This window comes from Pseudomonas sp. Irchel 3A5, assembly GCF_900187575.1.
Lineage (GTDB): Bacteria > Pseudomonadota > Gammaproteobacteria > Pseudomonadales > Pseudomonadaceae > Aquipseudomonas > Aquipseudomonas folii.
Genome location: NZ_FYDU01000008.1, coordinates 230686 through 287466 on the forward strand (window position 1 = coordinate 230686; position 56781 = coordinate 287466).

General features: G+C 57.4%; 60 protein-coding genes, 5 tRNA genes and 1 riboswitch (2 of these 66 cut by a window edge). Of the genes, 22 read left to right on the forward strand and 43 right to left on the reverse strand.

All coding sequences use genetic code 11. The features are described 5' to 3' along the window. The 23 genes from CKW31_RS15485 to CKW31_RS15595 all read right to left on the reverse strand — a co-directional run. Positions 1-1318: the 5' portion of a phage tail protein gene (locus CKW31_RS15485; RefSeq protein WP_095096571.1), read on the reverse strand. It extends 230 nt beyond the left edge of the window; 1318 of the gene's 1548 nt are visible here — the first part of the coding sequence; the start codon lies at positions 1316-1318; the stop codon falls past the left edge of the window. Then, complete coding sequence (locus tag CKW31_RS15490) at positions 1315-1920, reverse strand: phage tail protein I (protein WP_095096574.1); 606 nt, start codon at positions 1918-1920, stop codon at positions 1315-1317. Before CKW31_RS15490 ends, CKW31_RS15485 begins: the two co-directional genes overlap by 4 nt. Position 1921: 1 nt before the next feature. Further along, positions 1922-2803: a baseplate J/gp47 family protein gene (locus CKW31_RS15495; RefSeq protein ID WP_095096576.1), complete on the reverse strand. Its 882-nt coding sequence runs from the start codon at positions 2801-2803 to the stop codon at positions 1922-1924. Further along, on the reverse strand, positions 2800-3126 hold the full coding sequence (locus tag CKW31_RS15500) for a GPW/gp25 family protein (protein ID WP_095096579.1): 327 nt from the start codon (positions 3124-3126) through the stop codon (positions 2800-2802). Before CKW31_RS15500 ends, CKW31_RS15495 begins: the two co-directional genes overlap by 4 nt. A gap of 5 nt (positions 3127-3131) precedes the next feature. After that, positions 3132-3395, reverse strand: coding sequence for a hypothetical protein (locus CKW31_RS15505; protein WP_095096581.1), 264 nt, complete (start codon positions 3393-3395; stop codon positions 3132-3134). A 57-nt stretch (positions 3396-3452) separates the two neighbouring features. Beyond that, positions 3453-4013 (reverse strand): phage baseplate assembly protein V, encoded by a 561-nt coding sequence (locus tag CKW31_RS15510; RefSeq protein WP_095096586.1) that lies wholly within the window; start codon positions 4011-4013, stop codon positions 3453-3455. Further along, positions 4010-4507 carry a hypothetical protein gene (locus CKW31_RS15515; RefSeq protein ID WP_095096589.1) on the reverse strand — a complete coding sequence of 166 codons (498 nt, stop codon included), beginning with the start codon at positions 4505-4507 and terminating at the stop codon, positions 4010-4012. Before CKW31_RS15515 ends, CKW31_RS15510 begins: the two co-directional genes overlap by 4 nt. Then, the gene (locus CKW31_RS15520; RefSeq protein ID WP_095096592.1) at positions 4500-5165 is read right to left on the reverse strand and encodes a phage tail protein; all 666 of its coding nucleotides are present in this window, start codon (positions 5163-5165) and stop codon (positions 4500-4502) included. Before CKW31_RS15520 ends, CKW31_RS15515 begins: the two co-directional genes overlap by 8 nt. Beyond that, positions 5162-5476 carry a hypothetical protein gene (locus CKW31_RS15525; protein WP_095096595.1) on the reverse strand — a complete coding sequence of 105 codons (315 nt, stop codon included), beginning with the start codon at positions 5474-5476 and terminating at the stop codon, positions 5162-5164. The genes CKW31_RS15520 and CKW31_RS15525 overlap by 4 nt, the downstream gene beginning before the upstream one ends. 2 nt (positions 5477-5478) lie before the next feature. Next, complete coding sequence (locus CKW31_RS15530) at positions 5479-6474, reverse strand: major capsid protein (RefSeq protein ID WP_095096598.1); 996 nt, start codon at positions 6472-6474, stop codon at positions 5479-5481. Positions 6475-6537: 63 nt separating this feature from the next. Further along, complete coding sequence (locus CKW31_RS15535) at positions 6538-6885, reverse strand: head decoration protein (RefSeq protein ID WP_095096602.1); 348 nt, start codon at positions 6883-6885, stop codon at positions 6538-6540. A 2-nt stretch (positions 6886-6887) separates the two neighbouring features. Next, positions 6888-8027, reverse strand: a complete 1140-nt coding sequence (locus tag CKW31_RS15540) for a head maturation protease, ClpP-related (RefSeq protein WP_095096605.1) — start codon at positions 8025-8027, stop codon at positions 6888-6890. Continuing rightward, positions 8024-9505 carry a phage portal protein gene (locus CKW31_RS15545; protein ID WP_095096608.1) on the reverse strand — a complete coding sequence of 494 codons (1482 nt, stop codon included), beginning with the start codon at positions 9503-9505 and terminating at the stop codon, positions 8024-8026. The genes CKW31_RS15540 and CKW31_RS15545 overlap by 4 nt, the downstream gene beginning before the upstream one ends. Next, a complete protein-coding gene (locus tag CKW31_RS15550; protein WP_087265328.1) occupies positions 9505-9711 on the reverse strand; it encodes a phage head-tail joining protein in 207 nt (68 codons plus the stop codon). The genes CKW31_RS15545 and CKW31_RS15550 overlap by 1 nt, the downstream gene beginning before the upstream one ends. Positions 9712-9782: 71 nt before the next feature. After that, positions 9783-10757, reverse strand: coding sequence for a terminase gpA endonuclease subunit (locus CKW31_RS15555; protein ID WP_095096611.1), 975 nt, complete (start codon positions 10755-10757; stop codon positions 9783-9785). Next, positions 10758-12779 (reverse strand): phage terminase large subunit family protein, encoded by a 2022-nt coding sequence (locus CKW31_RS15560; protein WP_095096614.1) that lies wholly within the window; start codon positions 12777-12779, stop codon positions 10758-10760. It lies immediately after the preceding gene. Positions 12780-12783: 4 nt separating this feature from the next. After that, the gene (locus tag CKW31_RS15565; RefSeq protein ID WP_095096617.1) at positions 12784-13347 is read right to left on the reverse strand and encodes a hypothetical protein; all 564 of its coding nucleotides are present in this window, start codon (positions 13345-13347) and stop codon (positions 12784-12786) included. A gap of 189 nt (positions 13348-13536) precedes the next feature. After that, positions 13537-13827, reverse strand: a complete 291-nt coding sequence (locus CKW31_RS15570) for a phage holin family protein (RefSeq protein WP_095096620.1) — start codon at positions 13825-13827, stop codon at positions 13537-13539. Then, positions 13820-14188 (reverse strand): putative holin, encoded by a 369-nt coding sequence (locus CKW31_RS15575; protein ID WP_095096623.1) that lies wholly within the window; start codon positions 14186-14188, stop codon positions 13820-13822. Before CKW31_RS15575 ends, CKW31_RS15570 begins: the two co-directional genes overlap by 8 nt. Positions 14189-14443: 255 nt before the next feature. After that, positions 14444-14923 (reverse strand): hypothetical protein, encoded by a 480-nt coding sequence (locus CKW31_RS15580; RefSeq protein WP_095096626.1) that lies wholly within the window; start codon positions 14921-14923, stop codon positions 14444-14446. Between the two features lie 328 nt (positions 14924-15251). Beyond that, complete coding sequence (locus CKW31_RS15585; RefSeq protein ID WP_095096628.1) at positions 15252-17939, reverse strand: bifunctional DNA primase/polymerase; 2688 nt, start codon at positions 17937-17939, stop codon at positions 15252-15254. Further along, the gene (locus tag CKW31_RS15590) at positions 17936-18142 is read right to left on the reverse strand and encodes a TraR/DksA C4-type zinc finger protein (RefSeq protein ID WP_095096631.1); all 207 of its coding nucleotides are present in this window, start codon (positions 18140-18142) and stop codon (positions 17936-17938) included. Before CKW31_RS15590 ends, CKW31_RS15585 begins: the two co-directional genes overlap by 4 nt. After that, on the reverse strand, positions 18135-18659 hold the full coding sequence (locus tag CKW31_RS15595; RefSeq protein ID WP_095096634.1) for a phage regulatory CII family protein: 525 nt from the start codon (positions 18657-18659) through the stop codon (positions 18135-18137). The genes CKW31_RS15590 and CKW31_RS15595 overlap by 8 nt, the downstream gene beginning before the upstream one ends. Before the next feature lie 524 nt (positions 18660-19183). On the opposite strand from CKW31_RS15595, the gene CKW31_RS15605 reads away from it, so the two are divergent. The 11 genes from CKW31_RS15605 to CKW31_RS15655 all read left to right on the forward strand — a co-directional run bounded on the left by CKW31_RS15605 (position 19184) and on the right by CKW31_RS15655 (position 24995). Further along, a complete protein-coding gene (locus tag CKW31_RS15605; RefSeq protein ID WP_095096640.1) occupies positions 19184-19864 on the forward strand; it encodes a LexA family transcriptional regulator in 681 nt (226 codons plus the stop codon). Positions 19865-19989: 125 nt separating this feature from the next. Continuing rightward, positions 19990-20187 carry a hypothetical protein gene (locus CKW31_RS15610; protein WP_095096643.1) on the forward strand — a complete coding sequence of 66 codons (198 nt, stop codon included), beginning with the start codon at positions 19990-19992 and terminating at the stop codon, positions 20185-20187. After that, the gene (locus CKW31_RS15615) at positions 20184-20756 is read left to right on the forward strand and encodes a deoxynucleotide monophosphate kinase (RefSeq protein WP_095096646.1); all 573 of its coding nucleotides are present in this window, start codon (positions 20184-20186) and stop codon (positions 20754-20756) included. The genes CKW31_RS15610 and CKW31_RS15615 overlap by 4 nt, the downstream gene beginning before the upstream one ends. An 11-nt stretch (positions 20757-20767) precedes the next feature. Beyond that, positions 20768-21043, forward strand: a complete 276-nt coding sequence (locus tag CKW31_RS15620) for a hypothetical protein (RefSeq protein ID WP_095096649.1) — start codon at positions 20768-20770, stop codon at positions 21041-21043. After that, positions 21040-21414: a hypothetical protein gene (locus tag CKW31_RS15625; RefSeq protein WP_095096652.1), complete on the forward strand. Its 375-nt coding sequence runs from the start codon at positions 21040-21042 to the stop codon at positions 21412-21414. The genes CKW31_RS15620 and CKW31_RS15625 overlap by 4 nt, the downstream gene beginning before the upstream one ends. Next, positions 21411-21650: a pyocin activator PrtN family protein gene (locus CKW31_RS15630; RefSeq protein WP_095096655.1), complete on the forward strand. Its 240-nt coding sequence runs from the start codon at positions 21411-21413 to the stop codon at positions 21648-21650. Before CKW31_RS15625 ends, CKW31_RS15630 begins: the two co-directional genes overlap by 4 nt. 52 nt (positions 21651-21702) lie before the next feature. After that, positions 21703-22053 carry a hypothetical protein gene (locus CKW31_RS15635; RefSeq protein WP_095096658.1) on the forward strand — a complete coding sequence of 117 codons (351 nt, stop codon included), beginning with the start codon at positions 21703-21705 and terminating at the stop codon, positions 22051-22053. A gap of 41 nt (positions 22054-22094) precedes the next feature. Then, entirely contained in the window at positions 22095-22904 is an 810-nt protein-coding gene (locus tag CKW31_RS15640) for a DUF2303 family protein (protein WP_095096661.1), read from the forward strand. A 71-nt stretch (positions 22905-22975) separates the two neighbouring features. Further along, complete coding sequence (locus CKW31_RS15645) at positions 22976-23557, forward strand: hypothetical protein (protein ID WP_095096664.1); 582 nt, start codon at positions 22976-22978, stop codon at positions 23555-23557. Beyond that, positions 23554-24762 carry a phosphohydrolase gene (locus tag CKW31_RS15650; RefSeq protein ID WP_218192157.1) on the forward strand — a complete coding sequence of 403 codons (1209 nt, stop codon included), beginning with the start codon at positions 23554-23556 and terminating at the stop codon, positions 24760-24762. Before CKW31_RS15645 ends, CKW31_RS15650 begins: the two co-directional genes overlap by 4 nt. Further along, complete coding sequence (locus CKW31_RS15655) at positions 24759-24995, forward strand: AlpA family transcriptional regulator (RefSeq protein WP_095096666.1); 237 nt, start codon at positions 24759-24761, stop codon at positions 24993-24995. The genes CKW31_RS15650 and CKW31_RS15655 overlap by 4 nt, the downstream gene beginning before the upstream one ends. Here the strand turns inward: CKW31_RS15655 and CKW31_RS15660 are convergent. The 3 genes from CKW31_RS15660 to CKW31_RS15670 all read right to left on the reverse strand — a co-directional run bounded on the left by CKW31_RS15660 (position 24965) and on the right by CKW31_RS15670 (position 26918). Then, a complete protein-coding gene (locus CKW31_RS15660) occupies positions 24965-26194 on the reverse strand; it encodes an integrase arm-type DNA-binding domain-containing protein (RefSeq protein WP_095096669.1) in 1230 nt (409 codons plus the stop codon). The genes CKW31_RS15655 and CKW31_RS15660 overlap by 31 nt on opposite strands. Positions 26195-26360: 166 nt before the next feature. Continuing rightward, positions 26361-26434: transfer RNA gene (locus CKW31_RS15665), tRNA-Thr, on the reverse strand. A 67-nt stretch (positions 26435-26501) separates the two neighbouring features. Then, entirely contained in the window at positions 26502-26918 is a 417-nt protein-coding gene (locus CKW31_RS15670) for a prepilin-type N-terminal cleavage/methylation domain-containing protein (RefSeq protein ID WP_095096672.1), read from the reverse strand. Positions 26919-27142: 224 nt separating this feature from the next. Here CKW31_RS15670 and pilB point away from each other — a divergent pair, with 224 nt between their 5' ends. The 5 genes from pilB to yacG are packed head-to-tail and all read left to right on the forward strand — an operon-like array spanning position 27143 to position 31752. Continuing rightward, positions 27143-28837 carry a type IV-A pilus assembly ATPase PilB gene (gene pilB / locus CKW31_RS15675; protein ID WP_095096675.1) on the forward strand — a complete coding sequence of 565 codons (1695 nt, stop codon included), beginning with the start codon at positions 27143-27145 and terminating at the stop codon, positions 28835-28837. Between the two features lie 2 nt (positions 28838-28839). After that, positions 28840-30060 carry a type II secretion system F family protein gene (locus tag CKW31_RS15680; protein WP_095096678.1) on the forward strand — a complete coding sequence of 407 codons (1221 nt, stop codon included), beginning with the start codon at positions 28840-28842 and terminating at the stop codon, positions 30058-30060. Between the two features lie 2 nt (positions 30061-30062). Then, positions 30063-30935, forward strand: coding sequence for an A24 family peptidase (locus tag CKW31_RS15685; protein WP_095096681.1), 873 nt, complete (start codon positions 30063-30065; stop codon positions 30933-30935). Beyond that, the gene (gene coaE / locus CKW31_RS15690; protein ID WP_095096684.1) at positions 30932-31555 is read left to right on the forward strand and encodes a dephospho-CoA kinase; all 624 of its coding nucleotides are present in this window, start codon (positions 30932-30934) and stop codon (positions 31553-31555) included. The genes CKW31_RS15685 and coaE overlap by 4 nt, the downstream gene beginning before the upstream one ends. Then, positions 31552-31752, forward strand: coding sequence for a DNA gyrase inhibitor YacG (gene yacG, locus CKW31_RS15695; RefSeq protein ID WP_095096687.1), 201 nt, complete (start codon positions 31552-31554; stop codon positions 31750-31752). The genes coaE and yacG overlap by 4 nt, the downstream gene beginning before the upstream one ends. Positions 31753-31790: 38 nt before the next feature. Here the strand turns inward: yacG and CKW31_RS15700 are convergent, their stop codons facing one another. Next, positions 31791-32258, reverse strand: a complete 468-nt coding sequence (locus CKW31_RS15700; RefSeq protein WP_095096690.1) for a hypothetical protein — start codon at positions 32256-32258, stop codon at positions 31791-31793. A 410-nt stretch (positions 32259-32668) separates the two neighbouring features. On the opposite strand from CKW31_RS15700, the gene CKW31_RS15705 reads away from it, so the two are divergent. The 4 genes from CKW31_RS15705 to CKW31_RS15720 all read left to right on the forward strand — a co-directional run bounded on the left by CKW31_RS15705 (position 32669) and on the right by CKW31_RS15720 (position 37188). Continuing rightward, positions 32669-33298: a DUF1780 domain-containing protein gene (locus tag CKW31_RS15705; RefSeq protein WP_095096692.1), complete on the forward strand. Its 630-nt coding sequence runs from the start codon at positions 32669-32671 to the stop codon at positions 33296-33298. Continuing rightward, positions 33295-33804 (forward strand): MOSC domain-containing protein, encoded by a 510-nt coding sequence (locus CKW31_RS15710; RefSeq protein WP_095096694.1) that lies wholly within the window; start codon positions 33295-33297, stop codon positions 33802-33804. Before CKW31_RS15705 ends, CKW31_RS15710 begins: the two co-directional genes overlap by 4 nt. A 270-nt stretch (positions 33805-34074) precedes the next feature. Further along, complete coding sequence (locus tag CKW31_RS15715; protein WP_095096696.1) at positions 34075-35373, forward strand: NAD(P)/FAD-dependent oxidoreductase; 1299 nt, start codon at positions 34075-34077, stop codon at positions 35371-35373. A gap of 309 nt (positions 35374-35682) precedes the next feature. Further along, complete coding sequence (locus CKW31_RS15720) at positions 35683-37188, forward strand: methyl-accepting chemotaxis protein (protein WP_095096699.1); 1506 nt, start codon at positions 35683-35685, stop codon at positions 37186-37188. Between the two features lie 107 nt (positions 37189-37295). Here CKW31_RS15720 and mntP read toward each other — a convergent pair whose 3' ends face one another. The 6 genes from mntP to CKW31_RS15750 form a co-directional block, all read right to left on the reverse strand. Then, a complete protein-coding gene (mntP, locus tag CKW31_RS15725) occupies positions 37296-37862 on the reverse strand; it encodes a manganese efflux pump MntP (RefSeq protein ID WP_095096702.1) in 567 nt (188 codons plus the stop codon). Between the two features lie 6 nt (positions 37863-37868). After that, a riboswitch (yybP-ykoY riboswitch) is annotated at positions 37869-38038 on the reverse strand. Positions 38039-38235: 197 nt separating this feature from the next. Next, positions 38236-40269, reverse strand: coding sequence for an LTA synthase family protein (locus CKW31_RS15730; protein WP_095096913.1), 2034 nt, complete (start codon positions 40267-40269; stop codon positions 38236-38238). 23 nt (positions 40270-40292) lie between these two features. Continuing rightward, positions 40293-40922, reverse strand: coding sequence for a hypothetical protein (locus CKW31_RS15735; protein ID WP_095096704.1), 630 nt, complete (start codon positions 40920-40922; stop codon positions 40293-40295). Continuing rightward, positions 40919-42217 (reverse strand): exo-alpha-sialidase, encoded by a 1299-nt coding sequence (locus tag CKW31_RS15740; protein WP_095096707.1) that lies wholly within the window; start codon positions 42215-42217, stop codon positions 40919-40921. Before CKW31_RS15740 ends, CKW31_RS15735 begins: the two co-directional genes overlap by 4 nt. Positions 42218-42254: 37 nt before the next feature. Then, on the reverse strand, positions 42255-42800 hold the full coding sequence (locus CKW31_RS15745; RefSeq protein WP_095096710.1) for a cytochrome b/b6 domain-containing protein: 546 nt from the start codon (positions 42798-42800) through the stop codon (positions 42255-42257). Further along, positions 42800-43069: a PepSY domain-containing protein gene (locus CKW31_RS15750; protein ID WP_027900126.1), complete on the reverse strand. Its 270-nt coding sequence runs from the start codon at positions 43067-43069 to the stop codon at positions 42800-42802. Before CKW31_RS15750 ends, CKW31_RS15745 begins: the two co-directional genes overlap by 1 nt. A gap of 171 nt (positions 43070-43240) precedes the next feature. Between CKW31_RS15750 and CKW31_RS15755 the strand changes: the two genes are divergently transcribed. Further along, complete coding sequence (locus CKW31_RS15755; protein WP_095096713.1) at positions 43241-43900, forward strand: response regulator; 660 nt, start codon at positions 43241-43243, stop codon at positions 43898-43900. After that, positions 43900-45273 (forward strand): ATP-binding protein, encoded by a 1374-nt coding sequence (locus CKW31_RS15760; RefSeq protein WP_095096716.1) that lies wholly within the window; start codon positions 43900-43902, stop codon positions 45271-45273. The genes CKW31_RS15755 and CKW31_RS15760 overlap by 1 nt, the downstream gene beginning before the upstream one ends. Positions 45274-45514: 241 nt before the next feature. On the opposite strand, the gene CKW31_RS15765 is transcribed toward CKW31_RS15760, so the two are convergent. The 10 genes from CKW31_RS15765 to pgeF all read right to left on the reverse strand — a co-directional run. Beyond that, positions 45515-48556, reverse strand: a complete 3042-nt coding sequence (locus CKW31_RS15765; protein WP_095096719.1) for an efflux RND transporter permease subunit — start codon at positions 48554-48556, stop codon at positions 45515-45517. Beyond that, on the reverse strand, positions 48553-49653 hold the full coding sequence (locus CKW31_RS15770; protein ID WP_256582635.1) for an efflux RND transporter periplasmic adaptor subunit: 1101 nt from the start codon (positions 49651-49653) through the stop codon (positions 48553-48555). Before CKW31_RS15770 ends, CKW31_RS15765 begins: the two co-directional genes overlap by 4 nt. Further along, on the reverse strand, positions 49650-50864 hold the full coding sequence (locus CKW31_RS15775) for an efflux RND transporter periplasmic adaptor subunit (protein WP_095096722.1): 1215 nt from the start codon (positions 50862-50864) through the stop codon (positions 49650-49652). The genes CKW31_RS15770 and CKW31_RS15775 overlap by 4 nt, the downstream gene beginning before the upstream one ends. A 98-nt stretch (positions 50865-50962) precedes the next feature. Beyond that, the gene (locus tag CKW31_RS15780; protein WP_095096725.1) at positions 50963-51829 is read right to left on the reverse strand and encodes an alpha/beta fold hydrolase; all 867 of its coding nucleotides are present in this window, start codon (positions 51827-51829) and stop codon (positions 50963-50965) included. Positions 51830-52768: 939 nt separating this feature from the next. Continuing rightward, a tRNA-Pro gene (locus CKW31_RS15785) sits at positions 52769-52845 on the reverse strand. A 102-nt stretch (positions 52846-52947) separates the two neighbouring features. Further along, positions 52948-53023: transfer RNA gene (locus tag CKW31_RS15790), tRNA-Lys, on the reverse strand. A gap of 5 nt (positions 53024-53028) precedes the next feature. Beyond that, positions 53029-53105 (reverse strand) — tRNA-Pro (locus tag CKW31_RS15795). 21 nt (positions 53106-53126) lie between these two features. Continuing rightward, a tRNA-Asn gene (locus CKW31_RS15800) sits at positions 53127-53202 on the reverse strand. A gap of 285 nt (positions 53203-53487) precedes the next feature. Then, positions 53488-56052 (reverse strand): ATP-dependent chaperone ClpB, encoded by a 2565-nt coding sequence (gene clpB / locus CKW31_RS15805; RefSeq protein ID WP_095096728.1) that lies wholly within the window; start codon positions 56050-56052, stop codon positions 53488-53490. Between the two features lie 451 nt (positions 56053-56503). After that, positions 56504-56781: the 3' portion of a peptidoglycan editing factor PgeF gene (gene pgeF, locus CKW31_RS15810; RefSeq protein WP_095096731.1), read on the reverse strand. It continues 454 nt past the right edge of the window; the window shows 278 of its 732 coding nt (coding positions 455-732); the start codon falls outside the window, past its right edge; the stop codon is at positions 56504-56506.

Below are 56781 nucleotides of genomic sequence, written 5' to 3' on the forward strand. Positions count from 1 at the left end.
GCTCATACATGCCCTGCGCTTCGCGAGACCAACCGTTATCCCCATTTACCGACGCAAACATAGGCGTATAAGGAAATGTCGCCGAGCCAGACGCGAAGTAGGAAGTCCCCTGCAACACAACATCCAAGGACGATCCGGCAGGAACGGCAATGCTTCCGAAAGGAGCGGTAGCAATAGCGCCAATCTTGTCAGCTCCCGCTGGCACAACTGTCACCACGGCCGTACCCACGTTTCTGAATGTGATTACAGCACCGTTAATCCCACTAAGAGAGGGCGGCAAAGTAATAGTGAAAGGTAATGATGAGTTAAATAAAACCAGATTACCGAATTGAGCAGCCGATAAGTTTGCAGCCGCGCTATAGATGGTGACGCTGCTGTAATTGCCCAATGCCCGCTGGACGAATTCCGTCGTAGCCAGTTTCGTAGTGCGATCAAACTGAGGTCGCGTTATTGCCGTTGGAGTCCCCACAAACGCCGGAGAGTCAATCGGCGCGTAGCCCTGCGTAACGTCCTGAAACGTCAGGCCCGTCGCACCCAGGACAATCACGCCGTCTGTGACTAACTGCCAACGAGAGTCGGCCAGCGTAGCGCCCTGCTCAACCGATACGACCATTGCAGATGTCACTTCGGCGTCGATATCGGCATCCGCCGCTCGCACCCATACGCCACCTCCGGCGATGTACAAGCCATTATCCTTGGCGACTGCCTGATTTTTCACCAGAACCCGATCGCCCGCCGCTAAGGCAATTGAGTCGATAGTCTGAAGCCCGGCCAGTGCAATGTTGGCCGTAGTAGCTACCCGCACCGACTGCTTGCTGTCGAGCTTGTAAAGCTCCTCCAGCACCTTTGCATCGACGTAGGCACGAGTCGCCAGCACGACGGCCGGGTCAATCTTCAGCTCTACGTTACCCGCGTTGGTCACGATTATGTTCAGGCGGACGATTTGCGTCCGGCCGGAACCCTGGACCAGCAATGGCTTGAACGAAGGCGCACAGTTAGCCACCGCCACGAAATCACCGTCAGCGTCATACAGACCGATTTCACGAATCCAAAAACCGCCAACGTCGGCCGGAATCACCTGCTCGGCAATGATCACCGACGCGTTAGCCGGGTCGATCTTGAGCGTGTTCAATGGAGCGCGGCGCACCTCGTTGATCAGCTTGGTCTGTATCACGGACGGAACAGGATCTGCGCCATTTGCATCACCAATCGCCATGTGCGTGATCTTCCAGGGCAAGCCCAGCGCATCAGCGTTCGCCTGCTTGGCCGCGCCGACATTGGTCAGCGTGGCAAAAAACTGTGAGTTCAGATTAATCATGAAAAAACATCCAAGGTATCGGTAGAGGTTTCACGTCCTACCAGACCGAAAGAGCCTGTGACTTCGATGTCACGCGGCACAGGTGGATAGACGTCGATTTCGTCACCCTCATAGAGGCAAGCCGACATGTACTGGCGGCCTGTACTTTCCAGACTGATTGCCAGCCCGGTCAGGTGTCGGGATACGGGTTTGGCGTCGTCGATCAGCAGCACCAGCTCCTGATAGGTTTCTTCACTGATCCCCGTTTCGAGAACGCCCACCTCCAGCTCAAAGGTGGCAGGCTCGCCCTCCGGCACCTTCTGCCACCACTCGATGACATTCACCAGATAGCCCAGAGGCTCGACCACGCGCCGAATCGCGCCAATCGTGCCCTTGTGCTTATGGATGTAATACGAGCCGCTGATCGCAGCTCGCTTGACCGCTACAGGCCATGTATCCACCCACCGGTCTACCGAGCACTCCCACGCCAAAAACGGCAGCAAGGGCACCGGGCACGTAATAGGGTCGTAAATAGATCGCAGCGGGGCCGGAGTGACTTCAGCGGTCGCACCCTCTATGGCTCGCTCCAGCGGCGTACTGTTGTTCGGCAGCAGACTGCTCATGTCATACCCCCAACGTCACGCTGACTGAGGAGCAGTAGGCCGCTTGTTCCTTGGTGGGCCGGATGTCGTCCCAGCCCACCAGCTCGACGCGACGAATCCCCGCAACATGCAACTGGGCATCAATTGCTGAACGAGCCACTTCGACGCCCAGCCGCCGCCTTGGATTCATCCACTTAGCCAGGCGCTCCTGAGCATCGGCCAACGCCGCCTCACTTTCGGAGCCGGTGCCAACCGGATGAAGAATGGCGGTGATGGTGTAGGGGATAATTTCTGCCCCCTTCACCGTGAGGCGGTCGCCCAAAGGCCGCACATCCTCATCACTGAGAGCAGCGCGCACGGTATCCAGCAACGCATCATCGGCCGAGCCATCACCCTCAAGACCCAAAACAGTGACCACCACAACAGCAGGAGACGGGCTTTCTGCCGTGGCATCCGCCACCAGTCCGGAGGCGTTACGCGCATGCAGGATGTAGCTGTTGCGCGGCCCGGCCGTGGATAGGCCTTCCCAGCTCATCTGGATACGTTCGCGAAACGGGTCATCCTCTTCCAGTACCTCGGCTGTCGGAGGCGACGTCGTGAGGTCTTCAGCGACCACCACAAGACGCTTTAGGTTGACCCGAGCGCCCAACTGATCGAGATCTGATTTCTTGGAGTAGGCCAGCATCAGCGCCTTGGCCGCGTCATTGACCCGCGCCCGATTGCTCACCTTGTTGTAAGCGGCAAGCTCCAGCAGCTTGACCACCGGATCACTCTCAAGCTCGGCATTCCACCCCTCGCCCATCAACAGACGAAAGTTCGCAAGCTGCTCGGTGTAAATATCCTCAAAGTCCAAGGTTTCCAGAACATCCGGGGCCGGTAGCGATGACAGGTCCACAATGTTCATGCAGACACCTCCAAGAGCTTGCTGTCGCCCAGGTACTCAGCAACGAGCCTGAACGTGATTTTTCCGTTGAGCACCGCGATAACCTGAATGCTGCCGATCTTCACTCGCGGCTCCCAGCGCCCTAATGCCCGCGCTGCCTCGGCCTGCACCGCGCCTTTCCAGCCCTCGTTAACAGGCAAGTCGACATAACGGCGTATACCGCTGCCGTATTCAGGACGCATTCGTCGGCTGCCCAAGGGGGTCGACAGAATGTCTTCAATGGACTGCCGCAGATGCTCAAGGCCACTGATCGGCTTGCCGGTGCGGCGATCCATTCCGATCATTCATGTCACCCCGGCAGCGGCTCAAAATCATCGTGAGCTTTCAGGAAAGTCAGCAGCTCGGATGTGCCTGCGGAGATCTGACCTTTTGTCACCCGCGCCTGACCGCCATCAGGCAAAATCAAGGTGCGGGAGGTGAAAACCTTGTCGCGAAAAATCGGGGCTGGCACTACTTCTGCTGGCATCATTTGGGAAACAACCTGCACTGGTTGCACAGCTGAGCTGTCCGTGCTTTCCGAACTTGGTTTATCGGTCGTTTTGTTGGCAGCCATCGGGTTTCCTCCAGGCATAAAAAAACCCGCTCAAAGCGGGTACTCATTGGGAATGCATCAGTGCTTGTGATTCGCCGTGTTGCCGCCGGTGTCGATGATCTTGCCGCCGCCGCTGATATCGCCCGTTACGCGTAACGGCCCGTTGATTAAGGTAGGACCATCCAGGGTGATTGCGGCAGACTTCACTGACACGGCGTTATCCGTTACGACAGCCGTGGACCCGCCGACCTTGATGGTGACGGTGCCGGTCGGCAGCGTGATTTCATACGTCTTGGCGTTCCAGTCGTAAACCAGTGAGCCGCCGTCATCAAAGCGCCAGACCTCGACGTGATCCCGGTTGTCCGGCTGGGCACCGGCATCGCTATACAGTCCAGGAATAAACCGCCCGAGACCGGGCACGCCGCTCGGATTGATCAACGTACCCTGTTCGTTCAGGCTCGGCGCTCGCCAGTGCCGCGCCTTACCCGCTGCAACGCTGTGCCAACGCACCCATGGACTAACCCAGCCACGCGATTCAACGCGTACCTTGCCCGCGACCAGATCTACCCCCACAACGGTGCCGGGCATGATCATGGCCTGAATCATCCGGTCGTGTTCGCCCAGGGCTTCGCTGCTCATAAGGCTACTTCCTCGCCCTCGACATCCAGCACCAGAGTAACTGGGGCAACATCAGGCCACGGCCATTGCTCGACCCCGAGGTATATCTGCTGAGTCCACTCGACTTTCCAAACGGTGTAGCCATCAAGTTCAGGCTTGGTCCAGTCGGGTCCTGCCTGTATGAACTCCGCGGCCTCAACATCATCAAGCCCCCAGTATTGCGCACGCAGCAGAACAATAAGCTGGGTGACCAACTGCGCAACGTGATGGTGATGGCCGCTGACCTCTGACCCCACAATGAGGTAAGCCTCTAATCGACAGACCATACCCACACGGCCCGTGCCAGGATCGGTACCCGGCTCAAGCTCAGCGAGTTCCAGAAACAGCGCTGGCAGATGAACCCGGTCGCGAATGTCGGGCCAGGTCGCTACCGTTTCCAAACCGAGCAACTGGCTACCGAGTTCACGCTCAATGGTTGAAAACAACAAATCAAGGGTCAGCACGACTTCATCCACCGCCGCTACCTCGCAGATATTTTTGTAGCTCGAAATTCAGTTCCTGCCTGAGGACTTCCAACAATCTGGCGTCAGCCTTGCGTGTCCAGCTGTTGAACAAGGGGCGGACGTCCTCAAGTGACACTTTGGCTTTTGCCAAAGGGAACCGGGTGCCGTGCTCGGCGATCCAGCCGGAGCTCGGCCCGCCGCCGCCTGACACGTCGCTATTCGGGTAATCATTCGCCGCGAAATGCTTGCTGGCCGTGCGTATCCAGATATCTGCGTTGCTGCCGTAGACCCGCTTGTAAAACGCCCCGCTGTAGCGTCGACGCCCCACGGACACGCCCGACTGTGTCTGACGTGCTCGCCCGGTTCGGCTGGCTTCCAGCGGGTTAATGCCAAACCACAGCTTGCCTTGCTGCTTGCCTGCTTTGACCGAATAGGCTTTGAGGCGCTGACGCACAGCACGCATGGCGATCCCCTCTTTGCGACCCACATCACGAGCGATGTGGGTTCGCAGCCAACCGAGGGTTTTGTTGATGGCCCGGCGCTGAGCATTGGCAGCAGCCTTCGGCATCATCTTGGCGAAGTCAGTGAAGGCCTTTAAATCAGCGTCGGATGTCTGAATGGTGATCAGCGCGCTGCTGGAGGTTGACTTGTAGAACGAACCAATGCTCATGGCTTAAGCCTCAAGACCAAGGCGACCAAGCCAGCACCGTCAGGCTCCGGCCGAACCAGCGTGTATTCTCCGCCGCCGTCCATGGCTGGCAGATCGATGGTGACGCTCTGCCCCTTCTCGACCCCTTCGACGTCACCAACGCGAATCATGAACGTCGGCTCACGCAACCCGGTATTCAAACGTCCGATGTTCGGCTGGAGCCAAGGCGCTGAGAACATGCCTAAGACCGGACGCCCTTCGATAGAGCCAGAGTCGCCCAAGGTTTCGAACACGGTATCGTCGACCGCAGCCACTAGATCCCTGAAGCCCATGTTCAGAGCGTCAGGCGAATAACTGCACGAGGCCGGGTGCAGATATGCAGCGGGTTGGACTGGGCCTCACCGGCCACCCCCTTGGCAAATGGTAGCAGTTCGAGCTTGCTGTAATAAGGCAGGCCCTGCGTGTTGACCGTTTCCATGTAGTCGGCCGGTGCATACACCGAGAGGAACATCTCAGGGACACCTTCTGGCACCAGACGCGCTTCGTCATCCGCAACGAAGGCAATGCCACCGACCTTGCCGCGATAACGCTCCCAGGTGATGCCACCGAATTCGAAGGCTTCACGGCCATCACCGCGCAGGGACGCAGCTTGCTGACTACCTTTATACGTCTCGACCACAGATGCATGACCGATCAGTTCTTTCCAGAAGGTCTTGCCACAAAAGGCGCGAGATCCCATGGTGGTGACGTTGCCGAGCGCGTCTTCCTGCATGTCCAGAGCCTCCACGCATTGCGCCTGGACTAGAGACTTAGGGTCGGTCAACTGCATTGACATACTTTGACGTTCAACACCAAAACGATCATAGATGTCGAGCAGCACAGCCGTGCCATCCGCATCCAGGACCTTACCGTTAATAGCACCCATACGATGAAATTCGTGGGTGGCATCCAACTGGCGACGAGCTTTCAGCAGTCGCGCATTGACCATGTCCTGAACCGCTTGCAGCTCTGTTTGTGTCCCGAAGGCACGAACGCCTTGGATCTCATCAGCTTTAATAGTAAAGCGTTGAGGCAAATGCACGGTGTTGAACGGCAGCAACACGCGCTTACTGCCATTGACCACCAAGCCGGAAGTACCACGCTCGCCTGCAGGAACGAGCGCCAGCTTATCGCCGTCCTTCTCGATCTGCACGGTGAGCGTGGCCACGCCCTCTTCTGCAAACAAGCCGAGATCGGCCAGTCGCCCCGGCACGTATTCCTGTTCGTTGATGGCTGCGGTCAATGCGGCAACACCAAAGGCGTCGTCTTCAAAAATGGCGATATCGGCCATGGGGTACTCCAGAAATAATAAACCCCGCACTTGGCGGGGTTAGGGAAAAGGATTTAGGCAAGCTCAGCGGATGATGATCTGTTTGTCGTTCAGCGCCTTTTCTGCATCGAGGTCCAGCCCCGTCAGTAACGCCTCACTCACCTCTGCCATCCGAACCACCGCACGTCCGCGCCGGGTGACGTCGGACACGCCGAGGGAGGCGAACAGAATGCAGACGGCCTTCTCGGTGCCATCCTCAGCGTCCGGAGCATAGGCCGCGAACTCTCCAGTGGCAGCGACCTGCCCGAGTACCTGCCCAGCAACCAGAGCGGCACCGGCGACCACAGCGATTGCTTCGCGAGAGATATTGCCGTTACCTTCGCTCAACAGGAATTCACCGGCGTGTACCGGCTCTTGTTTGATATTGTTCATGCTTATGCTCCTTTACGAGAACCAGCTGCTGCCTGCCGACGAGCAGTCCAGATCGAACTGGGGTTGGGTAACTGCGCCAGAACCTTGCCGGGTTTATCCGTATCGATAGGCAGGCTGTTGTCGATTTCAAATCCCTTGCCGCTGCCGACTATCTTGTCGAACAGTCGCGCCCGAACGGCCGCAGCATCTAAGCCTGCGGCGACATACTCGGCGCTGAACTCAGGCAAACGGGCCGCAATACACAGATCGTTGACGGCCTTCGCCCGTGCTAGGCCCGCCTGGACAATGGCTTCGCTTTCCAGCTTGGTGGAGCGGAGCAATGGTTCAACCAGATTGCTAATACCCGCCTCCGTGCAACACTGGGTGATCATCAGCGCCAACCTGGCAGAGTCAGAAACCGGCAACACCGCAGGCGGTTCAACCGGCTCCGGTTCCGGCTCAGACTCGAGCGGTTCTTCCAACTGCGCCAACAGTTCAGCCGGTGCATTCTGGTAGCGCTGCAATGCCGAGCCTTGACCCAAACAGGCCTTGACCTTGACGCCCTCGCCCACTTCATCGGCCAAGCCTAAGGCGACCGCCTCACTGGCCGTCAGCCAGGTCTCAGCCGCCACGAGCCGCCGTAGTTCGACCTCGTCGACGTCAGGTGCTTTAGCCTTGTATGCAGCGATGATCGCCTCCATGGTCTGGTCGAGCACGTCGGCCACCTTGCGGAAGTCCTCGGCATCCCCAGCCGCATACGTCCATGGGTTATGAATCATCAGCATCGCGTTGGAGGCGATGACCACCCGGTGCGCGCCGCACACTGCAACGCTGGCAGCACTGGCCGCCAGCGCATCAACACGGCCGGTGCAACGTTCACCCAGCCGTGACAGTGCGTTGTGAATGGCCAAGCCGTCGAAGAGGTCACCACCGATGCTGTTGAATGCAACAACCACCGGTGACGTGCCGTCATCCATAGCGCGCAGATCCTGCACAAACTGATTAGCAGTGATGCCCCAGGTACCGATCTCGCCGTAGACGAATACCTCGATCACACGTTCGGTAGCTTCGCCTTCGGCCTGCACGGCGTACCAGCTTTTGTCCTGAACCTGGACTTGTTTGCCTGCCCGGTTATAAACGCGTGGTCGCGCTTTCTTACTCATGGTTGCTCCTTCTCGTCGACAACAACTAAGGCGTCGAGAGTGCTGTAATTGAGGCCGAGGTCTTTGGCCCGTTGAAGGTCAGCGGCGTTTTCCGCATCCACCGTTTCGGCGTCATAGCCCGTGCGCAGGACCATCTCGCTGCGTGAAGCAAAGCCCGCCCGCACTTCCATTTGCCGTGCCTGAACGTCTTGCACCGGCTGAATGTAAGCCCAGCCTTGCGGCACCCAACGCGTGCGCAGGTATTCGCGACGACGCTTGGCGTAATCGGCCAGCACCAGCGCGCCCGAGAGCACGGCCATATCCATCCATGCGGCCCTCACAGGGCGGCAAAGCTGGTGCACGTAGACACTGAACTGAAGCTGTTCCAGTCGACGCCGGAACTCGTTGAGCACAACCCGTAACGCCCGGTCGTTGATCTCGCGCATGTCGCCGGTGAGGATCTCGTAAGGCGTGCCGGTTCCTGCTGCTGCAGCCATCAGTTGCTGCCGCATGAAGTCGGGGTAGTTGTTGCCCGCATCGGGCGGTTTGGAAAACTCCACCTCCTCGCCCGGCCCCAGCTCCTGCATGGTGCCGGGTTCGAGTGCGACCATCGGCGTGAAGCCGTCCCGGTCCAGGCTCAATGGCTGGCCGGTGACCGGATCTCTGGGCACAGGTCCCGAGTCCGGTGCCGGTCGGCTGATGAAACCTGCGAACAAGTTGGCCACTTCCTGACGGAACAACACGGCGTCATCGTAGTTATCCAGACTTCGCAGTCGCTTGAGCACCGGCGACAATCGCGGCACGCCACGCAGTTGACCTGGCTCTACCGGTTCGAAGATATGCAGCACCTGAGCCGCAGGCACACGCACCAGTTGGTTGTAACCAACGTTCAAGGACGTTGAGTCGCGAGGGTGCGACAGGTACATCCAGAACGCGACCCGCTTACCGTCTGGGGTGAACTCGATCCCGGCGCGGATGATGTTGCCGTTTCGGGTGGTCTCGAACTTATCGTGCGGGACGAATTCCGGAGCCAGAACCTGCAGTTGCAGGGGGACCGCCAGCCCCTCTTCAAGACTGCGAGGACGCAAGCGAACAAAGCATTCACCCGACGTTTCCACCGTGCGGGCAATCAGCGCCTGCAGGCCGTAGAAGTCGGTACGCTCATCGGCGTCAGCTTCATCGACCCAGTCGTCCCACAGTTCCTGTTGCAGCTTGCGGAGTACTTCATCGTCTGTTTTCGGTCTCGGCGTAATGCCTGTCCCAATCAGATTGCTGACGCGCTTATCGATTACGTTGAAGGCGTAGGGGTCATTGCGGACAGCTGCCCGGGAGCGTGAACGCAGATTGCGCAACGCCGGTGTGTTGATGCTGTTGATTCCGTTGTCGGGAGCATCCCAGCCAGTGGTTCGACGGCCCTCCCCGGCACCTTCGTAACTGGCCTTGATGTTCGACGGCAGCAAGAATCCGTTACGGGTAAGCGTCGGATACTGTCGAGCCATCAGATTCCCTTGCCCCCGTGACACAGCCGGACCACGCGGGAGCGAGGACCGGCAGCATTAACCAGCGACGAGCGAATCTCTTCACGAGCCTTGAGCAGCTCATCGACCGTGCGGTATTCAACGGTGCGGTCGGTGTAGCGAACAGTTTTTTCACCGCGAGCGATGGCCGCCTCAACTGCGTCGAGGTGCTTCTGGGTAAATGACATATCAGCGTCTCTTCAGATGACGGATCAAGGTGCGTTGTGCAACATCAGCGGGGAGGTCCGGAAGAGCCGATTTACTCGCCGGTATCGTCCCAGACCTTCGCGAGAAAAACGTTGTAGAACATCCGCATGATGGATGGGTCTCCATGAAGCTGTTCTTCCTTGGCATGCTCATATTGCTTGGCCAGCCGTCCCCAGCCCCACCAACCGGTAGGTGCATAAAGCGCATTTAGATGAAACCCGACAGTTTCACCGTCGCCATCTGCATGAGAACGCCATTCGCCCTTAGCGAGCATGTCACCCAAATGCTCTTCTTCAATCGCAGCGCCACAGTCGGGCCTGAAACATGAGTAATGCACTTGGTGAAAGTCAGAGGAATATTGCAGCCGCTCCCAGTCCAACGTCTGCATATGACTGCAATGAGAACACGGCACGTAGTAATGACGCTGATCACTCTTCGAGAACAGGACATCAATACGGGAAGTAGACTTGACCGTTGGCACGCCGGAGAAATAGAACTTCGGCCTCATGATCGACGTGTCGTGACAGCGCTCAGCCGCCTCTACCAGATCGATATCAAACTCTGTATCTAAAGGCCAGTGGTCTATCTGCTCAGCACAAACATAATCCGCAGGGAATGACTCGAAAGCCAAAGAAGAGGCACTGATTAAGCGAAGCGATCCACCTTCATAGCTCTTTTCGCATGGATCACCGCGTCGGGGCCACCGCTCACGAAGTATTGGACTGGCGGTAAAACAGCCATTAATACGGCGAGCCATACGGCGCGCATGATGTCGTGACGGCAGGAATACCAAAATGTTAGACGGTGACTCGTCAACCAGACTGCCTAGCCAGTTGACAGCAACCTGGGTCTTCATCAACTGAGTAGCGGCCATTACCACGACGCGCTTGCAGGGATGATCCATTGAAAGGCAGCGCATCGGTTCGCGGGCGTAAGGTGTTCTCTGAACAAGATACGGTCCCGGGTCGGTGCTGATTGCTGGAGGAAGATACATGTGCTCCGCAGCCCACTCATCTACATAAGTCATTTAGCGTCTCTTCAGATAACCGCTTGTTGAACTGCGGCGTTGAGGTGGCGGTGCTACTGGCCGTGCTTGCACGACGGAGGCAACCGGTTGCGGATCTGGTTGTGAAGCACTAACTGGCGCTGTTTGTGCGACGTTGCTGACACGCTCGCCCTGAACCGGCTTGATCACCGGCACGTCGTCGAACAAACCAGACTGAGCCAAGGCTTGGCGTACCCTTTCCCAGTCATGCTCCTTGTAGCGATTGAGGCCCAGGTAATGCGCCATAGCCAGGCAATACACCATCAGGTCGAGCGCTTCGTTGCGCTCGGCCTTACCCTTGACCCACTCGATACGCTTGTGGCCTCGCACGTAACGGGCAACTTTGCGCTCTGCAACACACTGGTCGAAGAAGTCATCGGGCAAGTCATTGGCAAAGTGCAAAGCACCCGGGCCGGATTCAAACTGATACCGGTTGTAGATCCAGTCCTTGGCCGTGTCGGTACCGACGAACCATAGCTCGGCACCGTTGCGCTCGGTCTGTCCCTTCCAGGTTACGTCGACCATTGAGGGCCGTTGAGCAATGACAGGCTTGCCGGGCTTACTCGCACCCTTAATGGCGAACACATTGCGCCAACGACGAACCCGACAAAACTGGTAAACCTCATCGGTGTGGTGACCGCCAGAGTCCACGGCGACCGCAAGGATGCCAAGCCCAACGCTGCACGGATGGCGATACTTAGCCTTGAGTAATTCATCCAGCGCCGCCCATGTGCGTTCATCGGCGGGGTCGCCTGAGACGATCTGATAATCAACGACCCAGCGCTCCATGCCCACGCCCCAGCCCATGGCCATGAACTCCAGGCGATTGGCTTGAACGTCGACTGCACCGGTGATCATCAGCACCGCTGCTGGAAGCGAACCAAGCGTGAAGCCTTCCAAACGCGCCCGCTCTTTTAGCACCGTAGCCTTGGTTTGCTCCTGTGCGCTGTCCCAAACTTTCGCCAGACGGGTGTTGTAAAACACCTGCATGGGTTCAAGATCACCTTTGGCCTGGGCTTTCTTGGCCTTCTCGAACTGCTTTGCCAGCGACTTCCAATCCATCCAGCCCAGCGGCGAATAAAGCGCGTTGAGGTGGAAGCCCACCGTCTCACCATCGCCCTCGGCATGGCTGCGCCATTCTCCTCTGGCGAGCATCTCGCCCTTGTGGTATTCCTCGATTAGCACATCACATTCGGGGCCTGCGCACTGATAATGCGCAATGCGGAAATCCCTCGAGTAGTGCAGTCGCTCCCACTCCAAAACCTGCATGTGACCGCAGGTCGGACATGGCACGTAGAAGTAGCGTTGATCGCTCCCCTCGAACAGGTCAGAGATCCGCGAAGCGCCCTTGATCGTCGGGGAGCTGGAGAAGTAGAACTTGGCATTGCGGCCAAACGTACTGCCCCGGGTTTCAGCCAGTTCAATCGGGTCACCCTCCTCGCCGATGTCCACTTCCCAGCGGTCGATCTCGTCACCGTAAACGTAGCGCGCAGACAGTTCGGAGAGATTGGCCGCCGAGCCAGCGGTGGTGACGTACAGCGAGCCACCCTCAAACTCTTTGGTGTCCATGGTGTTGCGCGAGTCCCTCGACCGGCTGGACGCAACACGTTCGCGCAAAACCGGCGTGGCCTTGATTGTCTTGCCGATCCGCGACGAAACCCGCTTGGCCAGACCAAGGCTGGGCAGCAGCGTCAGGATGTTGGACGGTGCCATATGGATCAGACCGCCGATCCAGTTCAACGCGATCTGGGTCTTCATCAACTGCGAAGCCACCATGGTGACAACGCGTTTGCAGCGGTGCGATGGGGACAAACATCGCATCGGTTCACGTGCATAGGGAGTCCGAGAGGTACGGTATTGGCCAGGCTCAGCGGCACCAGTATCACGCGGTATCCGCATGAACTCATCGGCCCACTCATCCACCCAAAGCGCTGGCTCTGGACGTAGCCCACGAAAATACGCCTCGCGGTACACCTCTGCACCGTTGGCATATTCAGCAGGCATAGGCTTAGCTCATCATTGTTAATGCGTGATTGAAATCTTCGGTCGCTATACGTTCCGCGTCTTCAAGTGCGCTGCGAAGCTCGTGCATCAGATGCTTTTCGACATCCCAAGGATCTCCCATAGCCGATAGCTCGGGGGCAAGCTTTGCGGGCAACGCTAGGAGAAGATCACGCACCATACGACCCGATGAAAAAGCAGCCTCATCAACAACTAAGCGCTCGACTAATTCACCGTTTGTGTGGCGGACCTCAGTTTCAGCTTTCTCCGCCTGTGCAATCGCCAGGCGGGTTCGTGCTTTTTGATAGTCCGGCGCAGCCGTGGGAAGTCCGGCTGGTGACACATGGGGAAATTCAGGTTCTCGCTCTTGAGGGTTGAGGACCATTGGGACCTTGCCGAGCGTGTTAGTCCGGGAAGGATCGCTGGTCATCGCGAGATACTGATCGGTCGCTTCAACATCTACCTTGCCGTCCAAGGTTAGGACCAAGCGACCCTGCTGGGCGAGTTTGCCAACGTATTGGCGGGACCAGCCCTTAGTGTTCGCATATTCAGTGCGACTCAAAATGGTCATGTAAACCTCCTGTCAACCAAGGGCTGTCAACCACCGTCAACCGCTGTCAACCAACGTGGTAAAACCGGCCACTAACACTTTCCCGCGGGTTTGCGACCCCGTACCCCCGGAATAACCCCAGGGTCCCCGGCAGTTTTGGGGGCTGGCCGAGGGTCGCGGCCCTGCAACGCTGTGCTCCAGCCAAGGCTTTCACCCAACCTTCCAGACCCGAGCCAAATTACCGCTGCTCTGATAGACCGAACCGACGAATACAGCGAGGATTAAGACAAGCGGCCACGCGGTAACCTGCACGACCAACATACCCTTGCCGATGTACACCATTGCCGCACCGGCACTGGCCATCATCAACCAAGCCAGACAACTCATGTCCCGACGGAACCGCGCGCCTCTCCGGCGAAACGTGAACAGCCGTATGAACAAACTCATGCACAACCAAAAGGTGACTTGAGTGAGAAGTGCGGCAATCAGTGCATCATCCATCCTGACCTCCAGGCTGCTGGGCGTCGAATCGTCCCCGCCGCTTGATCGCGGCAAGTGCAACGGTCACAACCAGCACCGCAGCACCGAACGCCGCAGGACCCGAGTACTTGAAGGGACGAATGCCCCAGACCTCGAAATCCACCAACGCGGGTGCGAATAGGTAGCCCATTACGAACGAAACAAGCAGGAATACGAGACGCTTCCAGACCGGTAATTCTTCAGTGGTGGTGAAGAACACTAATGCACCGGCTAGCGCGCCGATGGCGGCCAGAGTGTCAATACCCGTTAGTAACCCGGCGAAACCTGCTCCGGCCGCACCGGCCACCACGACAGACGCGGTCGTGCTCGCTGGCTCGCCCATGCTCGTACTCCATTGCATTCACCCAAGGGGCGGAAATAAGAAACCCCGCCGAAGCGGGGTTGGTGACGGCCGGGGAAGGCCGGTGTTGCATGCACAGCACGTGCTCTGTCGGCGACTTAGACGCAAATCGCATATCGTGGCGCCTTTGTACCTGCGTTCGGAAAAACCGAAAAGTGCTGTTTAAAGGTTGGTTCGACTTCGACACGACTTTGGCATGAGTTCGACACGACTTCGACAACTGACCCGGACGAACGGTTAATTGGCGCGCGGAATAGCGGAGGCGCGACCCGTGCCTGTCGATACCTTCAAATGGCTGTTCGGCTGCTTACCAACGGGATAACCACGCGTGGTGCCAGTGCGTAAAGTCAGGATCAAAAGGACTTGCTGATGCAGCCGGTCCACCCAGTTCCGATATGTGCGGTCCGCCCCTTCGACAATGCCAACCTCCCTCATCTGCTCGCGAACGGTTGCCTGGGCGCAATAACGATACTTCGCAAGCTGCGCCAATGGCAGACGCCCAGTGCGCTCCAGTTCGGCCACCGCAGCATCAATCTCAAACGCGATGTGATCCATACCGGCACCGCCGCCAAGGATGCGGGAACCCGGTGTGCCACGAGGCGGCGCACCACCCCATTCGATAATGGCACCCATCTGGCTGCCCAAACCGCCGCCTTGGCCGAGCTGCCGCTTCTGCTCGCCCCAGTGAACCATAAACTCTTCAATTTCCTTGATCACTGCCCTATTCCCCCGAAAAACGAACCCGACACAAAAAACACGCTACCCAACACAAACCCAACACACCTAAAACCCTTTAAAAATAACGACTTATTAACAATTGTGTTGAGTGTGTTGGGTTGGTTGGGTTTATCTGTCCTCGCATCAGAAAAAAATATTCTCTCTTCTAACGATGGAAATAACGTCACGCATGCGCGCCCGCGACGCCAAACCCAACACACCCAACACAAAGCCCTAGAGGCCGCGAAAAACAAGGGCTCAAACTGTGTCGGGTAGCTGAAATCAACCCAGCACACACCCGACACACCCAACACACTTTTAGGTGTACTCATGCCGCAGCCGCCTTCATATGGTCCCAGGAATCGACGTTCCAGCCAGCCAGACGCGCCTTTGCACGCCAGTCCTCCACCGACTTCCCCAAGTCCGGCGCTTTCATTGATGGGGGAAGGGAAGCGTCAGGGTCATTCGGGAAAAAGAACGCACCGAAGCGCCGATCATTACGCTCAGTCCACGGTATTGATCGCGTCTTTTCTACTTCGGAGCTAATGAATAGCGAGAACTTCGTCTGGCTCATCGAATGCTCTTTGTTTCGCTGACACCACTCAAGGAACAGTGCGTAAAGGTCGGTTGACAGACACGCCCCCCAAAGGCCGCGACCGAGTTCGCCGTATTTCCACAGATTAAGGAATGTCTGCCAACCTGCTCGACTGAGCGCAACCAGCCGTTCACGCGCATCAGTGCTGGGAGGCCGGGTGCGCTCATTGAAATCGCCGAGATCAACCCTCAATAGCCAGCCATACAGCGCCGCGACGCCGCCGTTCTTCAACTCATGACCAATCGCCTGTTGCCGAGGAACAGGCAAAGTCTCCATGGGCCACATGACCAACATCCGCCGATCACTTTCGCTGATTGGCCAGGGCAAGATCTCGTTGCTGAGGAACACGGCGTTCATGTGGTTAGCCTCCTCCCAACCATTTATGAACTTCGACTCCATGCGCACCGTTTTACCGGTTACAAGGTGCTTGATCTTGCCCACTTGGTTGTAGCGCTGGTCACGGCTGACAACCTCTTCGAACACGGCCCACATCTTTCGGCTTTGCCATGCGTTGAAATTGCTCTCCAGCTGGGTCTGACCAACCGTAGCTGCGTACTGGCCGTAGAGTTCGCCAAACGCATCTGCAAACAGCAGACTTTTGCCTGACCCTTCCATGATGGAATGCATCAGAACGGCGGTGTCCATCTTGGCTCCGAGGTGTTGCAGCGGATAAGCCAACCAGCGAGTCAGCCAGAGCGCAGCATCAACATCGTGATTACAAAGGAAGGAAATCAGCCACCGCAGATTGGCGCACGCGTCATCGTTATCAACTGGCTCCAATGGCAAGCCGTCGAAAGTATTGATGTAGACGCTGGGGTCTTTGGTCATGGTTGGGTCAAACACAATATGCTCGACATCAACGACGCGCCGCTCGCTGCTGTTCAGCCACAGCGGGTACGTGTCGCCCAAAGCCATCTTCACCGCACCCTCCGCGATCCGGCGCTTTTTCTCCCGGTCCCAAACATCCTTGGTCCCGTCGATGTAAACATAGCGCTCAACCGGCCGCATACCGAGGGCACCGCCCTTCTTGCCCGCCATCTTTCTGGACTGCTCGATCTCTTTAACCTGATCGTCGGCGATCAACTTCTTATCGGTATCGTCCAGCCAGAGCTTCGCCAGCGGCTTGCCTACCCGCGCCTCAAATGCAGATTTCTTCATGACCCGCGACTTGTCGAAGTCCCAGACATGGGTCGTGCCCTCGACGAGAGCAAACCGCCGCAATACCTGCTCGATAGTGAGCTGCTCCCCCGCCCCCCCATCAGACGCAGGAGCCGCCTCACTGGAGGCCGCTGGGCTAGGCTCAGGGCTTTCCTCAGTTGGGGCTGGGGGAAGATCATTCGAATTCGGACGCGTTGACTGCATGCCCAGCATCTGTGCAGCTGCCTTCACCGCCTTTGACTGCTCGCCGCCGTGCTCCAGCAAACAGAACACCTCAAACGCATCATTCTGATGACCATTAGCCAATGGGTCAGCGGCGTGATGCGAGTACACCTTGCCGTCATCGGAGACGGTGATGCCCGGAAGCCCGGTGCTGCTTTGCGGATAGAGCCACTTGCTGCCCTTCTTCGCATAACCGTTCGCGCGCAGGATTTCCTCCACGTCGTGGCAGCGATTGAATTCATCAATCACCGACGGGCGATTACTGGAACCCGGCGTGGGCTTTGGCTTCGGTTTCGACTTGGCGGCAGGCTTGGCGGCTTTTGGGGCCCATGGGCACGCAGCTTCTGCATCCCGCTTGAAGATGTCCCAGTTGTTCCAGACCTTTAGCAGATCGACGATCAGAACCGGCAGGCCCGTCGCATCTGGTGGCGTGCGCCAGGTATAAGGCTTACCGGTGCCTGGGTGAATCGACGGCGGCAAAACGTCCTGAACCAAACCAGCGCGCAGCTCGAACACGGTGATCCGCTTGTACTGTTCCGCCTCAGCCTTGTACAGCGCCTCCCGAGCAGTATCCCCCGCATCACGGGCAGCATTAGCTTTCAGCATGATCGATTTGTGTATGGATCCGTCCGGGTCGTTCTCGTTTGGCCATGCCAAGGCGTGCCGACTCAGTTCGATACCTTCCGGCACTTGGAACAGAACACGAAAGCGCTCTGGGTTGCCGACGACCGTTGGAAACGCCAAGGCAAGCGCATCAAGGTCAACTCCGAGCAACTCGTACAACACGTGACGGGTCCACTGCACATCATCAACATCCAGCGAGCAGACACGACTCGGCCCGAGCACTACACCGAGGTTGTGATTCGGGTTCTTAGTCCAGAATGCTTCGGCCTTGTCGGCGTCAACGATGTAGTTGCCCGGCTGATTCCATGCCTTCCCTTTCGGGCCTTTTTCACCAGGCTGGATCGGCACCAAAGCCAGTCCGAAGGTTTCACAGTAACGCCGCGCCCATGTCGAAATAGGTGTTGGACTGCCGGTCATCTACGGCGCTCCCGAATCGCCTGGCAATCGATGCAGGTACCGCAACCCAGAACAGCAACGCGACGAGGCTCTGGAATAGGTTCGCCGCAATCTTCACAATCCTCTGCGCTGACTGTCGCGACCAAGCTGCGCTTGCGGCGATCAAGGGCTACCTGCAGGAAGTAGTCGGCCTGATCGTTGGCAATATCGATTACGTCAGCCATTGTTGCGAGCCTCCAGAGCCTGAAGCACATCACTTTCAATGCGCCGCTCCATTGCCTCGCGGGCACCGGCCATAATGCCGAGAATCGCGCGGATCACGTCGACGCCATGTTTATCCAACAACGCTACCTCGTGCAGCTCCCAGACTTCGTCGGCTGCCCCGCTGTGCATGCTCGAAACAAACTCACCAGTTTCGGCTAACAGGCTGCCGACAGCCTTGAGCGCATCTTTGGTGGCTGCGACCGGCTCCGGCTTGTACCAAACTGCCCCAGCTGGACGCATCAATGCATCGAGCAAGAGTGGATTAGCCGTCAGACGAATGATCTCTTCCAACTCATCTGGCGTAGGCCAGCGCCGCTCTTCGTCGAGCTTCAACTTTTTCTGAAGGGTGTCGTTATCCAACACCATGTCGTAGGCAAGCGCGGTGATACCGCCCTTGTAATCGCGCCCTGAGCGGTAAAGCGCCTGGCGCAACGAAAGAACCTGACCAGCGTCAGGCAAAAGATCAGTGCGACTCATAACCGTAAAATCCCCGTTTACGGTGTAGCCACAGTCAGGGACTCGCCCTATCCTACGACCACGACCGATGTGCTGTGCTAAACGTGCTGTGCGGCACCGTTCATCGTTCTAGCCGACCAAGCTAATCTTGTGGTGAGAGGGCCTTGGTCGGCGGAGTTGGCAGTGTTTTGCACTGCCCCAGCTGGGTCGGGGGAATTCTTGTGGTGAGAGGCCCCCGGCCCTGCAACTTTTACGCAGCAGACCGCTGGCCTAACGCGCTTTGCTGTTCTGAATACATTCGCTCAATCGCCTTTCCAGTTTCATATCGGATGTCCGCCCCCTTCGTCGCTCGATAGATGGTGGGCTGGGTCGTTCCTACTTGGTCAGCAATCGCTCTTTGGGAAAAGCCTCTTCCAAGGAGATCCGCAAGCATCTGTTGAATGGTCATGATTTCACCTATGCGCTTTCGCATTGACTGGATAATACGCAAGCGTATTGATACAGGCAATACAATTTCGATACGTTTTTGAATCAGAGGCTAGAAAGTGATCGGCGAACGTATTGCTCAACGGATGGAAGAACTGAAGCTCTCAGAAGGCGAGCTCGGGCGGCGATCTGGCGTCTCTCAACCAACAATCCACAGGATAATAACGGGCGAATCCCAAAGCCCCCGTCATGGAAACGTGGAGAAAATAGCAAGGGTATTGCAGGTCAATAGCCAATGGCTGTGGACGGGGCAAAACGGTGCCGAGAACCTTCCTCAACCCAGCTCCAAACTATTGAGGGGATCTTCTAACGTTGAGCCTGGCCCCCAAGTGCGCGGCGACGTCCCTCTAATATCTTGGATTCAAGCCGGATCTTGGTGCGAGATCAGCGACGTAAGAAGTGTCGAAGACGTAGACACTTGGCTGCCCTGCGCGGTCTATCACAGTAAGGAGACCTATGCATTACGCGTTCGTGGACTCTCAATGTTCAACCCTCATGAGCGGCGTTCATTTCGCGACGGAGACATCATTTATGTCGACCCACAGCGCGACCCTGAGAACGGCTCACTTGTGATCGCAAAACTGATAGACAGTGATGAGGCCACATTTAAACAACTCGTTATTGAAGGGTCTCGACGATTCCTTAGGCCACTAAACCCTACGTGGCCTGAACCTGTGATCGAGATACCACCAGATGCCGTAATTTGCGGCGTCGTAATTTCCAAAGTGGAGATTTTCTGACCGTAGCTTTACCCAGGCCCCTCCTAAGATCCGAAAAAAACACTATTAATACGTTTGCGTATTGACTCAATCAATACGTTTTTGTATTGTCTGGCTCGTAACCCTCTCACCACAGGATACGAGCCATGCACACGACACAGCACAACCGTCGCTGCCCGGTGTACCTACACCCTGCAGCGGCCACCAGCCCGGACTCAGTCAGTGCCATTCAGCGCACTACCGGGCTACTGGTAATCATCACCCCAAAAACCGGCACCGCTCACGCTGCGCAGTCACCAACGGCAACCGACAACTTCGGTCCTTGGGGAGGTGACGCAGCATGAAACAGATCCTCATCGGCATCACCGGACCTGCCCGCGCAGGGAAAACCACGACCGCAAATCATCTGGCCAGTGAGCATGGATTCGAGTGCTACGCATTCGCCGATCCGCTCAAGCAAGGGATCATGGCGATCTTTAATCTCAGCCCCGAGGACATCGAAGGCGAGAATAAAGAGAAAACGATTGGTTGGCTGGGCCGATCCCCTCGGCAACTAATGCAGCTGCTCGGCACAGAATGGGGACGCCACATGATCAGTGCAGACCTCTGGATCAATCTGGCCCAGCAGAATCTCGACTGCATGAGCGTCCTGTTCGACACGGTTCCCGGCTTCGTTATCAGCGACGTTCGCTTCGAGAATGAGGCCGACTTCATCCGCAAGCGTGGCGGGATCATCGTCCATCTACAGCGCCCTGACGCTGAAACTGTAAATCCGCATATCAGCGAAGCAGGGGTCTCAGTACACCCTGACGACCTCGTATTACTGAACGACGCGAGCGAGGCAGAGCTGATCGCGGCGATTGACCAACTCCATCGAGCACTTCGCACGCGCGATCTGCTCGCTGTCGCCTGAGGTCACTCGCAATGAACCGCACCCTGGACGAAACAGCCGCTTTGCTCGGGCTCAAACCACGCGCGTTCCGCACCAGGTTGCGGGAGCTCGGCGTACTGAACTCCTCTGGCGATCTCGCCAGCGCTCACCGCGACCGCGGCTACATGTATTCCGACCCTCGCTCTCGCTGGAACGCAACGATTGGCAAGTACATGCACTACGCCGTTGTGATGGTGAAAGCCGAAGGCGTTGAGTGGATAGCCAAGAAACTGGACATCACCATTACCAAAAAGGACGACGCAGCATGACCCTGAACGCCATCACTCACGCCGTCGGTGCCCTGAAGCTGGTCCCGATCTTCTGCAACAGCCCACAAATCATCAGCCGCGCAACGTTGATCGGCGCGACAGCGGAAGCCCTTTCAATGCTGGAAGAGTTGCCCGCGATCACAGCGGAACTGGCCGAGGTGTTCCGCATGGTCGATGCCGTAGTGCTTGAGGGCCAGATCGCCTACATCACCCCAACCCGATGCCCCGAGAAACCCTATGGAGCCGTCGTCGCGGACCGACAAGGGCGACTTTGCGCTACAGCGAGGGGGAAGACTGCGCAAGGTCTGGCCGAATTGATCCGCCTTCAGTTGGTGCCCCAAAAGGAGGGGTACGGGGAGGAGTCAGCGTGAGCGGCACACTGGATCAATTGCGGGAAGAGTTCGCTACACCCTGCCCGACATTGAGTGCTGTGCGCGGACGCTACTTCTCGCACATCTCAAGTGATCGTTACCTGATGCGCAAGATCAGCGCCGGGCAAATCAACCTCAAGGTGACACGGATCGGCGGAAGACAGGGCCAGCCCGTCGTCTACCTGCACGACCTTGCTGACTTTCTGGACGCACAAGCGAAGCCGAAAGCAGCGTGATTCAAAGGTGGCCGCTGCCTTCCAGCGGCAACAACTCACTGAGGCACAGCACATGAAGCCCACAGATACCGCCGAGTTTATCGGCGAACTCAATGCAGGCGTATTCGCCGACCAGATCGGCCGCGCACTTTCTGAGGTCGCTGCAGGCGTTGTCGACAACGGGAAGGCCGGACAGGTAACCGTGACGTTCAACCTGAAGCAAATCGCGAGCAGCCACCAGGTCACAGTCAACCACAAGCTGGCGTTCAAGATCCCCACCAAACGCGGGAGCATCGTTGAGGACACAGCCCTCGACACGCCGATGTATGTCGGCGAAGGCGGACGCCTGACCTTGTTCCCCGAAACACCAGCCGCCGACCAACTGTTCGACCTGCAGGCAGCACCAGTCAACGCCCGAAGCTAAAAAACGCGACTCCATACCTCTCACCACAGTAGGAATGCTCCATGGAAGCCAAAGCAATTCAGTTGATTCAAGACACCGCTGTATTGGCAAACGCCAAGCAGCTGGATACCCACATGCCAGCAATAGCGCTGCCCCGTGAAAGCGCCGTTATTAGTCTGGAAAAATTCCAGCTGAACCGTAGCCGCTTTCGCGGCGTGCTGGTAACCAGCTCACTCGCCGACTTCAGCAGCTACGTCGCGGCGAAAACTGACGGCAACACTTGGGGCTTTGTAGACGGCGACCGCATGACCTGCACGGTCTTCTTCAACCTCGGCGATCAAGACACCCCCGGTCACGGCGACTTCCTCTCCACCCTGACTCTGAAGAAGACCGCAGCTTTCATCGCAGTGGAAGCTGCGGCCGGATCAAAACACTCTCAGAAAGACCTCAGCGACTTCATTGAAGACTGGGCACCAAATCTCATCGCGCTCGACGCTCAGGGTGAACAGGTTGATCTGCGCCGCGCTGCCGGTGCCATCCGCTCCATCACCATCGAGCAAGCCCGCAAGAGCGAGCATGTGGTCGGTGACATGAGCTCATCGCGATCAGCCATGGATCAGATTGAAGCCAAGTCGGCTGACGGCTTGCCCGCCACCCTGTTGTTTCAGGTCATCCCCTACGAGGGCCTGAAGTCTCAGACCATCCAGCTACGGGTCGCCGTACTGACTGGCGGCGATCAGCCGGTGCTGCGCCTGCGCTGGATAGGCGAAGCGCAACTGCGCGAAGACCTGGCTCAAGAGTTCAAGGAAGTCGTTGCTCAGGAAGTAGGCGCGTCGACTCAACTGACCATTGGCACCTTCACCCTGGCATAAGCCGTTCGCACCGCCCCGCCGCCGCCCTCTCACCAACGATCTGGCGGCGGGCTCTAATTAGGACACAGCACATGCAAGCACAGCACCTGATCATCATGGCGGTACTTCTCCCACTCAGCTGGGTTGTCTTGGGGTATTTCGTTTGGCGCGCCATCGTTCGCATACACCGGAGGCATGCCGCGCAGACCCAGCTGCTGCACGCGGAAATCGAGCGCCTCCTGCAACAGCAGCGCGACCACGAGCGAATGGTCAAAACCGTCCCCTTCACCGTTTCAGACCGATCTGCTCTGATTAACATCGCCCAGACGCTGGAGCTGGCCGCACGCACCTGGAAGGGACTACGTGCGACCGAACAAGCTGCTAGAGCTACTGCACACCAGCAACTGCTGAATCAATTCGCTTCGCGGATCCACGCCTACCTGGCCAGCAGCAAAGAACTCAGCAGCCAACCGCTGGACACGCAACTAATCGAATGGCTCAACGAGCACGGTGACCTGTGGGGCGAACTTGAAACCAGTACCATTCGCTTTCCTCACGAAGCGGCTACAGAAGGCTATCAGCATCTACGTGACGCCCTTCGCGAGGCCTTCGAACTCGATACCAAGCACCGAGCGCTTAGAAACAGCCTTCCTCAAGCGGAGTATGCAGCATGACAACGCCCATCAAAACGATCTGCATTTATCACGCAAACTGCGCCGATGGTTTCGGCGCTGCTTGGGTCGTACGCAAGGCGCTGGGCAACGATATTGAATTTCATGCAGCGAAACATGGCGAGCCAGTACCTGATGTAACTGGCAAAACCGTCGTTATTGTTGACTTCTCCTACCCGCGTGCAGTCTTGACGGCAATGGCGGAAAGCGCGCATTCCGTGTTGGTACTCGATCATCACAAAACCGCGCAAGAAGACTTGCTGGACCTGCCATCAGCCGGCGCCTCCTACTTCGACGAACCGGAGCAACCGAATCAGAATATGCACGTGCTGTTCGACATGAGCCGGTCTGGCGCCGGATTGGCTTGGGATTACTTCTTTCCATATGAACTACGCCCGGCGCTTATCTACCACATCGAAGATCGGGACCTATGGCGTTTCAATCTGGAAGGCACTCGCGAGGTCCTAGCGAGCCTCTTCAGCTACAAACAAGACTTCGCGATATGGGATGAACTGTTCGCGGTCGACTCCGCTGCACTGAGGTTTGAAGGCCGCGCTCTCGAACGCAAGCAGCAGAAGGACGTGGCAGAGCTTGTCGCCGCGTCCAAACGCCGCATGAATATCGCCCATTTCAACGTTCCCGTAGCAAACCTCCCGCATACGTTTGCCAGTGACGCAGGCGCACTGATGAGCGTTGGCCAACCATTCGCAGCTTGTTACTGGGATACGGCTGAGGGTCGCTCATTCAGTCTGCGCAGCTCTGACGCTGGCGAAGATGTATCAGTTATAGCCAAGCGATTTGGCGGCGGCGGACACCGCAACGCCGCTGGCTTCCGAGTGCCGTTCAATCACATGTTGGCGAGCCCCGAACAGGCTGATCCCGAGCAAGCATTGAAGAAGCTCGATAAGGTCGCATGGCTTCTGGCTGAAGGTGTTTTGATGCTGAATGAACAGAATCCGGACCACTCCGACTGGGTCGCAGAAGCGAAAAACGCACTTGCGACTCTCACGCACCACGCACCAGATCCGGCAACTGCTGCGATTGAGTTTGCACTTGAAGACGAAGACGGGCTGAACTTCCTGCGACTCTGGAACGAAGGAAGTTTTGATTCGATTCGAGAGCATTGGCCCGATGCACCAGAAGAAGTATTTATAGGCGCGGATCCGCTACATTGCCCAGAACCTGATGATAAGGGGCCAAAACCATGACTGCCCAGTTGAACGATGACATCGAGTTCATCCGCCTGCCAGACGTCAAGAAACTAACCGGCGTGAGCACTTCACGAATTTACGATATGGCCAGCAAGGGGCTCTTCCCCAAGCAGGTCAAGCTCGGTCCGAGAGCAGTCGCATGGATAAAAGCCGAGATCATCCAATGGAATCGTGACCAAGTTACAGCGACACGTGGTCCTCAGGCATCAGCCTCAACCGCATCTAAATAGTCCGCCCACGCCTGCATCATTCCGCGACGCTGTTCCACATAGTCGGCATGGTTATAGGTTCTACGAACCTTGTTGCCGCTCGCGTGGGACAGCTGCGCATCTATCCAATCATCTTTGTACCCCATCTCGTTCAAGGCAGTCGAAATAGTGGCGCGGATCCCGTGTCCTGTGAGCTTGCCTGCGTACCCCATTCTTTTTAAAGCACCGTTTACTGTTCCATCACTTATTGGCTGACTAGGGTCATTGCGACCAGCTATTAGCAAACGATAGCGACCGGTCAGTTGGTGCACTTTACGGGCTTCGGCGATGGCTTGCCTCGACAGCGGCACGAGGTAGGGCGGCACCTCTCCACCTACAGGTGTACGGATTAGTTTTCGCAGCTGCTTGACCGTATCAGCTGGGATAGTCCACAAAGCGTCCTCAAAATCGAACTGAGCCACCGCCGCATGGCGCAACTCGCCAGTGCGTACACCTGTCAGCAATAGCAGTCTGATAGCGCTCCTTGTGAATTCGGTCAGAGGGAATGCACGCAGGCACTTTAAAAACTCCTTAAGATCCTTCTGCCTAAGCATGGGATTATGCTGAACTGGAGGCTCCGGCTCCGCCACGATATCTAGATCAGCAGCCGGATTTGTCTCAATAAAACCCGACGCAATCGAATATCTGAATATTTCGTTAAGCCACGACCTGCACTTGCGAGCAGAGTTAAGCGCCTTCCTTTTCTCAATTCGCCGCAATACCGTTAGAACATCCGCCCGCCGGACATCTGCAATGGGGATCTTTCCCAGGACCGGAATTAGATCCTTGTCCAAATAGAATCTAGCCTGTGCTGATCCGCCCTTCTTGGCCACCACCATCCGTGGAGCTTTGAAGGCGTGCCATTCATTCGCAACAAGCTCAAAGGTTCTCTCTGCAGAGTCCCCTGCCCTGCGCTTTGCTTCACGGCGATGAGCGCGCGGATCGATACCCTTAGCGACTTGGGAGCGAGCCTGGTCACGTAGATCGCGCGCCTCTCTGAGGGAAATTTCTGGATAGGTACCGAGCGAATAGCGAGGCTGCTTTGAATGCCACGAAAAACGGAAATGCCAAGACTTCGTGCCCTTAGCTGATACGAAAAGCGACAGCCCATCGGAATCTGTCAGGGAATAGTCCTTTTCGCCGGTCTTAGCCTGACGAACAGTGGTATCAGTTAGGGGCATTAGTACATCACCAGCACAGTCGAATTCAGTTGTGCTGCACAATGTACTAAAAATTCTCGGTTGGCGCTGGAAGAAAGCGGAAGAGACAGGAACAAAAAAACCGCTCAAGGCGGCTTTATTGTGTCGCTTTCCGGGATCCTTGGGAGAAGCCCGGAAGTTAGCTCGGTGCCGAAAACAGGAATCGAACCTGCGACCTTCGCGTTACGAGTGCGCTGCTCTACCGGGCTGAGCTATTTCGGCTTGTCGGTAAGGCTAGTGTGCTTAGCGCTAAAAACAACGCCATAATTTAGGCTGCAACCGACAGCAATCAGTTGTGGACATAGCCGTTGGTTACGCAGACGCCATCATATGCCCAAGTGATCACCCCGGATGTCACAGTAGGCTTAAGAGAGCAGGTATCGGTTGTCGCGATGCCTTTGTAACTATTCGGTGTTGCGGTGATTGCAGCTGTGGTAGCTGTAATCTCGATTTTGTTCACAGCACCAACGCCACCACTTGGTAATGTAAGACCGGCCTTTGTAGCGGTATCACAGTCGGCAATGCTGGCTTGGGCGATACACACTCCCAATCCTGTTTTCGTCGCCGCCATTGCCGCAAGTACTTCCGAGTAAGCCGCCTTACGGGTGTAGTTCTGATAAGAAGGAATGGCTATGGCAGCCAAAATACCGACAATCGCTACCACGATCATCAGTTCGATCAACGTGAAACCTTTTTGTGCTTTCATTGGTACTGCTCCGGTGCGTCAATAAGGTGTTGCGTGCCTGTCCCAAAGCATAGGTCATGCCAAATACTCTTCAACCCTCCTTTATTGCTAATTCTCTAGCCAACGGCGTTACCGTAAGTCCCTGCCGGATTACTGGCGGACAATTTACGTCACCTTGTCTTGCATCATTGGCAGCGTCGCCCGACTAGGCTATAAACCCAAGACAGTATGGGTTTGGTGGTTTTATGAGTGACGTTGTCCTGACCGGTTTGGCCAAGCAATTGGTAGTTGCCGAACTTCTGACTGAAAAAGCGACGCAGCAGGCGTTTCTGCAAGCCCGCCGCGACAAGGTTTCGCTGATCAGTTATCTGGTGCAAAACCGCCTGGTCAAAGCCCTGGCTCTGGCGGAAATGTCGTCCGACCAGTTCGGCCTGCCGTTTCTCGACCTCAGTTGCCTTAATAAAGAAGAACAGCCTAGAGGGGTGGTGAGTGAAAAGCTCATCCGCCAGCACCATGCCCTGCCGCTTTGGAAACGCGGCAACAAGCTGTATATCGGTATCTCCGATCCCGCCAACCAGCAAGCCATCACCGATCTGCAGTTCAATACCGGGCTCGCCATCGAGGCGATTCTGGTAGAAGACGACAAGCTCAGCGACGCTATTGAAAAATTTTTCGATGGTCACACCTCTCTTGGGGATTTAGGCGATGTCGACCTAAGCCTGGAGGTGGTGTCAGTCGGAGAATCCAAGGAGACGTCCCTAGGCCAGGATGACGCCGACGACGCGCCGGTGGTGCGCTTCGTCAACAAGATGCTGCTGGACGCCATTCGCCTCGGCTCGTCCGACCTGCACTTTGAGCCTTACGAAAAGACTTTCCGAGTACGCTTGCGCACGGACGGCATTCTGCATGAAGTCGCCAAGCCGCCTATCCACCTTGCCGGCCGTATTGCGGCGCGCCTGAAGGTTATGGCCAGTCTGGATATTTCCGAGCGCCGCAAGCCGCAGGATGGCCGGGTCAAGCTGCGTATATCGAAAACCAAGGCGATTGATTTCCGGATGAACACCCTGCCGACGCTGTGGGGCGAAAAGATCGTGATGCGTCTGCTGGATCCGACCACGGCGAAAATGGGTATCGATGCATTAGGCTACGAGCCTGAGCAGAAGGCCCTCTATCTGGAAGCACTGAAGCAGCCGCAAGGCATGATTCTGGTCACCGGCCCTACCGGCTCGGGTAAAACCGTGTCGCTGTACACCGGCCTGAATATTCTCAACACCGTGGACATCAATATTTCCACCGCCGAGGACCCTGTGGAGATCAACCTGGAAGGCGTCAACCAGGTCAACGTCAATCCGCGTCAAGGAATGGACTTCTCTCAAGCACTTCGGGCCTTTTTGCGTCAGGATCCTGACGTGATCATGGTCGGTGAGATTCGCGATCTGGAAACGGCTGAAATCGCCATCAAGGCTTCGCAGACCGGGCACATGGTCTTGTCTACGCTGCACACCAACAGCGCCGCCGAAACACTAACCCGCTTGCATCACATGGGCGTGGCCGCGTTCAACATTGCTACTGCCATCAACCTGATCATCGCTCAGCGTCTGGCGCGCAAGCTGTGCCCGCACTGCAAGAAGGAAGCGGACATTCCTCACGACACCCTCATAACCGAAGGCTTCCCGGCAGACAAAATCGGCACGTTCAAGGTCTATACGCCGGTAGGCTGCGACCAGTGCAATGGCGGCTATAAAGGCCGCGTGGGGATTTACGAGGTGGTCAAGAAGACCCCCGCTCTGGAGCGCATCATCATGGAAGAAGGCAACTCACTGGATATTTCCGTTCAAATGCGCAAGGACGGCTTCAATGACCTGCGCACCTCCGGCCTGATCAAAGCCATGCAGGGCGTCACCAGCCTCGAAGAAGTCAACCGCGTGACCAAGGACTGATCATGGCCAGCAAAGCGGCGAAAGTTATCGTTTTTACCTGGGAAGGCACCGACAAGAAAGGCGCGAAAATGACCGGCGAACTGACCGGCCATAATCCGGCGCTGGTCAAGGCGCAGCTGCGCAAGCAGGGCATCAACCCGACCAAGGTGCGCAAGAAACCGATTTCGATTTTTGGTGGCTCCGGAAAGAAAATCAAACCGCTGGATATCGCGTTTTTCTCCCGGCAGATGGCGACCATGATGAAAGCCGGGGTGCCGCTGCTGCAATCCTTCGACATCATCGCCGAAGGTTCGGAAAATCCGAACATGCGCAAACTGATCGAAGAAGTGAAAAGCGAAGTCGCCGCCGGTAACAGTTTCGCCACCGCACTACGGCAGAAGCCGCAATATTTCGACGACCTGTACTGCAATCTGGTTGACGCTGGTGAACAGGCCGGTGCGTTGGAAGCCTTGCTGGATAGAGTGGCAACCTACAAGGAAAAGACCGAAGCACTCAAAGCCAAGATCAAAAAAGCCATGACTTACCCGATCATGGTGATGATCATGGCCTTTGTGGTTTCAGGGATCATGCTGCTTTATGTGGTGCCGAAGTTTCAGGACATCTTCGCCGGTTTCGGCGCAGAGCTGCCTGCGTTCACCCTGATGGTGATTGGCCTGTCGAAAGTCGTTCAGGACTGGTGGATGATCATATTGGGATTGATGTTTGCCAGTATTTTCCTGTTCCGACGCAGCTACAAAGGCTCACAGAATTTCCGTGATGGCGTCGATCGCAAACTGCTGAAAGTCCCGATTATCGGCCCGTTGATTTATAAGTCTTCGGTCGCGCGCTTTGCCCGGACGTTGTCCACCACCTTCGCTGCCGGTGTGCCGCTGGTGGAAGCGCTGGACTCGGTTGCAGGCGCAACCGGTAACGTGGTTTTCCGCAACGCGGTCAACAAGGTTAAGCAGGACGTTTCCACTGGCATGCAGCTTAACTTCTCCATGCGCGCCACAGGCGTGTTCCCCAGCCTCGCGATTCAGATGACCGCTATTGGCGAAGAGTCGGGCGCACTGGATTCGATGCTCGACAAGGTCGCGACCTACTACGAGGATGAAGTCGACAATATGGTCGATAACCTCACCAGCATGATGGAGCCGATGATCATGGCCATCCTCGGCGTGATCGTCGGCGGACTGGTGATCGCCATGTACCTGCCTATTTTCAAACTCGGAAGCGTTGTCTGACTATGTCACTCGTTGATTTCCTGGCCAGCTCATCGCTGGCCTTTGTTTTATCCGCACTGATTCTCGGTTTATTGGTGGGCAGTTTTCTCAATGTGCTGGTTTATCGCCTGCCCATCATGATGGAGCGCGACTGGCAGGCTCAGTCCCGGGAAATGCTCAAGCTGCCCGCCGAGCCTGAAAGCGAGACCTTCAACCTGATCCTGCCGCACTCCCGCTGCCCGCATTGCGCCCATCAGATCCGCCCATGGGAAAACCTGCCAGTGCTCAGCTACCTGTTTCTGGGTGGCAAATGCTCAAGCTGCAAAGCACCCATCAGCAAACGTTACCCCCTGGTGGAACTGACCTGCGGCCTGCTGTCCGGCTACATCGCCTGGCACTTCGGTTTCGGCTGGCCTGCGGCGGCGATGCTAGTGCTGAGCTGGGGCCTGCTGGCCATGAGTCTGATCGATGCCGACCACCAGTTGCTGCCTGATGACCTGGTGCTACCGCTGCTGTGGATGGGCCTGATCGTCAACTCGTTCGACCTGTTCACGAACCTGAGCGACGCACTCTGGGGCGCAGTCGCCGGTTATCTGGTGTTGTGGTCGGTGTACTGGCTGTTCAAATTGATCACCGGCAAGGAAGGCATGGGCCACGGCGACTTCAAATTGCTGGCCATGTTGGGGGCGTGGGGCGGCTGGCAGATCCTGCCGTTGACCATCCTGCTGTCATCGCTGGTAGGGGCCATATTGGGCCTGATCATGCTACGTGTGCGGAATGTCGAGACCAGCACGCCGATCCCCTTCGGTCCTTATCTGGCCATCGCAGGCTGGATCGCTTTGCTCTGGGGTGGTCAAATAACCGACTCCTATTTGCAATTTGCCGGTTTCAGATGACCCCAACCGCTCAAAAACCCTGGATTCTCGGCCTTACCGGCGGCATCGGTAGCGGCAAGAGCGCCGCGGCGCAGTGCTTCATTGATCTGGGTATTCATGTGGTCGACGCCGATCACGCTGCGCGCTGGGTGGTTGAACCCGGCCGTCCGGCGCTGGCACACATCGCAGAACACTTCGGGCCGACGGTGCTGCATGCCGATGGCACGCTGAATCGAGGTGCGCTGCGCGGCCTGATCTTCGAGAATGCCGAACAACGCCGCTGGCTCGAAGCCTTGCTGCATCCGCTGATCGGCACCGAAATCCAGCGCGACCTGGCCAGCGCCACCTCGCCTTACGCGATTCTGGTTTCGCCCCTGCTGGTCGAGTCAGGTCAGTGGAAGATCACTCAGCGAGTTCTGGTGATCGATGTACCTCAGCAGTTGCAGGTCGAGCGCACGATCTTGCGCGACAGTTCCAGCCAGGAGCAGGTCGAAGCGATTATCAAGGCTCAGGCCAGTCGCGAAGATCGATTGAGTCGTGCCGATGATGTGCTGGTCAATGACCGGGACGCTGCCTGGCTGCAAAGCGAGGTCCAGCGGCTGCATCAATTTTATTTAACTTTGTCCGGAGGCCAATCATGAGCCAACCAATGACCGTCGATTGCCCAACCTGTGGCGCCCCCGTGGAATGGAGCGCCGCCAGCCCTGCCCGGCCGTTCTGTTCCGAACGCTGCAAGCTGATCGACCTGGGCGCATGGGCGTCGGAAGAACACGCGATTCCGGTCAGCCCGGATGCCGAAGACGATATGTTTTCCGGCGATCTGCCAGAAAGGCATTGATCTGTAGGTGAGCCGAGCCTCATGGGATCAGGCTCGGCTCACGGCTTCTCCAGCGCTTCGCGAAGCGCGTCCGGCCCGTTGAATTCCTGACGCTCCAGCAACTTGCCATCCTTGATCTGTAACCACTGAACGGCAGCCGCATCCCCGCCATAACCCGGCGCGATCTGCGCTTCGCGGTCCAGCGCTACCCGATACGAGTAGACCCGGCGCATTTTCGGCACGGCAAAGAACTTGGTGACATACGCAGGCATCGGCTCGATGTTGGCGATGAACACCGTATGCCGCGCCTCCAGAAAACCTTTGGGTTTGTCCTTGAGTGCCTTCTCCATGATCTTGCCCGCGCTCATGCTGCTGGCGACCAGAATGGTTTGAGTCTTTTGCGGGTCCATCACATACGGCTCATCAAACTGGTCGAACAGACTCCAGGTCGGCACCGAATCTCCGATTTCAATGGCCTGCGCGGTAAATGGCAACAGGATCAACAGCAGAATGGGCCAGAGTTTCAAGGGTGCAACTCTCCTGATTGGAATGGAAAACCAACACCATAGCGGAAATGGGCGCGGGATTGGCTGATCTATGTCGGGTCGCAACACCGATGCGCCCTCCCTTTGCTGGGGTCTGGAGCCTAATTGAGCGCAATCTGCCGCAGGAGCGCACTTGATCGCGGTCAAGCGCGCGCTCATCAAACAAAATGCAAACTGCTGGATTGAAATGCATTTTCTGTAGGAGCTGCCGAAGGCTGCGAAGCATTTATCCTGACACACAGCGATCGCAGCCTTCGGCAGCTCCTACAGACCCTATGCTTGCCGCAAGACAGAGCAGTGCTCTCGCGACCGGGGCCGCTCCTACCTGCGTTGTATTCGAAATGCACAGCAGCATCTTCCAGTTGTAGCTATTAGAACGCTAAGCTTGGCCCATGGATGACTCAGACTACCTACGCCTGCTCACGATCCAGGCCGAACAAGCCAACGCGTTTCTTTCCAATGCGCGAAAGTGGGAGCGTGAGCGATGGGTTTGTGAGCGTCTGCTGCAAGGCCTGAACATTACGCATCGTCACGAGGACTTCACCGCAGCCGGGCAGGAACCGCCCGACGTGCTGTTTCGTGACGCGCGTTTTGAGGTGTTCTTCGTCCTTGATGAAGGCCGTCGCCTCAACGATGAATGGCGCGAGGAGCTGGCGCGAAGGCGTGGGGCGTTTTCCCTGAGCCAACTGGTGCGCCGCGAAGCCAAGCCCAAACGCATTCCTGCAAGCGAACTGTTGCAACGGTTGGGCCCGACATTGCGTAAAAAAGCCACCAACTACAACGAGCGCGATATAGACCTGAGTGGGCTGGACATCATTGCCTTTGCCAGCCTCAAGCGCGAAGTACTCGACTTGAACAGCCATTTCCCGCCGCCCACCGAGTACCTGCGCCAAGGCTGGCGTTCCCTGTCACTGGTGGGTCCAACCTTTGCCCGGGTGTTGTTTGCCCACCCTGGCGCTCCGGATTTTCTGCGAACCAACCTGGGTCGCAGCGTGGTTTTCGATGTTGGAATCAGCTTATGAGCCCTCTGCAAGAACTATTGGCCGACGTACCGCAAACAGGCCGGGTGCGCTGGATTGGCGTACGCCCTGAATCCCGTGGCGAAATGGTCGAGCTGGACGCGGTGGAAGCACGCCGCGAAGCCGGCCTGACCGGCGACCATGCGCGCCCCGGCCCACGCAACGCTCGGCAGGTCACGTTGATTCAGTGGGAACATCTGGCGGTGGTCAGTTCCTTGCTGAGCCGTTCTGATGATCAACCCATCGTGCCCCAGGACCTGCGCCGCAATCTGGTAATCAGCGGCATCAATCTGTTCAGCCTGAAGGGGCGTCGCTTCAAGATCGGTCAGGCCATTCTGGAGACCACCGGTTGGTGCCAGCCTTGCGCCCGGCTGGAGCAACGCCTTGGCCATGGCACCTTTCAGGCGGTACGTGGGCATGGCGGAATTACCGCGCGAGTGATACAAAGCGGCATCATTCGTCTGGACGATTCGCTGCGGGTCGAACCGCTGGAACTGATTGCCGAATAACCGCTGCACCCTTTTCTGAGACTCCCATGTCCAGTCGCCTGAAACCCAACGACCAAACGCGTGTCGAAGAGTACCTGCAAGCCCCCATGATCCAGTCGAGCGCCGGCTTTTTGCCGCTGGCTGCTCCTGATCGTGGTGGTCGCAATGGTGGTTGGCCTGGACGTGTCGAGCCTTTTGTTGAGTTATCTGACGCTCTGAGCAGCAGCAAGACAGCGCTCGCGAGGATTAACTCATTCCCCCCGAATTCCTTAAACCTTATGAGATATCCCTATGACTCATCGTATTGTCATCGTTGGCGGCGGCGCTGGCGGTCTGGAGCTGGCGACCCGCCTGGGTAAAACCCTGGGCAAGAAAGGCACAGCAAGCGTGACCCTGGTCGACGCCAACCTGACCCACATCTGGAAACCGCTGTTGCACGAAGTCGCGGCAGGCTCGCTCAACTCTTATGAGGATGAGCTGAACTATGTGGCTCAAGCCAAGTGGAACCACTTTCAGTTCCAGCTCGGCAAAATGACCGGCCTGAACCGTGAGGCGCGGCAAATTCATCTGGCCGCCACGCTGGATGAAAACGGTCTGGAACTGGTTCCAGCGCGCAGCCTGGACTACGACTCGCTGGTGATTTCGGTAGGCAGCACCACTAACGACTTCAACACGCTTGGCGCGGCCGAGCACTGCCTGTTTCTTGATTCGCGCAAGCAGGCCGAGAAATTCCACCAGCAGCTGCTCAACCACTACCTGCGCGCCCACGCCGGGCAAATCGACAGCACCCAGGAAATCACCGTGGCCATTGTAGGCGCAGGCGCGACCGGCGTTGAGCTGGCGGCTGAACTGCACAACGCGGCTCACGAACTCGCGGCTTACGGATTGGGCAAGATCAAGCCGGAAAACCTGCGCATCACCGTCATCGAAGCAGGCCCGCGGGTGCTGCCTGCATTGCCGGAACGCATCGGCGGGCCGGTGCATAAAACCCTGGAGAAACTGGGTGTTACGGTCCTGACCGATGCTGCCGTGAGTGAAGTGACGGCCGACTCGCTAATCACCGCCAGTGGGTTGGTGATTCCGGCCACGCTCAAGGTCTGGGCAGCGGGCATTCGTGCACCGGCCTTCCTGCAGGAAATCGACGGGCTGGAAACCAACCGCATTAATCAGTTGCAGGTGCTCCCAACGCTGCAGACCACACGTGATGAAAACATCTTCGCGTTCGGCGACTGCGCAGCCTGCCCGCAGAAAGGCTCGGATCGTAACGTCCCGCCTCGTGCACAAGCGGCCCATCAGCAAGCGTCGCTGCTGGTCAAATCCCTGAAGCTGCGCATCGAAGGCAAGGCGCTGCCGGAATACAAATACACCGATTACGGCTCGCTGATCTCTCTGTCGAAATTCTCGGCAGTGGGGAATCTGATGGGCAACCTGACCGGCAGCGTCATGCTCGAAGGCTGGCTGGCGCGGATGTTTTACGTTTCCCTGTATCGCATGCACCAGATGGCGCTTTACGGCACCTTCCGCACACTGATGCTGATGCTCGGCAGCCGTATCGGCAAAGGGACCGAGCCGCGGATGAAGTTGCATTAATAACCGCTCTTTTCTGTAGGGGCTGCCGAAGGCTGCGATGTTCTACGCGGACATACCGCTATATTTCTGTAGGAGCTCACGAGCACCGCGAGGCAGCGATGGCGGTCTGTCTGATACACCGCTATCGCGGCCTCGCGGTGCTCGTGCGCTCCTACAGATCTGCCGTTTGGCGCATGACGGCGCCGCTCCTGCAAATCCATTGCGTGCTGCAACTGCACCAGTAATGGCATTCCGCTTCTTTAGTCCCATCGACACAGGCATACTCGGCGTTCCTGCGGTTCCCTGAAATGGATGTTGAGGATTTGCGTTATGTCGACGGTGCCCCGTTTTACCGATCATTACCGTAAAGCCGACCGCATCATGCTCGGGCTCTTGTGGATATGTTTCGTCTACGCCCTGGGGCTGGCGACCGTTTACTCGACCTTCGGCCAGGCCATTCTGGTCGGTGGCGGCACCGCCCTCGCGATGACCGCGCTGTACCCTAGCCTGAGGGGCACCCGGTTATTTCGTTGCCTGACGGGCGTTGCTCTGATGGTGATGGCGGGCTTGCATATCAATCAAACCCAAGGCGTCGTCGAGGTCCACTTCGGGATCTTCGCGCTGCTCGCAGTGCTGACGTTTTATCGCGACTGGCTGCCCATCGTTGTCGCAGCGGCCACCATCGCTGTTCACCACCTGTTGTTCCACGTGCTGCAACATGAAGGTTATCCGGTGTACGTGATGCAGCATCACGCTGGCTGGGATATGGTCTTCATCCATGCGGCCTATGTGGTCGCGGAAAGTGCCATCCTGATTTATCTCGCCATCCACAGCTATAGCGCGGCCAAAGAAAGCCAGGATCTGCTGGACAAGATCCTGCAGGCTGCAACGCGCCTGGATAACAGAACGGGCGTCGCTGAAAATCGTGCGGGCGTGCACTCTGCGCAGCGCTTTGATGATTTCCTGACGTTAATCACCCACACCGTTGGCGGTGTCATCCAGGAAACCAGCGGCTTGAGCGACATGGGTCGTCAGCTCTCTGTCACCGGCGACACTCTGGACAAGGGCGCGCAGCAACAGCTGGCAGAAATCACCCGCATGACCCACGCCATGCAACTGCTCACCACCGCGCTGGATGACATCTCGCAACACGCCAGCCAGGCGCATCAGGGTGCCAACAAGGCCAATGAGCAGTTGGTGAGAGGTCGTGAGTCAGTGGATCGGGCCAGCAAAGACATCGCCAATCTGGAGTCCTCCATCAGCGGTGCCAATCAGAGCGTGCAGTCGCTGGCCGAACAGGCAGAAAAGATCGGCAAGGTGATTAACGTGATCCGTGAAATCGCCGAACAAACCAATCTGTTGGCGCTCAATGCTGCCATTGAGGCAGCACGTGCAGGCGAACAGGGCCGCGGATTTGCCGTGGTGGCCGATGAGGTTCGCGGCCTGGCGCAGAAGACCGCAGGCTCGGTGGACGAAATCCGCCAGATCGTCGAATCATTACAGAAGGAAAGCCGCACCGCAGCCGAGTCGATGCGTACCAGCGGCGAAGAAGTCGGCCGCTGCGTGCAGGCCAGTCAGTTGGGCTCTGAGCTATTGAAAAGCACCGTTGCCGATGTGCTGGAAATCCACCGGTTGAACGTGCTGATCGCGGGCACCACCGAGCAGCAATCCGCGGCATCGGTGGGCATCAATGATCGTCTGACCGCTGTCCACGCCATTGCGCAGAACAATGCCTCGGATGTCGTTACCCTCATCCAGTGCAGCGAAGACCTCTCGCCGATGGCGAACCGTCTTCAGGCGCTGGGCGCAGCGTTTGCGGTGAAGAATCAGCTGTAATTTTTGTAGGAGCGGACGGAGGTCACGACGGCCGCGAAGCGATTTGTCAGGCAAACCGCCATCGCAGCCTCGCGCTGCTCGTTAGCTCCTACACACTCTCGAATCGACTACGCCGACAAGTGTTCGTACAAAATCGTCGCACCCACCAGCATCAGTACCACACCACCCATGATCTCGGCACGTTTGCCGACCATCGTCCCCAGTACCCGACCCAGCATTACACCGATGGTGACCATGGTCATGGTAGCCAGACCGATCGCAGCGGCTGCGACCAGAATATTCACGTCCACGAAAGCCAGGCCGACACCTACGGCAAGCGCGTCGATGCTGGTGGCAAAAGCGGTGACAGCGAGAATCAGGAACGAATGCTGACCGGCCTTTTCCTCTGGCTCTTCATCATCCTGCTTCACGCCGTTGTAGATCATGTGCAAGCCGAGAATCAGCAGCAGCGTAAAGGCGATCCAGTGGTCCCAGCTTTCGACGAAGCTGCTTGCGGCATTACCGATGGCCCAGCCGATGACGGGCGTGATGGCTTCAATCACACCGAAGATAAGACCGGTACGTAAGGCCTCAATAAAACGCGGTTTGTGCAGGCTTGAGCCTTTACCGATGGCCGCTGCGAAAGCGTCCGTGGACATGGCCAAGGCAAGGAATACAAGGGAAATGGGATTCACGGTTTACTTCCAGTCGGGCTATGAGTCAACGACACATCCACACGCCCGACTTTAGGCATGGATATGTCGCTGGTCTCGCCAACCAAAAGGTGCTCGTACCACGGCTGCTGCCGAGAATGTTGATACGAACGCTACTGAGATAACTCAGCAGCAGGCTACTCCCCAACGAAGGCGGGCATCATACCTGTAAAAGGCATGAAAATATCGTCAAACGGTTCACAAATTTCGGTTGTACAGGAGGAACACTATCCTTGTGGGAGCGGTGCTTGCCCGCGATAAGGACACCTCGATTCTGCAGATGAATCACCTAAACCTTATCGCGGGCAAGCACCGCTCCCACAGGGTTATCTGCTTGGCGCACCCATGTTCAACCTCACTGCACATTCCGGTACAACATCAATCGTGCGCTTTCATGCAGCCCGAGGGTCAACGCCCGCAACCGACTGAACTCCTCCGGGTGCTGACCGGCAACGTCCTCCAGAGGGGTGGCTGAGGCCAGGTCGTGCAGCGTCGGCGAGGTACCGTCGTGCTCCATCTGCAAGAGAAAATTCCGGGTCACGCCACCAATCAACGGGAACGTGCCTTCGCGCAAGACCAAGGGCACGACGCGCTCACCTTCCGGCGAAGGCTGTTGAATATCCCGGCCCATGGCGCCGTTGCTGAACGGAATCCCCGCCATGCCCGCCACGGTGGGCAACAAGTCCGCCAACCCGACCGCCTCCTCGACAACCTTCGTCCCTATCAAGCCTGGTGCGTGGATCAACATCGGTACGTTGTTGCTCTCCAGGCCTAACTGCTCAAACGCCGGTGGCATATGCGGGATCTGGCTGATGCGGGTGTTATGGTCGCCAAACAGGACAAAAATCGTGTTGTCGTAGTAACCGCCCGCCTTGGCTAGTTCCATCAGCCGCCCGATATTGAAGTCCAGCAAACGCACCGCGTTGTACTGCTCCACGCTGCGCGAACCCGCGGCCTGCACTTGTTCGAGGCTCAGGTTGCTGACTTCAAAACCGTCGTTTTCCCTGGGAATGGTAAACGGCCGGTGATTGCCTGCCGTCTGCAGATAAGCGAAGAACGGCTGATCCTTGGGCAGCGCGCGCAGGATTCGGTCGCCTTCCTTGAACAGATCCAGGTCGGAAATCCCCCACACATCCACCACGGGAGAATGCCAGTCACGCTCGTCATACAGTCGAATGTCGACGATGCTGCGGCGGATCAGCGCGTTCATATTGGCCCACCCGGAGTTGCCGCCAATCATGTACAGCTTCTCGTAGCCCTTGAAGTCGTTGATCAGTGTGTTTTGCCGGGTCAGCATCGGATGCCGGGTCGCGGTTTCCTGACGGGTCACATCGGGCACCCCGGTAATGCTTGCCCATACAGTTTTGGCAGTTCCCGTGACCGGCACATAGAAATGCCGGAAGAACCAGCTTTGCTGAGCCAGCCGATCCAGATTCGGCGTGGGATTGAGCGGGTTGCCATACGCCCCCACGGCGCTGGTGCCCAACGACTCCAGCATGACGAACACCACGTTCGGCGGCCGCGTGGCAGCCACGTTGTAAGGCTGCACGTCTTGCTGACGCTTGAAGGTCAGGCTTTGCGGGTCTGGCTTATCGACGCCCAGATACTCTGCGACGACCGAATAGTGACGACGCACAGCGTCCTCGTCGTAACGCGATTGCCCGACCTTGAGCGTGTCATACAGGAACAGCACCGGGTTCAAACCCAGAGCAGCAACCTGGCTGTTGCCCGAGAAGAACGCGTCGCTCCAGCGCAGCGGTACCGGGTTTTCCAGATTGAGGTTTTCCACTCGCCCCAGCAGCCCCAACAACGTGGCCAGCGTCACGAGCACTGCGCCAAACGCAGCAGACCAGCGCTTGATCGGCCTGGCCGAGCGCTCAAGGGTCAGTCGTTCCAGCCCGATGAAGGCAGCGACTATCACCCCGAGACCGGCGAGCCAACTGGCGGTGATCCACAACACCGGATAGGTCTGCCAAAGCATGTCCCGGGAAATCTGCGCGTCGTCCAGATAACGCATGACGCTGGCGTTGATCCGTACCCCCAGATACGCGTAATGACCGAAATCGACGATGTAGATCAGAGTGACCAGCGCCAATACGACCGCCAGATAGACCCGCGTCACCCACCGCAGCGCCCTTACGTTCAGCAGGTTCCAGCGTGGGAACCACAACAGGACAACGAGAGGTAAGGCCAACAGCAAAGCCAGACGCAAGTCGAAACGAAAGCCGATGCCCAGCGTCTGGGCGACGGTAGTGTCAGTGCTCAGGCTGGCAGGATCGACGCCGGAGAAACCGAAGAAAAACACCAGCCGCAAAACACTCAGCAGCACGAAAAAAAGCACGGTCACGCCCAGCCAATACAGCAGGCGCCGTGATTGCAGCCAACCCATTTTCATCCCCTTGACTCTCGCACTCACAAGCCCGAAACCGGCTTGATGCTTGATACCGTTATTGGTCGGTTACTGCGCCAGCGGCGATAGATGCCGCCCACAACCATCACCACCAGCGCCACGCAGCAATACAGCGCCAGCAGTGGGTCGATCAGGTAGTCCCAGTAGTTTTCAGAAGGTTTGCTGCGCACCGCGAAGGCCAGTGTTGCGCCCGCCAGCATCACCACACCCAGGCCGTTGCGCAGGTACAGCAAACCGAAAGCGATGACCGCAACAGCAATGATCAGCGGCCGCGGATTAAAGCCCAGACGATAAGGATCGCTGTAGCTCATCCCCAGCGTCGCCGGATACAGAACCAATGCCAAAGCCGCGAAAACAATCACCACCAGCGTGCCAGGTCGATCCACTCCAGGCAGTTTCACGCCCAGGCGCTGCAAGCTGAACCAGACAAGAACAATCGCGGTGGTGATCGCCAGATCGTCGGTAAAGCTGCGCACATAGGCGGCCAGCGAAAGACCATTGAAGCTGACAAAGCTCAGGGCTGAGAAACCCGCCAGAATGATCAGGCGCGACTTCACGCTCGGCGCCAACGGAGCAACCAGAAGGAATAGCGCCAGACTGAAAAACAGATGGGCTTGCCACAGAGACATCACAGCAGTTGCTCCGCGAGCCAGGCTTCATTGAAGCTGACGTGTTTGATGAAGGTGTTATTCCACGAATACACCAAGTGGTAGATGCCTTCAGGGCTGCGGATGAAGTACGGGTATTCGTACTCAAAATCGCAGCCTTGCGGTGAGCAAACGCGCTGATCGAGGTTGCTCAGGAACGCCTCCTCCAACGGATGACGGCGTTCACCACTGGAGGTCCGGAAACCTTCACCGATGATTTCCTTGTAGGCATCAAAGGAAAACGGATTGCCCAGCGGATCGGGGGACTTGTCCAGATCAATCAGCGACGTCCAGTGATCCATCTGCTCGTCTGTGCCGTACAGGCTTAATTTGAAACGACCGTCACGCAGGTCATTCAGCGCCACCAACAGACCGCGATCAGGCGTACCGACTGCTGCCAGCGAAGAGTTGGGATTGCTCGGCGCAAGGGGCAACGGTTCACTCCAGGTTTGGCCGCCATCTTCGGTGCGACTGGCGAGCACTTTGTGATGGGTATTGCCCGCATAGCGCAGCAATGCGATCCCACGCTTGTCATCCAGCGGAACCACCGTTGGCTGCAACGAGTTAGTACCCCGGCTGATGCGGAACTTGTCGATCACATCACCATTGGCGCTCAGGTAGAGGTACTCGGCAAACTTGCCGAGAAACTCGTGGTAAACCGGCAGGCCGATCGAACCGTCAGCGTGAAACACAGGCGCGGCGCGCACCAGGGTGCTGATATTGAGGAACGGCGAGGTGACCAGTTGACGCGGCTGCGACCAGTTCTTGCCCATGTCCTCGGAGACCATCACGTTGACTGAGCTGCCTGCCCAGCCGCCTACCGACACGGAAACATAGAACAGCCACAAGCGCTGGTCCGGTGCCAGAGCAACCACCGGGTTACCCAGCTTGCGGATGTACTTGCCGGTGCCTTCCTGCGTCGACTGACGCGTCGCCAATACCTGTTCATCGCCCCACTCGCCTGAGCCTGCATCGAATCGCGAGGCGCGGATTTCAACATCCCCCGCGCCTTCACGGGAGCCCGCGAACCACACCGACATCAGGTCGCCACCGGGCAATGCGGTTACTGCCGAGGAGTGAACGAAATCATCAAGATCAGACGATGCGAAGCGCGAGCTGTAGCTGGCTTTGACCGCGACGCCAGCAACGGGCGTTATCGGTGACGCGACTGCAAAGGCAGACAGTGTGTGCTGAGGATGGCTGAACCATGCAGCCAGGAAAACAAGAGCGAGCGCAACATATGCGCTCAATGCCGGGACATTCAGGGGAATTAATCGCATGAGTATTTATCACAGCTGTGCGGCAAAACGCCAGGACTCAATCTCGGGACTCATCGGCGAGAGGTCGCCGCCGGCCAGTGATCATTGACAACGGCAGGTTGTCCTTCACCTGATAACTTTCAAACAGTGCCGCCGCTATGTGCAGGCACACCACTAGCGCCAGGCCGTCAGCCAGCGTTTCATGAATCTGCTGAGGCCAGTCTGCACCCCACAGTGCATCCACTTCGGTCATTAGCCATCCGGTGAAACCGATCGCGAAAATCATCGCCATCATCAGCACCATGACCAGCGCGCCCAGCGGCGAATGCCCAAGCCGATGTTCCGGCTGACGCCTGACTAGCGAGCCAATATGGGCACGCAAGCGCGCAGGCGTCGGCCAGAAATCGGACCAGCGCGCACTGCGTGGCCCAATGAAACCCCACACCACGCGCACCACCAGCCAGGCAACCGCGTAATAGCCCAACCACACGTGCCAATCGTCACCCGCTTCATTGAAGAAGTAGTTAGAGACGAAAACACCGGCCAGGGAAATGTGGAACAGCCGCACCAGCGGGTCCCACAGGCGAAGGGTGGGGCGGCTCATCAGCCCTTGATCTCGGTCTTCACGGCTTTGCCGGTGACCGGATCGTGGTAGATCTCGACTTTGCGTTTGTCTTTGTCGAAACCGTAGATTTCGTAGCAGTTGCCATCAGTAACTTTGAACTTGCTGATCTCGTAACCCTGAGCCTTGAGTTGCTCCTGGAATTTGCCCTGATCCTGCCAGGTAGAACGTTCGGCGGTGGTGCATTGTGGACCGGCAAGGGCCAGTGGACTGGCGAGCAGAAAGGGAACCAGCAACAGGACTTTACGCATGGCAGACACTCGTAAGAACTAAGGAGCCGCTACTGTGCGAAACGAAGCTTAGCGAAAGCTTAGGACGCAACAGGCCGTTACATCTTCTCCGACACAAGGCTCTGCCCGAAGCGCTGGCGTAGCGGCATCATGTGCGCCCTTACCGGCTGAAAACAATGCGGAACACACCCTATGCGCCTGCTCCTTGTGGAAGATGACCGTGCCGTAGGCCAGGGCATTCGCGTCGCTCTCGGCAGCGAAGGCTACACGCTGGACTGGCTGCAAGACGGCGCGAGTGCTCTTCATGCCCTGCGCAGCGAACGCTTTGATTTGCTGCTGCTGGACCTTGGCCTGCCGCGTCTGGACGGTATCGACTTGCTGCGTCAGATTCGCGCGGAGCAACAGTCACTGCCGGTCCTGATCCTGACCGCACGGGACGGCACGCCTGACCGCATCGCCGGGCTGGACGCCGGTGCGGATGACTATCTGGTCAAACCCTTCGATGTGGACGAGCTCAAGGCTCGGGTTCGTGCGCTGCTGCGGCGCAGCCAGGGCCGGGCGCAACCGTTGCTGGAGCACGGGCAAATCAGCCTGGACCCTTCGACGCAGCAAGTCAGCTTCAACGGCGTTGAAATCGCCATGACGCCCATGGAGTACCAGCTCCTCCATCAACTGATGATACGGCCCGGTAAAGTCGTGACCCGCGAGCGCTTGTCGTCGACGCTGTACGGCTGGCAAGACAAGGTGGAGAGCAACACGCTGGAGGTGCTGATCCACAACCTGCGCAAAAAGCTCTCCGCAGAATTGATCCGTACCGTGCGCGGTGTGGGCTACCGGATCGAGACCTTGTGATGAGTTCAGTCCGCGCGCGCATTCTCGTCCCCGTGTTGCTCCTGCTGCTGTTGGGCGACTTGACCATCAGTTGGTTGGCGCTGCGCGATAGCCACACTGAAATTGAAGAGGTGTACGACGCGCAACTGGCGCAAAGCGCACGCCTGCTCCAAGGTGTTCTGCGTCAACGGCCGCCGGGCGAGACGGACCTTGATCGGCTGTATCAGGCTTTCGACGAAGCCATGAGTCGAGTAGGCGGCGGTGAAGCCGCGCATCCCTATGAGACCCGTCTGACGTTCCAGATCTGGCGTGACACTGGCGAACTTCTGGTGCGCTCCGCCGAGGCACCCGAGCTGGACGGCCCGCCCGTCACCGAGGGCTCACACGACTTCCTCAAAGACGGCAATGACTGGTGTGGTTTTCTGCTGGTCGATAAACAGCAAGGGCTACTGATCTGGGTTGGCGAACGTGACGACGTGCGTCAGGATCTGATTCAACGCATCGTCCGCCACACACTTTGGCCTACGGTGATTGGTGTGCCACTTCTCGCCATCGCCATCTGGCTGGCAATTGGCTGGGGAATGCGCCCGCTGCAATTCATGGCCAGCGTCATCCGCCGCCGTGCGCCGGAGAGCCTTGAGCCGCTGGTTCTTTCGCCGCTGCCCAAAGAACTGGAGCCCATGCAGACCTCGCTTAATCGCCTGCTGATCCAGATCGAAAACCTGCTGGAGCGGGAGCGACGCTTCATCGCCGACGCTGCCCATGAATTGCGTACCCCGCTGACCATCCTGCGCATCCACGCGCAAAACGCCCGGCAGGCGCAACTGCCAGAGCAACGCGAAGAGGCACTGGACTTTCTGGTGCATGGCGTCGATCGCGCCACGCGCATTGCCAGCCAGTTGCTGACCATGGCGCGTCTGGAACCGAAGATAAACCACGACGAACTGCAGACCTTCGACCTGGGCAGTCTGGTCCGCGAGGAGCTCGCCGAACTGACGCCACTGGCAGCCGAGAAAAAAGTCGAGCTGGTATTCGATGGCGTCGAGGACTTCCGGTTACACAGTGATCCCGCGGCCATTACCGTCGCGCTCCAGAATCTGCTGACCAACGCCCTTAATTTCGCTCCGGCCAACAGTGAGATTCGGGTCTTTCTCGACCGCAGTCACGACGGCCAGGCCGAGTTGCGCGTCGAGGACAGCGGGCCGGGCATCGACGAAAAAAATGCACCGCGTCTGCTGGAGCGTTTCTACAGCAATGGCCACAGCAACGGCGCAGGTCTGGGATTGGCCATCGTCGAGATGATCGTGAAAAAACTCGACAGCAGCTTTCAGATCGGCAACCGCCCTGATGGCGGATGCTGTGCGCAGTTGCGGCTCAGGAGTCTTGAGAGCTGACGTTTCTGGGCCTGTCCGGTGTCCATGACACCGCGCTGTCGCGCAGCAAACACTGACCTGTAGGAGCTCACGAGCACCGCGAGGCAGCGATGGCGTCCTGTCTGATACGACGCTATCGCGGCCTCGCGGTGCTCGTGCGCTCCTACAGAAAAACATCCCAAATCAGGTAGTTGTTTTTTTTCGATAGGAGTCGCCGCTCCCGCAGGATCCAACACAAAGACCGTATTCCATCCTGCCCGATTCAGGCCCTGGGCGGTTTGATCCCATAACAAACCATGTACAGCGCAGGCAGGAAAAACAGCGTCAGCACGGTAGCAATCGCAATGCCGCCAATCATGGCGTAGGCCATCGGCCCCCAGAACACCTCGCGGGCTATCGGGATCATGCCCAGACTTGCTGCCGCTGCAGTCAGCAGGATCGGGCGACAGCGGTGCTCGGTGGCCTTGACCACTGCGGTCCACGCCTCTTCTCCAGCCGCCATGAACTCGTCGATCTGCGTGACCAGAATCACCGAGTTGCGGATGATGATCCCGATCAACGCCAGCACCCCGAGAATCGCCACGAAGCCCAGCGGATAGCCGGTCAACAACAGCGCTGCGACAACCCCGATAAACCCTAGCGGCACCACGCTGACCACCAGCATCAGTTTCTTCACACTCTGCAACTGAATCATCAGAAAGGTCGCGACTAACAGCAGCATCAGCGGCACGACTTTCAGAATCGGCCCCTGAGAACGAGCGCTGGCTTCGACCGCGCCGCCGGTCGCCACCGAGTAACGCACTGGCAAGGCCGCACTGAACGCCTCGACCTGCGGACGCAACTCACGCACAAGCGCCGCAGGCTGCAAATGGCCGAGTACGTTGGCTTTCAGGGTAATGGTCGGTAGCCGGTCGCGACGCCAGACCAGCGGTTGCTCCTGTTCGTAACTCAAACTGGCGAAGGCCATCAACGGCACGCTGGTCCCGCCGGGCACCGGAATCTGCAGGTTGCTCAAGGTTTGCAGCGAGGTCCGCTCACTGGCTTCGGCACGCCCGACCAGATCCACCAGATAGGTGTCATCGCGAACCTTGGTGATGCTGGTGCCGGATACCAGGCTGTTGAGAATCTGCGCCACGTCTTCGGAAGACAGGCCAAACTGGCGCACCTTGTCCTGAGCGATGTCGATCTTCAACACTTTGCCAGGCTCATTCCAGTCGTAGATGACCTGCCCGATATTGGCGTTGGCATCCAGAATGGCCGCCAGTGCCATGGCCTGGCTACGGACCTGCTCGATGTCAGGACCGCTGACCCGATATTGCACCGGCCACCCCACCGGAGGGCCCATGTTCAGAGGCTGCACGTAGCCGCCAACGCCCACGAAGTCATCGCGAAAACGCTGGCGCAAACGCTCGATCAGTTGATCACGCCCTTCCCCGCCACGGCTGACAATGACCAGTTGACCGTAAAACGGATTGCTCAACTGCTGATCCAACGGCAAGTAAAAACGCACTGCGCCTTTGCCGACATAGGAACTCCAGTGCAACACGTCCGGATCGTCCTTGAGCGTGGTTTCGAGGCGATCCATGACCTGACGCGTACCGTCGATGGAGCCGTTCTGCGGCATGTAGATATCGACGAGAATTTCCGGACGATCCGAGTCCGGGAAAAACTGGTTCTGCAGTAACTTGCCCGCGAACAGCGAGCCGATGAAGACCAGCACGGTAAAGCCGATTACCCACCAGCGATGCTTGAGCGCTGCTGACAACGCCCGTCGAAATCCCGACATCCAGGCGCCGCCTGCATGCTGATGAGCTTTGGGTACTTTGAGGATGTGCACGCCAATCAGCGGCGCAAACAACACCGCCACCAGCCATGAGAGCAGTAACGCCACTGCGATCACTGCAAACATGGTGAAGACATACTCTCCCGCCGAGCTGGAATTCAGGCCAATGGGCACAAAGCCCGCGACCGTCACCAGCGTGCCCGTCAGCATCGGGAATGCCGTGGAGGTGTAGGCAAACGTAGCCGCCTGCTGCAACGAATCGCCGCCCTCAAGTCGGGTCACCATCATTTCCACGGTGATCATGGCGTCGTCCACCAACAGCCCCAATGCGATGATCAATGCCCCCAGAGAAATACGCTGCATGGTGATGCCGCTGTACTCCATGAAGACGAAAACCAGCGCCAACACCAGCGGGATCGAGCACGCCACCACGAGTCCGGCACGAATGCCCAGGCTGAGGAAACTCACCACCAACACAATCAGAATCGCCTCGAACAGCGCACGCGTGAAGCCGCCAATGGCCTTGTCCACCACCTCGGCCTGACTCGACACCAGATGCACGTCGATACCCAGTGGCAGCTCGCTGGTCAGCGCATCAATACGCTGCTGCAACCGCGTGCCGAAATCCTGGATATTGCCGCCCTGCTTCATGGCCACGGCCAGACCAATCGCTGGCTGGCCGTTGAAGCGGAACATCGAACTCGGTGGATCGGCATAACGACGCTCCACCGTTGCCAGATCACTCAGGCGAAAGAAGCGGTCACCGAAGCGCAGGTTGACGGCTTGCAGGTCACTTTCGTCCGAAAACTGGCCACTGGTGCGCACCGCAATTCTTTCCGGACCGGACTCGATGACACCGGCGGGCGTTACCGCGTTTTGCGCTTGCAGACTGGCGATGACCTGCCGCTGATCAATCCCCAAAGCCGCCAACTTGCGCATGGAGAAATTCAGATAGATCACCTCACGCTGCGCCCCCAGCAGCTCGATCTTGCCCAGGTCCTGCACACTGCGGATGTCTGCCCTGACCTGCTCGACATAGTCGCGTAGCTGACGAAACGACAGGCCGTCGGCGGTAAACGCATAGATGCTGCCGAAGACGTCACCGAACTCGTCGTTGAACGCAGGCCCCTGAATCCCGTCAGGCAGCTCACCCCGAATGTCCATGATCTTCTTGCGCACCTGATACCAGGCGGCGGGAATGTCGGCGCTGTGGGTGTCGCTCTTGAGGAATACAAACAGCGTCGACTCGCCAGCCAGGGTGTAGCTCTTCACGTAATCCAGCGCGTCGATTTCTTCGAGCTTCTTTTCCATACGATCGGTGACTTGCTGCAGCGTCTCCGGCAAGGTTGCACCCGGCCAACGGGCTTGAATGACCATGGTCTTGATGGCAAACGAAGGATCTTCCTCGCGCCCAAGATTCATGAACGACCAGCTTCCCATCAGCAGCGAAACGAACATCATGTACCAGACCAGTGTGCGGTGCCGAAGCCCCCAGGCAGACAGGTTAAAACGCTCCCTCACAAACTGACCTCGCGATCCATACGAATTCTCTGCCCGGCTTTCAGACCGTTGACTCCGGCGATGACTACCTTGTCACCGTCACGCAACTCGCCTTGCACACGCACCGACGTACCATGCCGGGCCAGGATCGTTACCTCCCGTGAGCTCAAGGTCGCTGAGTGCGGATCAATGACCCATACCTGCGCCTGACCCTCACGTTCCAGCACGGCGCTGCCCGGCAGTTCACGAAACGAAGCGGCGGCGCTGATAATTTCAACGCTCACCGTCGAACCCAGCCGAAAGCTGTCCGGCACGGAATCCAGGGTCAGCCGCACACGCTGGGTGCGGGTCGTCGGATCGATCTGCGGCGACAACTGACGCACCTGAGCAGCAACAAAAGCCTGTGGGTTGAGCTGGGAAATCACCTGAATCCGGATGCCTTGATCAAGGCTGGCAACCAGATCCAAAGGCAGATCAACCACAGCTTCACGGCTTTCCGGACGCGCCAGGCTGATGACCGGATGCCCGGTCGCGACCACCTGACCGACCTCGCCATGCCAATCGGTGACCACCCCATCGAACTCAGCCAGCAGACGGGTGTAGGACATATGATCACTGGCTTGCTGCAACGCGTTGCGGGCCTGACTGAGCATGGCGTCCTGAGTTTGCAAATCACCTATCATCTGATCCAGTCGCGCCTGAGCGCCCACACCCCGCTCGATCAGTTGCTGATAGCGCTGCCGCTCTGCGTTCAATTGCTGCCAGGTTGCTTTGGCCTTGTTCAGTTCCGCCTGTCGGGCCCGCAGCTGATTCTGCTGATCGCTGGGTTCAAGGGTCGCGAGAAGGTCGCCCCGACGAACCCTGTCGCCGATCTCGACCTGACGCGTTGCTATGCGGCCTGCCACCCGAAAACCCAGTGCGACTTCGTAGCGCGGCTGAATGCTGCCCGCAAAGCGGCCATGAACATGCTGCTGCGCATCGACCATTTCGATAAACAACACAGGCCGGTCGACTACCTCACGCAACGGCTTGTCACGGCAGCCTGCGACCATCATGAAAATGATGCAGAACAACCAGACTTTGCAGATCAAAACGATGCGGATCACGAAGACCTTCATCGACTCGCCCCCGCTGCCATAGCGATGGCCTTGTTCTCGTCGTCGGTCGTGTCTTGGCCCTCGCGCTCAGCGATGTCGACCCTCTGCCCCGGATACAAAAACTGCAGACCGCGGGATACCACCCAGTCACCCTCCGCCACTCCGGAGGCAATAACCACCTGACCCTGCTCATAACGCAGCACCTGCACTTCAACCAGACGCACACGGTTCTGCTCGTCCACCCGCCAGACCGCAGGTTTACCGTGGCTGCGACTCAAAGCCGACCATGGCAGGGTGAACGCTTTGCGGGCCTGGGAATCAAGCTTCGCGCTGACAACTGTGCCCAGAGCGAGATTGGCGGGAGCGTCCTGCAATGCGACGCGTACCCGTAATGTGCCGGTGGCGGAGGAGACAATCGGAGTGATTTCACGGATCTTGCCGGACAGCGTCAGATCCGGATTGCCCAGCCCCTTAACAAGCACGCGGCGACCCGGTTGGTCAGAGTCCAGCAATGATTCATAGGCGGCGAATACCGCTTCTCGCTCGCCATCGTGGGCAAGACTGAAAATAGGCGTGGCCGCTTGCACCACCTGGCCTTCTTCGGCATGACGCGCCGTGATGACCCCGTCAGCCACCGCGACCAGTTCGGTGTAGCCCAATTGATCGCGCGCATTGGCCTGCTGTGCTTTCAGTGCGGCAAGATCACCCCGCGCACTCTCCAGCGCAGACTGCGCTTTCTGATACTCGCTGAGATTGGTGTAGCCCTTGGGCAGCAAGGTTTGCTGACGCTGATAATTGGTTTGTGCCAAACGCAGTCGCGATTCTCTGGCGGCGACTTCTGCATCGGCCGACGCCAGTTCGGTGTTCTGCTCTCGCGGGTCCAGCTTTGCCAACCGCTGACCAGCCCGCACGCGATCACCCACATCGACAAAGCGCTGCACCAGTTTGCCGGACACCCGAAAAGCCTGCTCCGTAACCTTGCGCGCCTGGATATCGCCTGTCAGCTCGACGCTGGTCAGGACGTCGGAGGAAACCACTTCCTGAACCGCCACACGGACCAGCGTTTTCGACACCGGCTTATCGTCAGAACAGCCACTGAGGGAAAGCACCAGCAAAACGTTGAGTCCCAGCGCCAGCCAAGGCTGGCGAACCACTTTTCCGGGATTCAAAAACCGGGATTTTCCGGCAACACGACAACGCCCGCACAATTGCACAGCACAAGAAATATTCATCAACGACAAAGCCACAGCCCAGTGAAGTATCGCCACACCCGAAGACGGGTGTCAGACCGAGGTCCCGCTACGGAACGGCTCAAGGGCCGTTCCGTACCTCAGGCAATCGCTGCCACTTCAGGCCATGCATGACTGGTTTCTTTCTGTGCCCCCAGAAAATTCAAGACGGTTTTCTGCGAGTTCAGCCAGGCGGCCTTGCTCTCAAGGTCGAGAAAGTGGCCGGTATCGGGCACTACGTTAAAGCTGCTTTGAGCGATGTATGTGGAGAAACTGCGGGCATCTTCTACCGTGGTGTATTCATCTTTCTCGCCATTGACGAATAACACAGGAATCTTGATAGAAGAGAAACGCTCGACGTAATTACTCGCACTGAGTTTACGAATCTGGCTGATATGAAAGTCGATCTGACCGTATTCATGTTCAGCAAGGCTGATCAGGTGTTTGTAGTTATAGAGTTTGAAAAGTCGCGGCAGATACTTGCCCACGGTGTCATTAAGCAATGAACCGATCTTGCGTTTTTCACGCGCGGCCAGATAGAGCTGTGCCTTGTCGATGTAGTCCAGCATCGGCTCATTGAGCACCGGCGAGAACGAGCTGATGATTGCTTTCTCAACCGACGCTGGCGACTCCGAAAGCGCCAGCAGCGCGGACACCCCGCCCCAGGAAACCGAGAGCAAGTAATTGATTTTGTAGAGATTAATGATATTTAGAAGAATTCTGACTTCGTCTTCCTTGGTCACAATCGTATCGCCAGGGTTGTGAGCCTTGGACTGACCGGAGAACGGAAGATCGAACAGCACCAGATTGAAGTGTGGTGCCAGGTACTTCACCGTCTGACCAAACGAGCCGGTGGTCGACAGCGCGCCATTGACGAGTAGAACCGTCTTGGCACTGTCACTTTTCCAATAAGTTTCGGTGTAGATCTTGAACTCTTCGATATCCAGAATCTTGGTTTGCGCACCCATGACAGCCTCCTAGCCTTCGTAATTCCAAAAGTTTTTTAAGTTTCTCTGCTTCGGCTGCCATGCCAAAGCCTCACCCGGTTACAGGCAAATTCCATTGAGTTTCTTGTTTTTAGGTGCATCGATACGCTGAATCGATTAACGCTATTGTTAACGAATCAGAAGCCAAAAAACGACACCCCATTGGCGTCATAAAAATGGCTAAACGCTATTGGTGGGGGAAAACGAGAGGCTGGAGATTGGATCCAACTATTAAAGACGGGCCTTCAAGCGCAACAGAAACGGGAAATATTTCCATTTTTCTGACCGCTCATTGAAGCCAAAATGTGACAACGAGGGCGATTTTTTGAAACATGTCGTTACAACTTCGGGCGGAACTTTTCGATTTTTTTTGTGACTTGGGGCCCGGAACGTTGATTTAGACGCGTCAATGACCGTTGACTTCAAAGGCCGCAATTAATTTGACGCCGGTTGGAGGGAGTTTTTAGAGCTACCGCCAGTCATGGCCGACAAGCGAATCAGCAGATCGTGAATCGAAATGCGACCTGGAGACTGGAATGTATTCTGGTAGGAGCTGCCCCGGTGTTCTGACACCACGCTGTTGCGAAGCATCATGGACACTGTAGGAGCGCACGAGCACCGCGAGGCCGCGATAGCGGTGTGTCAGGCAGTACACCATCGCTGCCTCGCGGTGCTCGTAAGCTCCTACAAAAAACCATTCCAGACCAGGTGGTTACAGTTTGCTTGATGAGAGCGAACTTGTTCGCGAGGCGTTTTTGGAGTGGTCCACCCCTTCTACCGCCTCGCCAACAAGTTGCCTCCTACCGGGATTTGGAATCCTTAAGGCAGACCGTAAGCGACGTCAAAACCACCAAAACGCAGACGCAGACGCAAAAAAGCCCGATTTAAGCACAAGGCTTAAATCAGGCTTTTTTGTGAAGATGGTCGGGGTAAGGGGATTCGAACTCCTGACATCCTGCTCCCAAAGCAGGCGCGCTACCGGACTGCGCTATACCCCGGGTGAAACTTTTTAAAGACGCCTCAACAAGCCGTCTGCGATTTGATGCGAATGGCATCAGATCTATAAGATTCGGCCCCGGCATTGCTGCTGAGGCCAAAAATGGTGGGTCGTGTGGGATTCGAACCTACGACCAATTGGTTAAAAGCCAACTGCTCTACCAACTGAGCTAACGACCCAAAAATGGTCGGGGTAAGGGGATTCGAACTCCTGACATCCTGCTCCCAAAGCAGGCGCGCTACCGGACTGCGCTATACCCCGATACAGCTACATTTTGAAATCTGGCTCCACGACCTGGACTCGAACCAGGGACCCAGTGATTAACAGTCACTTGCTCTACCAACTGAGCTATCGCGGAACGTATCGATTTCAGATGCAACTTTTACAACTTACTGCTCTGAACTAACGCGCTGTTAACTTTGTTAATTCAGCCTCTTTGATGTGTTTGCATCGCTGCGTTCACGTCTCTGAGGCGCGCTATTCTACAATTTTAAAAAGAGGTGTCAACCCCTTAAATTGCTTTTAAGACAATGATTTGCGATTTTTTTTCAGATGGCCTTTCGGCCCTCGCAAATCCATCCATAAGCAGCGTCAGGCTCGCCTGCGATAACACATCGCTGACGAGCCTGAACTGCAAACCCCATCAGTTGAAGACGATTTCGTCGTCAACCACTGTGCCGGTGACGCTGGAGCCCGGCATGAAACCGCCCGACAGAATCAACTGCGCCAGCGGGTTCTCGATCCAGCGCTGGATCGCACGCTTGAGCGGACGAGCACCGTAAACCGGGTCATAACCCACCGCGATGAGTTTATCCATCGCTTCAGGGCTCAGCTCCAGTTTCAGTTCGCGCTCGGTCAGACGGCTGCGCAGGCGAGCCAGCTGAATATCCGTAATGCCGGCAATCTGGTCGCGGGCCAGAGGTTCGAAGATCACCACTTCGTCGATACGGTTCAGGAACTCCGGCCGGAAGTGATTGCTGACAGCGTCCATCACCGCCGCGCGCTGTGCTTCGCGATCCCCCGAAAGCTCGATGATCTGCGCCGAGCCCAGGTTGGAAGTCATCACGATCACGGTATTGCGGAAATCCACCGTGCGACCGTGGCTGTCGGTCAGGCGGCCGTCTTCCAGCACTTGCAGCAAGATGTTGAAGACGTCCGGGTGCGCCTTCTCCACCTCGTCCAGCAAGATCACGGAGTACGGCTTGCGACGCACCGCCTCAGTGAGATAACCGCCCTCTTCATAACCGACATAGCCTGGTGGTGCGCCGATCAGTCGAGCCACGGAATGCTTCTCCATGAACTCGGACATGTCGATTCGCACCATCGCTTCTTCGGTGTCGAACAGAAACTCCGCCAGCGCCTTGCACAGCTCGGTCTTACCGACACCGGTTGGGCCGAGGAACATGAACGAACCGCTTGGGCGATTTGGATCAGACAAACCGGCACGAGAACGACGTACCGCGTTGGAAACCGCAATTACCGCTTCGTCCTGACCGATAACGCGCTGGTGCAGCAGGCTCTCCATACGCAGGAGTTTGTCGCGCTCCCCTTCGAGCATCTTCGACACGGGAATCCCGGTCCATTTGGAGACGACTTCGGCAATCTCCTCCTCTGTCACCTTACTGCGCAGCAATTGATTCTCAGGTTTGCCGTGCTGGTCGACCATTTGCAGACTGCGTTCCAGGTCCGGAATGATCCCGTACTGCAATTCAGCCATGCGGTTCAGGTCACCACGGCGACGAGCTGCCTCCAGCTCCTGACGCGACTGTTCGATCTTTTGCTGGATCTGCGCAGAACCGGTGACTTCGGCTTTTTCCGACGTCCAGATTTCTTCGAGGTCCGCGTATTCACGATCCAGACGAACGATTTCTTCCTGCAGTTTTTCCAGACGCTTGATCGCGGCCTCGTCGTCTTCTTTCTTCAGTGCCTGGGATTCAACCTTCAACTGGATCAAGCGACGCTCAAGACGGTCGAGCACTTCCGGCTTGGAGTCGATTTCCATCCGAATACGGCTGGCCGCTTCGTCGATCAGGTCAATGGCCTTGTCCGGCAACTGCCGATCAGTGATGTAACGATGGCTCAGCTTGGCGGCCGCAATGATCGCGCCGTCAGTGATCGCGACTTTGTGGTGAACTTCGTAGCGTTCCTTCAAGCCACGCAAGATCGCGATGGTGTCTTCTTCACTCGGCTCATCCACCAACACTTTCTGGAAGCGCCGCTCAAGGGCTGCGTCCTTCTCTATATATTGGCGGTACTCGTTGAGCGTGGTCGCGCCGACACAATGCAGCTCGCCACGCGCCAACGCAGGCTTGAGCATGTTGCCTGCATCCATGGAGCCTTCGCCCTTACCGGCGCCGACCATGGTGTGCAGTTCGTCGATGAACAGAATGATCTGGCCGTCCTGTTTGGAAAGCTCATTGAGCAGCGATTTCAGGCGCTCCTCGAACTCACCCCGAAACTTGGCACCGGCGATCAGTGCGCCCATGTCCAGAGACAGCAAGCGCTTGCCTTTGAGGCCATCCGGCACTTCACCATTAATGATGCGCTGAGCAAGACCCTCCGCGATGGCGGTTTTACCCACACCAGGTTCGCCGATCAGCACCGGGTTGTTCTTGGTCCGGCGCTGCAGCACCTGAATGGTCCGACGGATTTCGTCGTCACGGCCGATCACCGGGTCGAGCTTGCCTTCTTCGGCCCGCTTGGTCAGGTCGACGGTGTATTTATCCAGTGCCTGGCGCGACTCTTCGACATTAGGGTCGTTGACTGCAGAGCCGCCGCGCAGATTGCTGATGGCATTCTCCAGCGCCTTCTTGCTGACGCCCTGGCCAAGCAGCAATTTGCCCAACTTGCTGTTTTCGTCCATGGCCGCCAGCAAGACCAACTCGCTGGAGATGAACTGGTCGCCCTTCTGCTGCGCCAGACGATCTGCCTGATTCAGCAGACGCGCCAGATCCTGGGACATGTTCACATCGCCCGTCGGGTTCTGGATTTTCGGCAGTTGGTCGAGCTCTTTGCTCAATTCTTTGCGCAGACTGTTGATGTCGAAGCCCACTTGCAGCAGCAGTGGCTTGATGGTGCCGCCCTGCTGATCAAGCAACGCCTGCATCAGGTGCGCAGACTCAATGGCCGGATGGTCTAGACCTACCGCCAGGGATTGAGAATCAGATAACGCCAATTGCAACTTGCTGGTCAATCTATCGATACGCATTAGTCACCTTCCTATATAAGCAGGCCGGAGCAAATAAACACACCTATGAAAAAAACCTGCTGGATGCCCAAGTACATGCGGGCGTTTGCGTGAGATTCAAGCTGAATTTAATTGACGCAGATCAGCAATGCAGTGGGACATCTGAACGATAGCCTCATGAATGAGATCATGCACGGACCCTGCTGGTAGGAGCGAACTTGTTCGCGAAACTGGGCGGCAGGCGATGTTTATCTATCGCCTGTACCCATTTCTCGCGAACAAGTTCGCTCTCATCAAGCAAATTGCAACCAACTGATTTGGAATACTTTTCTGTAGGAGCTCACGAGCACCGCGAGGCAGCGATGGCGTCCTGTCTGATACACCGCCATCGCGGCCTCGCGTTGCTCGTGAGCTCCTACAGATCCAATGTTTGCTGCACGACAGCGCGTTGTCAGGGACATCGGAGCAACTCCTACCTGACTGGATCGATCCAGATCAGCGACGCAAAACGGCCGTTGTGAGCGTTTTGGCGGTAGGAATAGAAGCGAGGATCAGTGAAGGTATCGAAGCCACCGCCATAAACGGCAGTGATCCCGTGAGCTGCCAATCGCAAGCGAGCGAGGGCATAGATGTCGGCCATGAACCGCCCAGGATTTTTGCTGGGTATAAACGCGGCGTCGGTTTGCGGATGCGTGCCTATAAAAGCTTCGCGAACTTCCGCGCCCACTTCAAAGGACAGCTGGCCGATGG

Coding starts and splice junctions, on each gene's coding strand:
- CKW31_RS15610 (WP_095096643.1), top strand. CDS start 19,990: ATGCACACGACACAGCACAACCGTCGCTGCCCGGTGTACCTACACCCT.
- CKW31_RS15575 (WP_095096623.1), bottom strand. CDS start 14,188: ATGGGCGAGCCAGCGAGCACGACCGCGTCTGTCGTGGTGGCCGGTGCG.
- CKW31_RS15555 (WP_095096611.1), bottom strand. CDS start 10,757: ATGACTTATGTAGATGAGTGGGCTGCGGAGCACATGTATCTTCCTCCA.
- CKW31_RS15570 (WP_095096620.1), bottom strand. CDS start 13,827: ATGGATGATGCACTGATTGCCGCACTTCTCACTCAAGTCACCTTTTGG.
- CKW31_RS15780 (WP_095096725.1), bottom strand. CDS start 51,829: ATGGGTGCGCAAACCAAGATTCTGGATATCGAAGAGTTCAAGATCTAC.
- CKW31_RS15510 (WP_095096586.1), bottom strand. CDS start 4,013: ATGAGCAGCGAAGCCCTGGGCGAACACGACCGGATGATTCAGGCCATG.
- CKW31_RS15670 (WP_095096672.1), bottom strand. CDS start 26,918: ATGAAAGCACAAAAAGGTTTCACGTTGATCGAACTGATGATCGTGGTA.
- CKW31_RS15680 (WP_095096678.1), top strand. CDS start 28,840: ATGGCCAGCAAAGCGGCGAAAGTTATCGTTTTTACCTGGGAAGGCACC.
- CKW31_RS15755 (WP_095096713.1), top strand. CDS start 43,241: ATGCGCCTGCTCCTTGTGGAAGATGACCGTGCCGTAGGCCAGGGCATT.
- CKW31_RS15685 (WP_095096681.1), top strand. CDS start 30,063: ATGTCACTCGTTGATTTCCTGGCCAGCTCATCGCTGGCCTTTGTTTTA.
- CKW31_RS15705 (WP_095096692.1), top strand. CDS start 32,669: ATGGATGACTCAGACTACCTACGCCTGCTCACGATCCAGGCCGAACAA.
- CKW31_RS15525 (WP_095096595.1), bottom strand. CDS start 5,476: ATGGGCTTCAGGGATCTAGTGGCTGCGGTCGACGATACCGTGTTCGAA.
- CKW31_RS15540 (WP_095096605.1), bottom strand. CDS start 8,027: ATGAGTAAGAAAGCGCGACCACGCGTTTATAACCGGGCAGGCAAACAA.
- CKW31_RS15620 (WP_095096649.1), top strand. CDS start 20,768: ATGAACCGCACCCTGGACGAAACAGCCGCTTTGCTCGGGCTCAAACCA.
- CKW31_RS15645 (WP_095096664.1), top strand. CDS start 22,976: ATGCAAGCACAGCACCTGATCATCATGGCGGTACTTCTCCCACTCAGC.
- CKW31_RS15660 (WP_095096669.1), bottom strand. CDS start 26,194: ATGCCCCTAACTGATACCACTGTTCGTCAGGCTAAGACCGGCGAAAAG.
- CKW31_RS15550 (WP_087265328.1), bottom strand. CDS start 9,711: ATGTCATTTACCCAGAAGCACCTCGACGCAGTTGAGGCGGCCATCGCT.
- CKW31_RS15590 (WP_095096631.1), bottom strand. CDS start 18,142: ATGGCTGACGTAATCGATATTGCCAACGATCAGGCCGACTACTTCCTG.
- CKW31_RS15535 (WP_095096602.1), bottom strand. CDS start 6,885: ATGAACAATATCAAACAAGAGCCGGTACACGCCGGTGAATTCCTGTTG.
- CKW31_RS15595 (WP_095096634.1), bottom strand. CDS start 18,659: ATGAGTCGCACTGATCTTTTGCCTGACGCTGGTCAGGTTCTTTCGTTG.
- CKW31_RS15760 (WP_095096716.1), top strand. CDS start 43,900: ATGAGTTCAGTCCGCGCGCGCATTCTCGTCCCCGTGTTGCTCCTGCTG.
- CKW31_RS15635 (WP_095096658.1), top strand. CDS start 21,703: ATGAAGCCCACAGATACCGCCGAGTTTATCGGCGAACTCAATGCAGGC.
- CKW31_RS15710 (WP_095096694.1), top strand. CDS start 33,295: ATGAGCCCTCTGCAAGAACTATTGGCCGACGTACCGCAAACAGGCCGG.
- CKW31_RS15565 (WP_095096617.1), bottom strand. CDS start 13,347: ATGACCATTTTGAGTCGCACTGAATATGCGAACACTAAGGGCTGGTCC.
- CKW31_RS15500 (WP_095096579.1), bottom strand. CDS start 3,126: ATGATCGGAATGGATCGCCGCACCGGCAAGCCGATCAGTGGCCTTGAG.
- CKW31_RS15775 (WP_095096722.1), bottom strand. CDS start 50,864: ATGAATATTTCTTGTGCTGTGCAATTGTGCGGGCGTTGTCGTGTTGCC.
- pilB (WP_095096675.1), top strand. CDS start 27,143: ATGAGTGACGTTGTCCTGACCGGTTTGGCCAAGCAATTGGTAGTTGCC.
- CKW31_RS15720 (WP_095096699.1), top strand. CDS start 35,683: ATGTCGACGGTGCCCCGTTTTACCGATCATTACCGTAAAGCCGACCGC.
- CKW31_RS15615 (WP_095096646.1), top strand. CDS start 20,184: ATGAAACAGATCCTCATCGGCATCACCGGACCTGCCCGCGCAGGGAAA.
- CKW31_RS15750 (WP_027900126.1), bottom strand. CDS start 43,069: ATGCGTAAAGTCCTGTTGCTGGTTCCCTTTCTGCTCGCCAGTCCACTG.
- CKW31_RS15715 (WP_095096696.1), top strand. CDS start 34,075: ATGACTCATCGTATTGTCATCGTTGGCGGCGGCGCTGGCGGTCTGGAG.
- CKW31_RS15640 (WP_095096661.1), top strand. CDS start 22,095: ATGGAAGCCAAAGCAATTCAGTTGATTCAAGACACCGCTGTATTGGCA.
- CKW31_RS15740 (WP_095096707.1), bottom strand. CDS start 42,217: ATGCGATTAATTCCCCTGAATGTCCCGGCATTGAGCGCATATGTTGCG.
- CKW31_RS15505 (WP_095096581.1), bottom strand. CDS start 3,395: ATGGCTGCCAACAAAACGACCGATAAACCAAGTTCGGAAAGCACGGAC.
- CKW31_RS15495 (WP_095096576.1), bottom strand. CDS start 2,803: ATGAACATTGTGGACCTGTCATCGCTACCGGCCCCGGATGTTCTGGAA.
- CKW31_RS15560 (WP_095096614.1), bottom strand. CDS start 12,779: ATGCCTGCTGAATATGCCAACGGTGCAGAGGTGTACCGCGAGGCGTAT.
- CKW31_RS15585 (WP_095096628.1), bottom strand. CDS start 17,939: ATGACCGGCAGTCCAACACCTATTTCGACATGGGCGCGGCGTTACTGT.
- CKW31_RS15650 (WP_218192157.1), top strand. CDS start 23,554: ATGACAACGCCCATCAAAACGATCTGCATTTATCACGCAAACTGCGCC.
- CKW31_RS15490 (WP_095096574.1), bottom strand. CDS start 1,920: ATGAGCAGTCTGCTGCCGAACAACAGTACGCCGCTGGAGCGAGCCATA.
- CKW31_RS15625 (WP_095096652.1), top strand. CDS start 21,040: ATGACCCTGAACGCCATCACTCACGCCGTCGGTGCCCTGAAGCTGGTC.
- CKW31_RS15745 (WP_095096710.1), bottom strand. CDS start 42,800: ATGAGCCGCCCCACCCTTCGCCTGTGGGACCCGCTGGTGCGGCTGTTC.
- CKW31_RS15530 (WP_095096598.1), bottom strand. CDS start 6,474: ATGGCCGATATCGCCATTTTTGAAGACGACGCCTTTGGTGTTGCCGCA.
- yacG (WP_095096687.1), top strand. CDS start 31,552: ATGAGCCAACCAATGACCGTCGATTGCCCAACCTGTGGCGCCCCCGTG.
- CKW31_RS15545 (WP_095096608.1), bottom strand. CDS start 9,505: ATGGCTCGACAGTATCCGACGCTTACCCGTAACGGATTCTTGCTGCCG.
- CKW31_RS15655 (WP_095096666.1), top strand. CDS start 24,759: ATGACTGCCCAGTTGAACGATGACATCGAGTTCATCCGCCTGCCAGAC.
- CKW31_RS15730 (WP_095096913.1), bottom strand. CDS start 40,269: ATGGGTTGGCTGCAATCACGGCGCCTGCTGTATTGGCTGGGCGTGACC.
- coaE (WP_095096684.1), top strand. CDS start 30,932: ATGACCCCAACCGCTCAAAAACCCTGGATTCTCGGCCTTACCGGCGGC.
- CKW31_RS15520 (WP_095096592.1), bottom strand. CDS start 5,165: ATGAGCATTGGTTCGTTCTACAAGTCAACCTCCAGCAGCGCGCTGATC.
- CKW31_RS15770 (WP_256582635.1), bottom strand. CDS start 49,653: ATGAAGGTCTTCGTGATCCGCATCGTTTTGATCTGCAAAGTCTGGTTG.
- clpB (WP_095096728.1), bottom strand. CDS start 56,052: ATGCGTATCGATAGATTGACCAGCAAGTTGCAATTGGCGTTATCTGAT.